The following is a 55,492-nucleotide window of genomic DNA, read 5'->3' as shown; positions in this document are numbered from 1 at the left end:
GGAGCTGGACCAACTGGAGCCCCGACAAGCATGTAAATGAAATAGCCATCCTGTTTGTCGGCATCGCTATAAAAGTAGTAATGAACTATATCCCAACACTTGAACCGAAAAAGCCGAATCGAGGTGACGAATGACATGAAGTTCGGACGATTTGAGCCATGGGCCGAATACCATGAAGACGGAGAATACTATGAATTTCATTGCCTGAATGGCTATGGGGCTACCGTCGCTCGTGGCCAGCATGATGAATTATTTGAACTGGATGTAATCAAACGAAACCGTCTTTACCCTAGTTACTGGGATATCACGTTTGATACGCCGATTACAAGCGACGTCCTGGAGAACCTGGAAGTTGACGACGTCGTGAAGGCGTTGGAAGACATCAGCCGCCTGGCCGATGATTATGATTTGCTTCGCGAAAGTTTTGTAGATCACGACGGGAACGTTGTGTTTGTGGATTAAGGAGGGAAAGCCATATGCAGCCTACTGATAAATGGAACTACTATCTCGACGATGATGATTGCACCTGCGTGGACTTCTTTGATTCCAAGGAAGCCGCGCTCAAAGCGGCTATGGAAGACGCGAAAAGCGGATGCGTCGACACCATCACGGTCGGCAGGGTACAAAAATTTGTTCCGGACGTCAGCGTATATACAAGCCTTCTCATGGAAGCTTTGCAAGACCAGGCTTACGACGTAGCCGGGGAATATGCAGAAACCTGGCTGGTCGACGTTACCGACGGTGATTTGAAAGACCTGGATGATATTTTAGACGCAGCCTTCACACACTGGCTCGACCGGCATCCGGAGTATAAACCCAATTTTTACACGCTTACGGATACGGAAACGTTCGACAAGGGAGGTGATCCGATTGATTGACATGAGCATGGAACGCGTCCGGGCCGTGATTGATAAAGCCTGCCAGGACGGGAAGAGCTACGCCACGATTGAAAAAAGTGGGGATGCTGCCGTGGACGATGCTGTCGCACAGACTATCGACAGCATGGGCTATAAGGTAGCCATCAACCCGCAGGAAATTCTTATCAGCTGGTTTTAGGAGGAATGAAAAAATGAATAATGTGCAGCTCATGGGCAACCTGGCACGCGACCCGAAAGTCAGCGTGACCCGGACCGGCAAGACCCTCGTCCGGATGACGGTGGCCTGCTCAGAAACCTACAAGGGGAGGGACGGCCAGGCGAAAGAAATGACGTCGTTCGTGCCGGTGACCTGCTGGCCGCCGTCGTCGGATCTGGCGCAGAACTTCTTGAAAGGCGACCGGGTCGTCGTCCTGGGGCGGTTTACAACGAATTCGTACGAAAAGGATGGAACCAAGCGCTACTACAGCGAAGTCACGGCGGACTACGTCGGGACCGTACCGAAAGCCGCTAAAGCCGCCGCGCCGGGCGAATCCTTTGAGGACATGGGAAATGCTGCGGACGACGAAGAGATTCCGTTCTAGGAGGCGCCCATGGTTTATAACTTCACCATCGACGGACGCCCGATGACCAAGAAAAACAGCATGACCAAGACTCGATACGGGCTCATTCAGTCCAAACAATACCGGGACTATGAGAAGGCGGCCCTGTGCCAGCTGATGACCCAGAAGCCACGCGGCTTCCGGACGATTGATTGCGCGACCCGGATGAACGTCGAATACTACATGCCTAATCGCAAGGGCTGGCCCGATTTATTTGGACTGATCCAGGCGACGGCCGACATTTTAGAGAAAGCCGGTATCGTAGAGGACGACGGCTATATCGCCGATGCGGCCTGCAGCTGCATCGCAGGCGTCGACCCGGTATGGCCACGCGCTGAAATCAAAATCATCCCCATGCCGGACGACAAACTCAACGAACTACATCCCAAGCTCAGAAAGAAGGTAAAAAAATGATCGATGACAAGATGGCCAAGATGGCTATAAACACCTTGAAAGAATATTGCAAGAATTTATGTTCTCGTTGCGCTGTATATGGATCATGTAGCCAAAAGTACTGCTACTTTGAAAATGTTGATGGTTACAACGACGTCGGTACGCTTGAAGATTTGCAGAAGTCTACCGGAAAGCCACCGAAATTTGACATCAGGCAGAAAGACAGCGCTGCTTTTCGGAATTATATCAATAAGATTTTCATGGAAGAAGCGGAAAAATACGGCCTCCCGATGAACACGGCCAACTCGATAAAATGGACTGCGCGCGGGACCATCGTAGTCACGTTTGTCGACGATGACAACAAGATGGATTACATTGGCGTGGCGAAATGCCACCCGGACGACGCCTTCAACCCGGAAATCGGCATCAAACTGGCTATTGAAAGAGCGGCCCAGGCGATGAAAGCGCCGTTCGTTCCGGCAAAAGACGAAGCTTATTATTACGTTGACGATGAGAATCTCATCTATAGCACCATCAATCACCATACAAACACAGATATTTTGAATATCGCACTCGGTAACTGCTTCAGGAAACATAAAGAGGCGCATGCCAATAAAGAAGCCATCAGGAAACGCATGGAAAGAGCTAAGGTGTTATTGAAATCATTACGGGAGGATGATGCAAATGCGATGGGTAGATGTAAATGACCAGCTTCCTATTCCACAGCGGCGCGTACTCGTAGCGATGCACGCAGGGACCGAATGGGAATTTAAAGCGGTGGGAATCTATTGCAACGACCATTGGATCGTAGATGGAGAAATGCGGCTTATCCCGCCGCGTGAAGTAGATTATTGGGCGCCGATTGCCTCGACGCCCAAACGGTAGGAGCGTGATAGCATGACGAAACGGAAGGTATGGATTGGGCTCATCATTTACGCTGTCGTATGCATGGCGGCGTTTGTGACGATGCTCGCCATGATCTTTAAATAGGGCGGTGAGGCTATGAAAAACTGGTACAAACCAGGCCCGGTCAAGGTGACGCGTGTGGAACCGGACCCGCGGCCAAAGAAAACGAAGCCTGCCTGGCAGGAATACAACGACGTAATGGATTATCAAGCACGGAATATCGAGAAAATCCGGCGGCGGTTAGAACACGCACGGAGGAAGTAGCATGGCAGGCGGCATCAAACTGAATAATTGATTCATCGCATACAGGCCTGGAAAGACCTGTATGCTGTTCACGTTTATGAAGGAGGTAACCATGTATCACAACGACTATACCGTATTAGTGAAGGAATATCTGAACCGCTATAATGAATTCAAGCAATATGTGGCGAACGTTGAGGCGGAAATCGAAGACTATAAAGAGATGTTGAAGCTCTCAGCCGTCCCTAAGGTCCCCAGCCTGTCGCCTGCTGGCGGTTGTGGCGGCGGCGATGGGACCAGCCCGCAGGAACGGGCGTACTTTAAACAGGAAGACTTGGAAAAGCGTCTCGAAGGCAGCTATCAGGACCTTCTGGAAGTACTACCGAAGGTCCGCAAGCTGGACCGGTCCCTGGATGCGCTGAAAGCGACGAATCCCGTGGATTATCGCATCATCCGCGCCCGATATATCGACGGATCGTCCTGGGAAAGCACGTCCCGTTATGCCGGCGCCAGCGTGACCTACTGCCGGACGGAAGCCCGGAAGACACTGCGGCGGCTGACCGGGGCCATGTTCGGCGAAGAATCCATCCCGATGCAGATGAGCCTGGTATTCATTGACGGCAGCGAAGCGAAGGGAGACGACCATGAGGGAAATTGTGGATAACTTTTTTTCGTGTCGTTTTTTGACAGAATCGCGCAGAAAAAAAATATATTTGAATACGGAAAAAGTTGGTCGGACGTGGTACGATAATAGCGTGAGAGTTGGGGATGACGCGAGGGGCTCGTGTCACGCACCAGTCCATTAGCTGCCCTTGCGCATCCCACACACTGTCACCAGATACGCACCTCCTTTCTTTTAAAGTTGCGGTACATGGATAGTCATGGCGCCACTACCCATGTACTGCTATACGGCGGAGTAGCTCAATGGTAGAGCCAAGGGGCCTCCTATGTTGCTGGTTCGAGCCCAGCCTCCGCCCTCTCCTTTTGGGGCGTGTCTATCATAGGGACGTAGCTCAATGGGCAGAGTAGTGGTCTCCAAAACCATTTGTTGAAGGTCCAAGCCCTTCCGCTCCTGCCAAATCGAATACATAGGGACTTAGTCGCCTGTGTCTGGTGAATAGCCGGACAGGGTAACGGGTCTCTTTTTTATTACAAGGAAGTCATGAAGGTTGGTGGCGATTATGTAGCATGGATAAATTGACGTTAAAGCAGAAACGGTTTGTAGATGCCTATATTGAGACCGGCAATGCTACAGAAGCCGCTAGAATGGCCGGATATAGTAAGAAAACTGCGAATCGTATTGGTACAGAAAACTTGTCAAAACTTGTCATCCGCCGAGCTATTCAAGAACGCCTGGATGCCATGGAAGCGGCCAAGACAGCAACGCCGGAGGAAGTGATGCAGCACTTGACAGCGGCCATGCGAGGCGAGATACGGGAAGAGCATATTGTATCGGAAGGAACCGGTGAAGGATGTTCCAGGGCCCGCATCATGAAAAAGCAGATAAGCGCGCACGATCGACTGAAGGCGGCAGAATTGCTGTTGAAGCGGTATCCGACTAAGCCAGCACGGGAAGAACAAGAGCTTCGTAACGAAAAACTCCGGGCGGAAGTCGCAGATCTGAATACGCATACCGATGAGGAGGCAGTTGCATTTGAATTCTCACGTAAATCGGAAACGACAGAAGAAAATTAATATAGCTGACCTAATCGCCCCATCATTCGATGAGGTCTTTTTTGATGTCGAGCGGCACCTGCATACCTTTTATCTGTTGGCGGGTGGCCGCGGCAGTGCCAAGTCATCGTTTGTGGGCGGTATCCGCATCCCCGTATCGGTGATGGAAGATCCGGATGTCCATGCCGTTGTCATCCGGAAGGTCGGCAACACTATCAAGAACAGCGTATTGCCTCAGATTGTCTGGGGGCTGGAGCAATTGGGCGTCCTGGACAAGTTCCGCGTCAAATTGTCGCCGCCGGAAATCACGTATAAGAAAACGGGACAGAAAATCCTTTTTTTCGGGCTGGATGACCCGGCTAAGGTTAAATCCATTAAACTGCCGTTCGGTTATGTCGGTATCGTGTGGTTCGAGGAATTGGACCAGTTCAGCGGCATGGAAGAGATTCGTAACGTGTTGCAGTCTCTCCTGCGCGGCGGCCAGTTCTATCAAGTATTCGGGACGTATAACCCGCCGAAGAGCCGGAACAACTGGGTCAATGAAGAAATTCTCGTGGACGATCCAGATCGGCTGGTCCACCACTCGACCTATTTGACCGTGCCGGAAGACTGGCTGGGGCCGCAGTTCCTGGCCGAAGCGGAAAAGCTCAAAGCCAAGAATGAAATGGCCTATCGGCACGAATACCTGGGCGAAGTCACAGGTACAGGCGGCGCGGTCTTTGAAAATGTCGAAGACATGGCCATGAGCGACGAACTTGTCGGAAATTTTGACAGGTTGTATTACGGCCTGGACTTCGGTTTTGCCGTGGATCCGCTGGCCTATGTCGCGATGTACTATGATGCAAAACGAGAAGATCTGTATATTTTCGATGAAATCTATCAGCAAAAACTGACGAACAGCCAGGCGGCTGGACGGATAGCACAGCGAACCGGCGACAGGCTGATTATTGCAGATAGTGCAGAACCGAAATCTATCAAAGAAATGAAAGATTACGGATTACGCATTACAGGTGCACGTAAAGGGCCGGACAGCGTAGAGCATGGAATCAAGTGGCTCCAGGACCGGGCGCATATTTATATCGATAAACGGCGATGCCCGAATACATTCCGTGAATTTATTAGTTATGAATACGAGCGGAACCGGGAAGGGCAGTTCATCAGTGCCTACCCGGACAAAAACAACCATGCTATTGATGCAGTACGATACGGCATGGGACCGGCAATGCCGCGGGCAGGTATCCATATTTTGAGGTGATTACATGGATTTAGAGACAGCAAAAAAGGTAATCAAACGATACATTGCGGGGCATGGAGAATTCCAGGCACGTGCATGGACGGCTGAACGATATTATCGTGTACAGAATGATATCTTATTTCCTCCGTCAAAAAAAGAAGAGGCAGAAAAAGAAAATCCGCTCCGCCATGCAGATAACCGTCTGCCACACAGCTTCTATAAACTACTGGTCAATCAGAAAGTAGCGTATATGTTTACGACGCCGCCTATATTTGATGTGAAGAACGATGACCAGAACCAGCTGATTACGCAGTCATTGGGGGATTATTATGGAAAACGTTGTAAGGATTTGGCCGTCAATGCATCTAACGCAGGGATAGCATGGGTACATTACTGGATGGATAGCGAAAACGGTTTTACCTGGGGCGTCGTCCCCTCGGGAGAAGTGATTCCGGTCTGGTCCCCTAAACTGGATCATCAGCTTTTGGCTGTGCTCAGGGTATATCGCGATTTTGATGACAACGGGGATGTATACGACGTTTATGAATACTGGAATGATACAGAGTGCCAGGCATTTCGTAAACGGGCCAGTGACGATATTGCTACAGGGTTGATGCCGTGGCCATGTTTTACGGAATTTTATGATGCCGGTATATCGCCTGCAGCTAACCGGTTCATCCACCAGTTAGGAGATGTTCCTTTTATCCCGTTCTACAATAATAATCTGACAAGCAGTGATTTGGACGACGTAAAGCCGCTGATTGATGCATACGACAAAACTTACAGCGGATTTATGAATGACCTAGAAGATGTACAGGAAGTTATTTTCGTTCTCACGAACTATGGCAGTGAAGATTTGGCACCTTTCCTGAATAATCTGAAGTATTACAAGGCAATCAATATCGAAAATAATGGTAACGGAGATGCTTCCGGGGTTTCTACGCTGACTATTGAAATACCTGTCGAAGCGCGGGATAAAATGTTGGAACTTACCCGTAAATCTATTTTTGATATGGGACAGGGAATAGATCCACAGCAGCAGGGGCTGGATAAGACGTCTGGAGAAGCAATGAAATTCCTGTATGCTCTGTTGGAACTCAAAGCAGGAATGATGGAAACGGAATTCCGGCTAGGATTCAACAAGCTGATACGGGCTATTTTACGTGTCCATGGACAGCTGTGCCAGAACATCATACAGACCTGGACTCGTACCAGTATCCGAAATGACGCGGAACTGGTTGATATGTGTAGTAAATCCAATGGCATCATCAGTCGTAAGACCATTCTCAAAAATCATCCTTTTGTCGAAAACGTGGATGATGAAGAAAAAGAGCTGGATGAGGAAGAAAAGAATCAAGCTGATAAAGACGATATCTATGGCGATTTGGGCGGTAAGGGAGGTGATGGCGATGTATAAATGGCTTAAACGATATACAGAACAGTTCAGCGAGGATTTCCCATTTAAATCTGTTATGGATAAGACGGAATATGAAATCTGTCGGATTATTCAGGAATGTTGTGAAAGAAATACAAAGTATGTGGCATCCGTGACTGGCTCCACAGGAACGACTACGTAAATAGGCTTATTACTTTGGCGCGGGTCGGTAACCGCGGTAAAAACCGGAAAGGAGATATAAAATGACGATTGAAGAATTAATCCAGGAATTAGGGATTGCTGATGATAAAAGGGAAGAAGCTTCCAAAACTTTTCATGATTATCTGGATGGCAATTATGTAACAAAATCTCGTTTCAATGAGGTCAACGAGGAAAAGAAGACCTTGAAGACAACAGTTGCAGAACGAGACAAGCAACTGGAAACCCTGAAGAATAGCAAAGGCGATACAGAATCCTTAAAAGCACAAATCAAACAGCTTCAAACGGAAAATAATCAGGCAAAAGAAAAATATGAAGCCCAGATGAAGAACCTGAAACTGACTACGGCCATTCAACTGGCTATAGGTGATAGTGCGCAGGATGTCGGGATTGTTTCCGGATTATTTGACAGGGATAAGCTCATCCTTGGTGAAGATGGAAAAGTCGCTGGTCTTGATGAACAGCTTAAGACACTCAAGGAAAGCAAACCTTTTTTGTTTAAAGCAGCACCTGGTAATCCGCCGAAATACAGTCCTAATGGTGGCGGCGGAAATAATTTGAAGAATCCCTTTGCTAAAGAGACATTCAATATGACAGAACAGGGCAAGCTGTTGCGTGAAAATCCAGAACAGGCCAAAGCCTTTGCAGCGGCCGCTGGAGTCACACTCAATGTATAGGAGGTAATGAATTATGGCAGGAACAACTTTGACAGACGTCATTGTACCGGAACTCTTCAACCCGTATGTCATTCAGCAGACAATGGAAAAATCGGCGTTTTTCAGTAGCGGTATCATTACACGGAATGCAGCTTTCGATGCATTAGCCAGTGAAGCGGCCCGTACACATAATATGCCTTTCTTTGAAGATCTTTCTGGTGATGCCCAGAATATCGTAGAAGGAAAATCAATCGAATTCCAGAAAATCACGTCTAATAAAGACGTATCGACAACTATCATGCGTCAGCAGAAATGGAGTGCTACCTCTCTTTCGGCCGCACTGGCAGGTAGTGACCCGATGCGTGCCATCGGTGACCTGGTTGCTGATTACTGGGCCCGTCAGTATCAGAAAGAACTGATTAATATTTTGACTGGTGTCTTTGGAGCCGATACAATGGCAGACCATGTGCTGGATATTTCCAAAAAGACAGGCAATGCCGCTAATATCAGCGCGTCTGCCGTCATTGATACTCTGCAGCTCCTGGGTGACGCTCAGGATCAGCTGACAGCGGTTGTTATGCATTCCGCAACCAAAGCATACCTTAAAAAACAGAATCTCATTACGACGGAACGGGATAGCACTTCCGTGGAATTCGATACGTATCAGGGACGCCGCGTCATTGTAGACGATGGATGCCCGGCCGCTGATGGTGTTTATACGACGTACTTCTTCGGATCGGGAGCAGTAGCTTACGGTGAAGGGAACCCGGTAGGTTTCGTACAGACAGAAACGAAACGTGACCCGGACCTTGGCGCCGGTATCAACATGCTTTACAACCGTCGCTGCTTCATCATGCACCCTCGCGGAATCGCATGGCAGAATGCTGTACGTGTCAACGTAGAATCTCCATCCAGAGAAGAACTGGCAACGGCAACAAACTGGAAGCGCGTGTATGAATCGAAAGCCATCCGTGTCGTAGCATTGAAACATAAAGTAGGCTGATAAGGTCAGGTGGTGAATGTGGACAGCGAAGCGTATTGGGCACAGAGAGCCATAGAGCGGGAAAAAGAATGGCACAAGAAATGCCAGGAAACCATTGAAAAGGAACTGGCCCGGTACTATCTTGCATCGCTGGGCCATATCCAGACCGATATAGCGGCACTGTATGGCCGGTTTGCCAAAGATAATGCGCTGTCAGTCGAAGAAGCGCGCAAGCTGATTACGGGAAGTGAATACCGTCAGTGGCGTATGACGATTGAGAAATATATAAGGCAGATAAAGGAAAACGGGGACAAAGGTCTTGAACGGGAACTGAATGTCCTGGCCATGCGCAGCCGTATCAGCCGGCTGGATAAGCTGTACAGTGAAACCTTGATGGAACTGGATGCGTTAGGACATAAGGTTTCTGAAACCATGACGGATTTCCTCACAGATGCATACAAAGACAGTTATTATCATGGGCTGTTTGATATTGGGAAGGAAATCGGATTGCCAGCCTCCTTTGCTAAAGTCAACCGTGATGATCTGACGCAGGTGCTCCGGAATCGATGGAGCGGGATGAACTACAGCCAGCGAATCTGGAAAAATCAGCGGCTGCTGGCACGAACACTAAAGTCTGAGATGATGACAGCCGTTCATCAAGGGGAAAGCATAGATGCTATCTCAAAGAGGGTATCCCAGCGGATGGATGTCGGAATCAGTAATGCACGACGTCTGGTCCGGACAGAGCTGAATTACGTTGGAAATCAGAGTGCCATGGACAGTATCAAAGAAGCAGGGATGAAGTATTACCGCTTTTCTGCGACACTGGACCGTCGGACGTCAGCGACCTGCCGGGAACATGATGGCCATGTTTATCCCATTGGCGAATATCAGCCAGGCAGTACGGCCCCACCACTTCACCCGAACTGCCGTTCCACAGTCGCCGGCAGCCTGTACGGGCCGGATAAAAAGAAGACGGGGACGCGCATTGCCAGGAATGATAAGGGCAAGACATACTATGTGCCAGCTGACATGACATATGAAGAATGGTACAATAAATATATCGAATCAACTATTATACCAACTGGCAATGCAAACTGGAAAACTAATGAACTTTGACTCCGCAGTAAATGCTTTGCTTGTAGATAGCCATTCTATTGCGGAGTTAATGCCGCAACTCAATTGGACTTAAGCCCAGTTGAATACTTAGCGCTCACAATGTGGGTGCCTTTTCATACCCAAATGGAGGTGGTAGGTATGCAGTGTGTAACGGCAAATGAAGCGGTAGCGCTCATTATTTCCAATGTGCAAAGTATCCGTGGTGAGCCGGCAGAGTATGCAGTTCTTACGATGTATGCAAATAAATTTGTCGGTTTTGTTCTGGATTATTGCAACCGGGAAGATTTCCCTGAAACGCTGATCTATACAGCAACGGATTACATATCACAATGGCTGGAAGATAAAGCGAATGGCGGGCGTCAGGGTGCATTGAAGAGCCTGGAGCAGAACGATACAAAATTCCAATTTGCGGTGTCAGATATGACGCAATTGGGAAGCCAGATCGATGCGGATCTGCAATCTTTTACAGCCCATCTTGCGCCGTATCGAAAAGTCAGGTGGCCCGTATGACGATGCCATGGAACCGATGCAAGAATCTGCTCATGAAATACATGTATAAAGACCGCGTCACCGTGTACCGGCAGCAGTCAGTAAAAGACGACGAAGGTGCCGATGATTATACGGTGCAGGCCATCTATCAGGAACTCCCGTGCCATCTGACGCAATACGGCAAAGAACTGCAGAGCGGGCAGAATCCGCGGGAGTTCTTCACAAAGACGGACCTGCGTATTTGCCTGGACCCGGAATACGATATTTTGCCGAACGATGTCCTAGTCATCGTGCATGTCGGCCAAACCTTTACGCTTAATGCCGCGAAGGCTTTCAAGTATCCGGACCATCAAGAAATCAGTGTCCGAAGAGAGGATGAGGCGTAATGGCTATGCTCTTTGATGATGGGTTCTCGGCCTTTGATGACCGCCTGGCGGCCATTGAAGAAAAGGGAGCCTCGAAAATGGACAAATTCGTTGCCCAGGAAGCGGAGGTTATCATTGGGAAAATCAAGGATAACACGCCGACCCGGACGGGCCGTCTCAAGAACGGCTGGAAACATTCCCGGGCCACACAGGGGAAGACAACGATTTACAACAACGTCAAATATGCCGCCCACGTCGAGTATGGCCATCGACAGACGCCGGGGCGGTATGTACCGGCCATCGGGAAGCGGCTGAAGAAAGATTTCGTCCCTGGCAAGAAGATGATGCATAAAGGGATGATGGAGGCCGGGCAGACCTTCGAGGCAGATTCTGAGGCCATCTTCAAGGCGGTGTTGGACGAATGATGACGCTCCGCGATATAAAAGCGGCCATCGTGGCCGTACTCAATCAAAACTTCAAAGATTATAAGGTGCATTTCGACAATGTCGAGAAATCGGATGCACCTTATTTTTATGCCGAGTTCATGCCGACGGCCACGACCGTGGACGACCTGTTCAGCGACCGGCTGATTCAGGTAGATATTACCTATATCCACCCGGAAGACACTATGGGACGCGTGAGCCGCACGGCTGTCTTCGAGGTAGCCGATGCCCTGGACAAGGCTTTCCGCCCTGTCCTGGCCGTCAAGGACCGGCATATTACGATTCTCGACGCAGAGATGACCATTATTGATGACATCCTGCATTACATTTTCAATCTTGATTTCCGTGACAACTTCGAGGGTGCCGGCCGCATCCAGTATGAACTGGCCCAGCACCTGGAACTGGAAATCAACAAGCTCAATCAAACGGAAGGGGAATAGCATATGGCGAATGAACAGGAATTGTTCGGCATGCCGCAGATTATCATCAATTTCCGTACCAAAGGCACGACAGCCATTAAGCGCAGTGCCCGCGGTATCGTGGCGATGATTCTGCACAACGAAACGAAAGACGAAGTCCATAATTATACCATCCGCGACGTATCCGACATCCCGGAAACAGGTCTGACGGATGAAAACATAGACCTCATCAAGAAGTGTCTGCTTGGTACGCCACTTCGTATCCTGGTCTACACGTTGCCGAATACCAATGTCGACGGCGCTACGAAGACCCAGGCCAACGCCCTCAAGATGCTGACCAACATCAAGTGGAACTGGCTCTGCGCACCGACAGCCTCGGTGCAGGAACAGCAGGACCTGACGTCTTGGATTAAGGCACAGCGCAGCAACAAGCATAAAACCTTCAAGGCCGTGTTATCGGGCCAGGCCGCAGACCATGAAGGCATCGTTAACTTCTGCACGAACGACATCAAAGTACAGACCGATACAGACAGCTCCGGCAATCCGGTCTATACGACGTACACGGCCTTGCAGTATACGGCCCGTATCGCCGGCATTTTGGCTGGCCTGGCCCTGGACCGCAGTGCCACGTACTTCAAATTGACCGAAGTCGAAAGCGTCGAAGTCTATGAAGATATCGACACGCTGATTGACAAGGGCGAACTGCTCCTCATTGACGAGCAGGATGGCGACGGCGTCAAGATTGCCCGCGCCTGCAACAGCCTGACGACCTTCACCACAGATAAAGGCGAAGAGTTCCGGAAAATCAAAATTATCGAAGGCATCGACATGGTCACCGACGACATCCGCGATACCTTCAAGAAGTATTACGTGGGCAAGGTCATTAACGACTACAACCACAAAATGCTCTTCATTTCGGCCATCCTGGTCTATTTCTCGGAAATCAAGGGCAACGTGCTGGATGCCGATGCCGCTAATACGGTCGACATTAACACGACCTGGCAGAGCAATTACGCAAAACTCCATGGTGATGACCCGACGACCATGTCGGTCATGGAAATCCGCCAGTACAATACCGGCGATACGCTGGCCCTGGCCGGTGACATCCGCTTCGTGGATGCCATGGAAAACTTGAAGATTGATTTCACACTGTAAGGAGGCCTGACAAATGGCAAGAAGCGAATATGACGTAAAATATCGCGGCAACCGGCGCTGGAACGGCTCCCACGGGAAATTATGGTGGGAAGGCGAACTCATCTTTGAAATTGAATCGTTCGAAGTCGACGTCGAGCCGAACCGCGAAGATGTGCTTATCGGGAACAGTGTAGACAGTAAGATCGTATCCCTCAAAGGTACGGGGACGCTCAAAATCAAGAGCGTCATCAACCGGAATCTGAATAAGTACCTGGAAGACTGGAAGAGCGGCCATGACCCGCGTACGACGCTGGTCGGCCTGGTCGAAGATCCGGATATGATTGACGCCCAGAAAGAGCGCATCACGCTTGATAACGTCTGGTTCAACAAGCTGTCGCTCATGAATTTTGAAAAAGGGAAAGTCATCGAAAAAGAATACCCCTTCGGCTTCACGCCGGAAGACGCTGCATTTACGGAAACCGTTGAATAGGAGGAGAACATACTATGGCAGTTAGCATTCAGGAATTGATTAACCAGAAAGACAAAATCGAACAGAAGAAACAGGAAACCCTTGACCTCGACACCAGCGTCGGCAAGCTGACGGTCAAGAAAATCACGAAAGGCCTCATGGCCGAAATCATGGACATCACCGACGGCTCCGACGAATACTGCATCTTACAGACCGTCGTCGAACCGAACTTGAGGGACGCCACCCTGCAGCAGGCCTATGGCTGCGTCGAACCGACGGATATCATCGACAAATTGTTCGATGCCGGCGAGATTCCGGCCATTGCCCGCAAGATTTCCCAGCTGTCCGGCTATGGGAAAGACATCGAATCGAAGGTCCATGAAGACGTAAAAAACTAATCCAAGAGGACTGGGAAGCGGCCACGGCGGCCGCCCTGGTCCTCCGTGGGCATCGACTGGACTATTTCTTCGGCTTGAACCGGTTGGAAAAGATTTTCTGCTATGAGGCTGTCTGTCTGGAGCAGCAGCGTGAATTGGATTTGGCGACGCTGCCATTGAAGAAAGGGGGCCGGTAGGCTGTGAGCAACTATGTTTTGAGCGCTACGCTGGAACTCAAGGACCAGTTTACGGCGCAGGTCAATAAAGCAAGGTCCGGCTTCAAGGGCTTGACGGAAACTCTGAAAAGCACAGGGAGCGCTTCGGATGCGGCCGCCGCCGGGATGGGAAAAGCCGGTACAGCGGCTGTCAAAGCAGCCGGCCAGGCGGACCGTGCCAAACGGGCCTTCCAGGGCATCCGCGGCATCTACGAAGCGACTATCCGTGCCAAGGACGACGCTACAGCAAAGATTCAGAAGGTCAAGACAGAGCTGAACGGGCTCAAAGGAAAGGCCTATACCGTGGCCATCAACGTCAAGCAGAATGGTGATATTGGCGGCATGAAGGACAAACTGTCCGGAATGGCTGCCGGTGCTATGGCCGGTCTTCCTGTACAGGCTGCCGGTTTTGCTGGGCTTGGCTACGGCGTCTTCGATGCCGTAAAGAATTATTCTGACTTCACGGCTCAGTTGTCGCAAATCAAGGCAGTCACTGGGTTGGATGCGGAAGCCATGGACGCCGTTAAGGAAAAGGCACTGGAACTCGGCGCAGATACGCAGTTTAGTTCGACGGAAGCGGCCCAGGGGATGACAGAGCTCTTGAAAGCCGGCGTCAGCGTTAAGGACGTTCTCGGCGACGCTTCGCAGGCAGCTCTCGATTTAGCTGCAGCCGGCCAATTATCTCTTCCGGAAGCAGCGGAAATCATGAGTACAGCTATGAACGCCTTTCATATGGATGATGCCACTCATGCAGCAGACATCTTGGTTGGTGCAGCCAATGCCAGTGCAACGGGCGTCCAAGAATTGAAGTATTCTCTCTCTGCTGTCTCGGCTGTTGCGGCCGGGGTCGGTATGAGCTTCGATGATACCAACACGGCCCTGGCAGTCTTCGCCAATGACGGCCTGAAAGGGTCTGATGCAGGTACGTCTTTAAAGACGATGCTCATGAACCTCTCACCGCAGACGAAGCAGGCAACAGAAGAAATGCAAAGACTCGGTCTTTTGACCGACGAAGGAACGTCTAAATTCTTCGACCAGGAAGGCCACCTGCGGTCCCTCTCAGACATCGCCGGCCTTTTGCAGGACCATTTATCTGGTTTAACGGATGAAGAAAAGATGAACGCCTTGTCAACCTTGTTTGGCTCGGACGCTATCCGAGGCGGCATGATCATGCTGCGTGAAGGCGCCAAGGGCGTCAAAGACATGAACGCAGCCATGAAAGACATCACGGCCCATGAAGCGGCCAAGGTGGCAATGGACAACCTGCGCGGCTCTCTGCTCCGGTTGAAGAGCGCCTGGGAAAACCTGACTATCAAGCTCTTAGACCATGGCATCGGCGATGGCTTGCGGGGCTTTACCGATGAATTCGGCAAGCTAACGTCGCATTTTTCCGGTCTCATTGACGACGGCCTACAGGTGACGGACGTCATCAAGATTGTGGGCGAGGGCATCAAGGATTTGAAAGATAAGTTCCTGGCCTTTGACGGCATCGGTTCGGCACTGGCAGGCGGGGCCTTGATCGTTGGGTTGAAAAAGATTTACAACCTGGCCATGAAGGTCAAAGACGTCATCCAGGGCATCCCGAAGAATCTTCCGGGCGGCACGCCGACCGGGGGGAACGGGCTTCCCAGCACGTCGTCTGTGAAAGATATGGTCGTCACGGCGACGAACGTCATCATCAACAGCAAAGGGGCACCGACCACGGCGCCTACTTCGGCACCACCGACGAACGCGCCGGTTCCGGTCCCGGAAGGAACTCCCAAAGGGACTCCGAAACCAGGATGGGGCGCCCGGCTCAGCAGCTGGGCGAAAAGGGTGCCATGGATTGGGTCGGCTATCGCATTAGGTGGAACCGCTCTTGATGTGGCTTATGCCCCGGAAGGAGAAAAGCTGTCTACGGCTGGACGGGATGCAGCTGGCCTTGCCGGTAGTTTTGCCGGTATGAAAGGCGGAGCCGCATTCGGCGCCTGGGCAGGTTCTATGGTTCCCGGGGTCGGTACGGCGGCCGGTGCGATTATAGGCGGCATCGCTGGAGGTATCGGTGGGGATATGCTCGGCCAGAAACTGGCCGAAGCCTTCCAGGGCATCAACTGGGATTCCTTTAGCCAGGTCATCAACGAAAAGAACGCGGAATGGAGCCAGACCTTTGCTCAACTAGGGCCGACTATAACCAGTACCTTTGAAGGCATCCGCCAATCAATGAGTGATACCGATGACTGGCTTACCGGGAAACAGGCCGAACTGCATCAGTATATGGCTGACTCCTGGGAAGGCATCAAACAGTCTGGGGCGGATACCTGGGAGAGCATCAAGCAATCCGGCGTCGACTCCTGGGATATGGTTTGCCAGGTAGCCGATGAAAAGAACGCGGAATGGAGCCAGACCTTTGCCGATGCGAAAGAATCGGCTGGCAACCGTCTGGCCGAACTGGAAGAATCGGCCAGCACGACCTGGGAAGAAATCAGCAGCGGCGCGTCGTCCATGGAAGGCGACATTGCCAGTGCTTTCCAGAATGCCAAGGATGAAGCTGAGGCGGCCTGGGACGGCGTAACGGGATGGTTTGAAGAGAATGTATGGGGACCGCTTTCAGAACGCGCACGGAGCGCCTGGAGCAATTCACAGACCACCATAGCAGATATACGTTCCTCGGCCAACTCTTTTTCCTTCAGCATCCCTAGTATCTTCTCCGGCCATGCGACTGGCTCATCATTTTACGCCGGCGGCTGGACGGAAATCAACGAACGGGGCGGCGAAATCGTCGACCTGCCGCAGGGAAGCCGTATCTATCCACACGCTACAACGGAGCGAATGATTCAAGCCGAACTGGAAGGCAGCCACTCGTCTGGCGGTGGCCCGGTCGTCATCAAGGGCAATACCTTCTATGTCCGCGAAGAGGCCGACATTGACCGCATCGCCTATAAACTGGCGAAACTGATTTCACAGGGCCATATCAACTACGGAGGTGGTTATTGATGAGCCTGGGAGGGTTAGGAAATACCATACAGGTCCTTTCGGCCATCTTTTCTAACGGCGGAGGAGCTGGACTGAAGCGGGAAATCATCATCGAAGGGCCGACGGGGAAACTCATCCTGCCGGTCACGCCGGCCAAATATACCGTCGGCGATGGACAGAAAAACAAAGTCGTCGACATCACGCAGGTCGGGGAAGCCCTGGTCTTCGGGATGCCGAAAGCCAGGACCCTGTCCTTCTCCGGATTCTTCCCCTCACTTACCCATGGCTACCCTTTCGTTGTGGGCGACTACACAGACCCGTCGTCCTGCGTCGAGAAACTGACCGAGTGGAAGGCGGCCCGGAAGGCCGTTCGCGTCATCATTACCGACTCTCCGGTCAATATGATGTGCGGCATCATGGAATTTTCCTACTGGGAGCAGGACGGCAGCCGGGATATCTACTACACGCTGAATTTTACGGAGTATAAAGAGCTAAACGTCCCGATGGCGAACAATGACAAGCCTATCGACGATAAGACGGGCCTCAAGGTCCGCCCGGTCGACCTGGACCAGAAAATCAAGGAAGAGCAGTCGCAGATCTCCAAAGGCAAGGCCCTGTTCCAAAAGGCCTGCGACGTCATGGACGTGGCCAAGAAAGCCTACGGCGACTATAACCACTGGCGCCGCGTCGTCCAGAGCAACAACTTGAAGAGCCTGGTCATCAACAACGCGGGAAAAATCCGGAAGTGGGTGATTAAGAATTGATCATCAAGCATAAGAGCGTCAAGACGGAAACCACGACCGACGAGAAAGGCAACCAGACGACGAAGCAGACCGAGACGATAGATGATTTGTCCCGCCTCACCGTAGGAAGAATCACCTGGGAGGGCTCCCGGCTACAGGTGGCCCGGAAACTAACCTTCTCGTACGTTCAGGACGCCCGGGACCCGAACCTGCCGAACTATGTCATCAACTGCGGTGAAACGGTCTATGGCTATGATGAAGACGGGAACCTGCAATTCCAGGGCAACGTCTACTCCATCGAAAAAGACGTCCAGCAGTCCACGGTGACGGTCACGGCCTATGACAATCTGTTCATACTCTGCCGGTCCAAGACGACCCGGAAATTCACGGATATGCTGGCCGAGGACATTGCCAAGGCGGTATGCAGTGAGCTGGGTATCAAAGCCGGGAAGCTGGCCGAGACAGGGAAGAAAGTCTCTTTCATTGCTCAGGAAAAGACGGGCTATCAGATTATCATGATTGCCTATACTGACGCGGCCAAGCAAATCAACGCTCATAAGGAAAACAAGGATGACCCAGACGTCCTCTTCCATCCCATCATGCGGGGCGATGAGCTGGACGTCATTAAGAAAGGCGAGCTCATCGAAGGGCTGGCGGCGGACCAGTACGTCAATATCGAGAACAGCCAGTACAAGGAATCTATCGAGGACATGGTCAACAGTATCATGATTACCGACCAGCAGGGCAACGTTACGGGCTACCAGACGAAGGACGAATGGATACAGAAATATTCTATGGTCCAGGACGTCTATAAGACGAACCCGAATGACAATGCCCAGGAAGCCATCAACAAGCTGTTCCATGGTCCGGACCGTTCTGGTATCCTCCAGATGACGGGCAGCTATGCCGCTAAATCGTCATATTCCATCCAAATCCGGGACATCCTGACGGAATTGTGCGGGAAATTCTGGATTAAATCCGATACGCATACCTTCGAGAACGGCATCCACGAGATGCGGCTGGAAATCGAGTTCGAGAACCTTATGAACAAAGAAGAAAAGCCGAAAGATACGACTGTCAAGACCAAGACCGGGCGTACGGCCTCGGCCATCGGCGGGGCAAATTTAGAGGCGTCGGCGGGCGTACAAGCTGGCTTTGCCGCTTGGGAAGGCGCTACCATGCCAGATGGCCGAAACGGCTGTGTCGAGGCCGCTACGCGTATTGGCAGTTATTATAGTCCCTTCTTGAAACAAGAATGTGACAACGGCGTCGCCTCGGTGCCGACGTTAATGGCTGACGCCGGGGATGCTGTTATCCCCTTCGACGAATCGAATCTGGAAGTCGGTGACTGCGTCGTCTTTGATGGCGACGAACACGTTGTCGTCTATGCCGGCGATGGCCAATATGTCGGTAATAATTCCAGCGGGAACGGCGGCGCCGGGGCTGTTGGAACCGGCGGTATCTATAACATCGGCATGACGCCGACGTCCATTATCAAAACGAGTCATATGTAGGAGGTGGCCACTATGGCAGGAATCCCTTCGGCCTCGCAGTCTGCGGCGGCCATCGTCGATGTGATGCATAGCGTAGTGCAGGGCGACCTTCCACGCGGCGCGCAGGTAGGCATTGTCGTAAGCCCGCCGCCGTCACTGGTGGTCAAGATGAACAATATTGAAATCACAGCCAAAGACGTCTACTGTTCGCGGTATCTGCTGTCTGGGTATACCCGCCATATGGTCGGCCAGACAAGTGACCGGGGAGGTGGGTCCGGGGATGCGGCCTATGAGAGCCACAACCATCCCATCGATAACGATGAGACCTGGACGGATACACTGAAACCGGGGACGCTGGTCCTCTTGATACCGATTTACGGCCAGAACGAGCAGCTGTACTGGCTGGCAGACAGCGGGGTGAAATTATGAGTGCAGAATACCCCTTTACCGGGGCCGTATCTGTCAATACCTATACGTCAGACCTGCCAGTCCCTAAGGAATATGCTTGGGATTTTGACAAGGACTGTTTTTTGTATGACAAAACAGGCAGGCACGTCATTGTTGAAAAGGACGAGGCCATCAAGGTATGGATCTACAAAGCCCTCAGTACGGAGCGTTTCCGATACCTGGCATACAGCTGGCAGTATGGCATTGAACTCAGGCCGTTCATAGGCAAGGTTATGGGGGTACAGCAGAGATACAGTGAAATCAAACGGATTATCATTGAATGTTTGATGGTAAATCCGTACATCAGAAGTATCGACAATGTAGATATATCACATGATGGAGACAAAGTTTCTATTGCTATTACGATTACGACGATTTATGGGGAGGTGAGCGTCGATGTATGAAGCCAGAGGACAGGATGAGATTTTAAAGGAACTGCAGGAAAACTCGAGTTCAGCTGTATCGAGTTTTGAAGGTACCTTTACGTATGATTCGTTTGCCACCAATAGTATTGAGTTCGCCAAGCAGGAAGTCGAACGGGAACAGGCCTATAGAGCCATGTTTGCCCGGACCAGCTGGGGCGAATACCTTGAAATGCGGGCGGAGGAACATGGCATTTTCCGGCGACAAGCTGTCAAAGCGAAAGGGGCTGTCACGGTCTCCGGTAATGGCACCGTGCCACAAGGAAGCATATTCCAGACGGCTACAGGGATTGCTTTCTATACAACAAAAACCGTCACGATTACCCAGTCCGGTAATATCCCTGTTGAGTGCAGTACTGCCGGGACGACGGGAAATGTAAAAGCTGGCACAATTACTGTCATCCCTATGTCTATCCCAGGTATCAGCTCCGTGACGAATGCCGACGCTACCTACGACGGATTTGACGAAGAAGATGACGCTATGCTGTACAATCGGCTAATTTTCAAAGTGCGCCAGCCTGCGACATCAGGAAATGTGAATGATTATATTGAGTGGGCTACGTCTATAGCCGGGGTCGGCCATGTGGCCGTTGTACCCCTTTGGAATGGAAATGGCACAGTAAAAGTTATTGTCACAGACTCTAGTGGGAATCCGGCGTCATCGAATCTGCTGACGCAGGTATCCACTACGATTGAAACGAAACATCCTATCGGATCTACGGTATCTGTCGTTGCGCCGACTATTTTAGAGTTACATATTGCACTGACACCTACTGAGGGCAAAGGCGATGCAGACGCTATCAAAACGTTGCTGAACGATTATTTCGCGTCCAAAAAATTCAGCGGTGAGAAAGTTTCTCTTGCGGTTATAGGGAAGATGATTATCGGCGACGATTCAACAAACGTCACAGATTACGACTCCCTTACAATTAACGGCGATACGAAAAACATTTCCTTAACAGACGAACAGATACCAAGAGTAACGGAGGTGGTGTTCAATGGCTGATGCTCCGGATTTCCAACTCTTACGGAATACCAAGGTTGACCTGAGTCGATATCTTCCGGCTTTCCTGTTCCGCGATACTGCCTTTGGTGATGCATTGAATACCTTATCTTATGAGCATGAATTGCAGCGGTTGACACTGGCAGGTGCTGCTAAACAGGCATTTGTCCAGACCGCAACCTGGGGCCTGGATGACTGGGAAGAATTTGTAGGGCTGGAACATGCCCAGGCAGATACGGTACAGACTAGAAGAAATAAAATCCTGATGAAGCTGGCAGGCACTGAGTCTGTGACGGTATCATCTCTTGAGGTTCTCATCAATCAATATATACTCGACAAAAGCGGCACTGTTACTGACCACCCTGAGACATACAGCGCAGATTTCAACATTCCACTAGTTGATAAGATGAGCCTGCTTAGCATCGCCAAAGACGTGCGTACATATATTCCGGCTCATATCGGACAGGTGTATAAAACGCACGCAGATACAAACGTAGAGAACCACATTGCCATGCTGAAATCCACGGTAAAGACCATTGATGTTTATCCAGTAGCCGTTGAAAAAATTGCTCCAGAATCGGGATTCTACGTTGCTATGGCGATGACAACGACAGAAAGACTTACTTTGTATATAGGAGGCATTTAATGGCAACTTACAACCAATTTGTAGTGACAGATGCTGGGCGCGCGCTGCTGGCTAAAGCGATCGCGAATAAAGGCACGTTCACGGTATCATCTATCAAGACGAGCTCGCATACGTACACACAGAGCGCGATTGCAGCGCTCACATCACTCGACGATATAAGACAGAGCTTCCCACTGGCGTCAGCCACTACAGTAGACAGTACAACTATCAAACTCGAATTCAACGTTACCAATGTCGGACTGGCTGCGTCGTACACGCTGGCCACGCTGGGTGTCTACGCGACGTACAATAATTCCGAGACGCTCTTTGCTGTCAGCACGGCAAATGACCCTGACATCATGAATGCTGAGCAGGCAGGCGCGCTGGTACGCAATATCCTGACCACTATCTACATCAAGACCTCGAATGCATCGAGCATCAGCATTGCCGTCGCAATGGACACGTACGTTACAAAGGCGATGCTCGATGCCGCTGAGAAGAAAGCCCTAGACCTTGCGCACCCGATTGGAAATGTTTACTTGAATATCGGTGGCGCAGACCCGGCGACGGCTTTCGGGGGAACTTGGAAGAAGATTGAAGGGTCATACCTGCTTGCGTCTGGGAGCTATGACGGCGTGACGCTAAAACCGGGAGCTCGAGTCGGCGAAACTCGACATGAAATTTCGCTGGAAGAGATGCCAAATCATGGCCATGAAGGGAATACTGACTATAACGGTAACCACCATCACGGTACCTGGGGCGAACATTCTAAATACGGCGGCGGGCCATTTGGCGTTTATGACAATAACTCAAATCACGCTGGCTCTAACGGCGGCGTTGACTGGGATAACATAATTTACAATACGTCAACAGACGGGGACCACATCCACCACTTCACGACCAGCAAATCCGGGGGCGGCAATCCAATGAGAGTAATGCCGCTTGCTACCGTCGTCGATGCATGGTATCGCACTGCATAAGGAGGTGACATAGTATGTCAAATTTTTCGAGCGGCTACGCGCTGACGACTGCCGGCGCAAAGCTCATGGCGGACGTCGAGGCTGGCAAGCTCACGCTCAAGCTGACAAAGATGCAGCTCGGCAGCGGGCATGCGAATACGGTCGATGACTATGCCACACGCTCGGCGCTCTTTGCACCGCAGAATGCGATGATCATCACGAGCATCACGACGGAGGACGCCGGCGATGTGCGCACGTGCTTACTCACTGCATCCCTGACGAGCGAAGCAGTAGAAGCTGGATATGAAGCGACAGAGCTAGGCATTTTCGCGCAAGACAGTACTGGCAAAGAAATCCTTTACGGGGTTTGCTACGATAGTACACCTGGCTACATTGCATGTAAGACGGACGGTAATAATGTGCAGATGGTTTTCCACGTACGCATCGCTACGACCAGCAAAACAACGGTCGAATTGGTACTGCCGAAGACCGCCGAAGAGCTCGTCGCGCTTGCACAAGAAAATTCCGCCAAAGCCATTGACTGCGCTACCGCTGCGGCAAAAAGCGCATCTGATGCATCTACAAGCAATAGCTACGCTCAGGCCGCGATGAGCAGCGCAGCTGACTATGCCAGCAAAGCAAAAAACAGCGCTACAGACGCCGCATCGAGTGCCACCGCCGCATCTACTCAGGCCGCCGCGGCCGCCGCATCGCAGTCCGCGATAGCTGATGTGCAGGTCAGCGTAGAAAAAATGTATCGCGCGATGTGCTACGATATTGTAGGACCGCCCCCCGAGTTCATGGCGGTGGCTAATTTTATCGTCGGCGCAGGACCGGCAGCCATGGCATCGGGCTAAAGGAGGGGGAGGGGCATGGCAGATACAAACAGGGGGCCTCGACTGAGTGGGGCTGGTGGGAGCGGTAGCCGCACTGCGATTATGCGTACTGCGTGCGCGGCGTCTCCGATGGTGGCCGCATCCGCTCATCACCGGCTGGACGATTTGCAAGAAAGGGTGAAATAAATGCTGAAAATAATCGGCACAAACATCTATCACATCCGCGGCGATACGGACAGCTTTGACGTAAATCTGACGCAGGAAGATGGCTCGGACATCGGACCTTATGCTGCCGTTTTTAGCGTCAAGAAAAAAATCACCGATGCCGGGTATGTCTTCCAGGCCCACGTCCAAAACGGCGTCGTGTCGCTAACACCTGACCTGACGGCCGATTTGGAGGCCGGGGACTATGTCTGGGACATCGAGGTCCGGACCCAGGACGGCTGGGTACAGACCGTTGGGCCGGGTATTTTTCGGGTCATCGCAGACGTAACGAGGTGATAAGATGGCAATACTAAAAGCTAAACTGAGCAGCCGAGGCCCGCAAGGCTACAGCGCTTATGACATTGCTGTACAGCATGGTTACACGGGCACGGAAGATGATTGGGTCAATAACTGGCTCCGGGGAACAATTATATCTATCACGACCGACTCAGAAAATAACCTGGTCATGACCGACATTAACGGCAATATTTTCTCTGTCCCTGTACCCAGTCTGAGCGAATCAGCTGACTCTGCGGCACAGGCCAAACAGTCCGCTGCCGATGCAAAAGCCCTGGCGGATATAGCCACACAAGACAAAGATGACATTGCTGGTGTAAAAGAAGCCGTAGAAGCGGCGTACCATGCTATGCTTTTTGACATCATCGGCCCGCCACCTGAAGAAATGAGCAACGGACATTTTATAGTAGGCGCTGGCCCTGCTGTCATGTAAAGGAGGTGACGATATGGCAGACACAACCACAACAACAAAAGGCGGATACTCCCGTATCCAGCACTCTATCGCGACAGCGGCGGAATGGGAGAAATACAACCCGGCCATCCGCCCCGGTGAGCTACTCTTTGTCAAAAAGCCGGACGGCAAAACGAGTGTAAAAGTAAACACCGGAGACAGCGATACCAAGTATGAAGACATTGCTACTGTATGGGACCAGGGCGTAGCCGACCAGCTACAAACCAACCTGGCCGACACGAAAGCCGCATCCAGCGCGGCAGTAGACGCAAAGAACGCGGCCCAGACATATGCCCGGCAAGCCGAAGCGACTGCGAACGCCATCAAAGAAAAAGAAATACTGGCTATCACAGACAGCGTACAGCTTGCAATCAACACCGAAGACGGCGGTCTGGACCTCGTCATTACGACAAAATAAGGAGGATGAAATATGGCAACAGATATTGTAAATTTTCCGCGACGCGAGGACTACACGCGCATCGCAGCGGCCATCGAATCGCAAAACGATATTTTTAGGAATCACTTTAAAACAGCCGGAGAATCGGCAGTAAGGTCCTGGGAAGGCTTCCGCAACCTCTGTCGTGCAGGCGGCATCCGAACGTACTACAGCGTAGGCGACCAGCTCCAGTGCAAGAAAGGCGACACGACGCTGACATGGGACATCGTGCATATCGGCGACGTCGAGGAGACGGGCGGCAACTACGTCATCTTGCAGACACATGACTGCCTGCCGATGGACACGATGGAATTTGACTCGCGCGAGGCGATTTTCCGCACAAAGACGGAGTTGCCTGCTGGCACGTATCACTTTACGACAGTTACGTCTGGCATCGCGGATCTAAATTGGACGGACTCTAGTAAATCCGGGTGGACAAAAAGCTGGCAGTTTACGACGACAAAAGCCGTGCCGGCCGGTGGTCAGATCAACTTCGCAAAAGGCATGGACTGGGATACGAGCCTTGCGCCGCTCGGTATCGCGACTTACTCGACGCCATCGGACACGACAGCACTTGAGACAGTTGCGCTCGCAGAGGGCACAGATGGCACGGACCTCGCAACGCTCGGCACGGTCAATCATGCGCAGCGCATCTGCTATGGCTACAATCGATGGAGCCAGTCTGGACTCAGACAATGGCTCAACAGCAAAGCAGGCGCGGGCGCATGGTGGAGCCCGCGTAATGATTTTGACCGCCCAGAGCATTATGCGACATGGGCGGGCTTTATGAATGACCTCGATGCCGATTTCCTTACTGTCATCGCGAAGTCGAACCTCATCACTGACATCAATAAAATCAGTGACGCCGGCGGTCACGAAACGACGCAGGACTACTTCTTCCTGCCCGCGATGGTCAACCTCAATGGCGGCGACAACTTCTACAACACCCCTGGCTCGGCTGTACAGGACATCGAAGATACGGTCATCTGGGACTACTACACGAAATTCCGCCGCGACGGCAAGACCGGCACAAATGTCGAACAAGATGATAATCGTCGCAAGTACAAACAGGGGACATCAACGGAATGGTCCTGGTGGGAACGGTCGCCGGGCTGCGATAATGCGTACAACGTGCGCTTCGTCACCGATGGCGGGCGCACTTGGTGGCACATCGTCGCGCACGGCTTGTACGGTGTCGCCCCGGCTTGCCGCATCGAATAATCGAAGAATCCGCCGCCCCTCGGCGGCGGATGGATAGGGGAGAAGAGAAATGGCTATACCGAAATCAAAGCGCACAACAACGCCGCTCAGCGTGCTTATCGAAGCAGATACGCTTGCGTGTTACACGATACTGATCTGCACTGATGAGAGTCGCTTTCCGAAGCGCTACCGCTGGTGCCTGACGCAACAGATTATCGAGTCAGCAGTGCGGGCAAAGATGCATATCGCAAACGCAAACTCGGTTTACGTCAATGACCATGAGAGCGCGATACTCCGACGCACGTATCAACAAGAAGCTATCGCGGATGTCGCAGCGCTGAGCGCGGCGATGGATACCGCTTTTAAGCTTCTCAGCGGCCTGCGCCATATCGACACGACAGGCAAGCCGAAGAAGCACATCAATATCGCGACGTGGACGGCGCAGCTCGATAAAGTCAAATCACTACTTCTCGCATGGAAGAAATCCGACACAGAGAAATATAAAAAGTACACGGATATGGGCTGAGCGCTGTAGGGTCGCCGAACTGCGATAATGCGTACAACGTGCGCAACGTCACCGATGGCGGGCGCACTTGGTGGAACAACAACGCGTACAACTTGAACGGTGTCGCCCCGGATTACATAGGCCGGATAAAGTAGCAACCGCGAAATCAGAGCCGATGCAAGGAGCGCGAAGCCCGTCCTCCAAAAGGAGGCAAACAAGATGCCGCGACGCGGGCAGCTTACGCTGGCCCCGCTATCCGCGCGGCTACTACTATGAGTAAAACAGCAAAGGAAGTCGTTACAGGCTTCGGAAATCTCTATGATGCGATGCAACACTGTGCGAACGGCGTGCGCTGGAAAGCGAGCGTCATCAAGTACCTGCAAAACGGGCTTACAAATACCGAGAAATTGCGGCAGGAGATTCTGGTTGGCACGTATAAGCTCGGCAGGCAGATTGAATTTAAAGTGTACGAGCCGAAGGAGCGGAACGTCGTGGCTATGCGATTCCGCGATAGGCAAGTCCAGCGGTCACTTTTACATAACTACTTGGCATCTGAATTGACGCGCCATTTTATCTATGACAACGCGGCGGGCCAGGCTGGGAAAGGACCTGACTTTTCAATTCGTCGTATTAAGATAATGCTCGAAAAGGCACACCGTCTTTACGGCGATAATGTCTACGCGTACACGTATGACATCAAGAGCTTCTTCGGCAGTACACGGCATGACGTGGCCAAAGCGGCCGTCCGTAAGCGCGTACGTGATGACTGGGCGTGCCGACTTGTCGAGCAGATCATTGACAGTTTCCCAGGAGATGTCGGCATCGGCCTTGGCTCGGACGTAGCGCAGTACATCGAGCTTGCCGTACTTGATGACCTGGACCACTTTATCAAAGAGCAGCTGCGCGTAAGATTTTATGCGCGGTACATGGATGATTTTGTCATCATCACAGACGGCAAAGAACACGCAGCAGAGTATCGCAAAGCAATCGAGCAGGAGCTCGCGCGAATACACTTACAGCTGCACCCGAAGAAATGCCGCGTTGTGCCCGTATCACGTGGCTTTAAGTGGCTCGGCTTCCGGATACGCGTCAAGCCGTCCGGCAAGATACTCGTCACCCTAAACAAAGATAAAATCTATCATGAGCGACGTAAGCTCAAGAAAATGGTCCGGTTGGCAAAGTCCGGCAAATTGCCGCGAGAAACCGCGGATACCAGCTTGCGGTGCTGGGCCGCCCATGCAGTACACGGCAACAATTATAACGTCATCAAAAAGATGCATGAATATTATAGAAATCTATGGAGGGATGTAAATGTTTAAAGCAATCACGATGGAAGAGCGCTTACAGAAAGCGGAAACAGCAAACCGAGCCCTGCGCTCTCAGCTCGATCAGAGCGTAGCACAAACGGCCTATGTCGCAATGATGAGCGGCGTAGACCTGCCAACAGCAGAAACGGCACAAAATGCGGTGGGAGGAGGCGAAAGCGATGAGTAAGTGGTATGCGAAAATTAAAGGATGGTACGAAGCAGGCTGGTGGACTAAGCTGATGGTTAAAAATGCTGTCACAAAAGAAAAAATCACGGCAGATGAATACAAAGACATTACAGGCGAAGACTATGTCACTGACTGAAGTTATTGACGTGCAATGCGAAATCATCAAGATGCAAAACAAATTGATTGGAAAGATGGCAATTGAAATCGGTATGGAAAATATCTTTACAGAAGAGATGAGCCGCATTAATGCACTAAAAGAAAGAATCGAGGCGCAAGATGAATGAAAGCGAACTAGTAGCAAAGCTTGAAAGAATCGAGCGGCAGCTGACAAATCTCAACCGTGACGTCGTGATGGCTATCGAATCCGGAAAGTCCGCACATCACCGTATCGATGATCTCAAACATGACATCTGCTGGACACTAGGCACGAGCGTGACAGTTGTCGGCATTTTCGCGTCAGTGCTTACGTCTGTATTGTCGCGTATGCAGTGATTGGAGATGAGACCATGAAAAATAAAATCGTGGCCATCGGCCAGTGGGGCCAGAAGCACTGGCTCCAATTAATCATCATTATGAGCATCCTTATGATGATATTTTTGTTCCTTGTGCTGTTCAGCTGGCTTTTCGGCTATTGGAGCAACGCACTGAGGGGGACGCGCTTTGAATTGATGAGTTGCTGGAGTGGCGTGACGGCTGTCGGGGGTGGTATCGCGACAGTTGTAGGTCTTGGCAAAGCGTGCTGGACAAAATATGGATATGACAGCCGTTTCAATTCCGCGCGATACACAATGCCAGCGCAACCGCCAAACGCGCCCACAGCGGAAAATCACACGGAAAAAATGAAAGGATGATGACTATGTTAGGAGATTTAAGCGCACAATACGAAAGTAACGGCGACCCGGCCTGCATCAGTGACGGCTACGGCGATCCCGGCGGAAAATCCTACGGGACATATCAGTTCAGCTCCAATGCGGGCAGTCTGGGCCAGTTCGTCAGCTGGCTGAACAACAATTATCCGCAATACGGAGAACAGCTCAACGCATATCCCTTATGCAGTGACAGCTTTGATGAAGCATGGCGCAATATTGCCGCAAGCGACAGTGATGGCTTTGCACAGGCACAGCATGAGTATGTCAAGGCGGCGTACTACGACCCGGCCTGCCAGATTCTGGCGGACAATTACTGGCACATCGAGAACCATCACGACGTTCTCCAGGATGTCGTATGGAGCCGTGCTGTACAGTATGGCGTCGGGAATATCCTCGACATGTGGACCGAAGCCGTTCACAGCATGTTCAATGCACAGACGGGAAACTATGACGGCTATCCTAATTTGAGCTACATCGACTCCCCGGAATACGACTATGATTTCATTGTGGCCGTATATAGCGTATGCAAGACCCCGGAATGGAATAGTTCGTCGCTCCGGGACAGCTTGAACAACCGTTTTGACAGTGAAATGCATGATGCATTGTCGCGTTTGTAGGAGGTGATCCATTTTGTATCTTCCGCAGCTGAAAGAGGAGGTTGATAAGATTGCCGAAAATCCGAAAGTCCTTATTATCCTGGGTTTGCTGTTTATTTTTCTCGCTGGTGCCGGCGGCTGGCTTTTGTTCCGGCACTACGACAACATGGAACGGGCCGACCGTGACAATGTCCGTGCAACAATACGAAACGCTCAAGAACTCAATCGAGACGCTCAAGCGGAACTCAATCGAGCGCGAACAGCTAATCAATCAGCAGAATCAGCAAATCAAAACGCTCAACGAGCAGCTGACGATCTCGCAGACTCAACTACAAAACTCTCGGACCTCAATCGATCAGACGCAGACGCGATTGACGCAGCAGAGCGAGTCTTTAACGACGTTGAGCGAGCAAATCAATAAAGAAGCGCATAAAACCGCAACCGCAAAGAGACAGCGGGATACCTTGGCTGTCGTAGCCGGGGCCCTGGCTGTTAGCTGTTTAATAAAATAAATCATATTATGTAACAAGCCCCTGGTCACGAGCGTGGCCAGGGGCTATTTTTTTTATTGCAAATTTTGCGAGAGGTGGTATACTATAGTTAAGTCACGGCAGAGATATTCTGACCGCGAGGGTTGAAATTGTAAAATTGATTAGTACGTTAGTACCCGATCAAGCAAAAAAGGCTTGTCTACCAAAACGGTATGACAAGCCTTTTTTGCTTCTTTTAATTGGACAGAGAGTAGGAAACTTAAAAAAAAACTGAAAAAATCTAAAATTATACTTGACATATTGTACTACATGCAGTACAATATAATCAGAAAGAGGGACAAGGAAGTCCCGGGAAGAAGTCGAAAGGAGCGACAAAAAATGAAGGTAAATATTACATACAGCTGTGGCCATGAAGGAACTATCGAAGTATTCGGTAAAGCGGAAGAACGCGAACGAAAAATCAAGTATTTTGAAGAATATGGGCTTTGCCCTGATTGTTACAAAGAAGAAAAAAAGGGCGAAGAAAAGGCCTTTGCTGAAAAGTATGGGCTGCCGGAATTACAAGGCTCAGAAAAGCAGATTTCTTGGGCCGAAAGTATCCGCAAGGAAAAAATTGAAGCGTTTGATAAGGAAAAACCGGCGATTCGCAAAGGCGCCGGGGACGATTTCGCAGAATTTCTCAACGAATTTGCTGATAAATATTATAAAAATAATTCGGCATCGTGGTGGATTGACCACCGAGAATGGAGAACATTTAAAAAAGACCTGTTAGGGAAAGCTGTAGCTGATTTCAAGGCACAAGATGCTAGATAAAACAGTTACGTCGACCCCGTCGAGAATTCGGCGGGGGCTAATTTTTTATTTTTCTTGTCTAAAAGAAACAGGAGGGATAATATATGGAAGAAAGCAGAAAAAAAGCCAATAGAAAATGGCTCAAAGCGAACTACGAATCAATCACTATCAGAGTCCCAAAGGGGACTCGTGAACAGATTAAGGTCTGGGCCGATAGCGCCGGCCTGAGCATGGCGTCTTACATCAGAGAGGCCTGCAAAGAGAAAGCTGAAAAGATCTAAAAGCAGACTTGATATATTGTACTACATGCAGTAGAATATAATCAGAAAGAGGGAAGCAGAAAGGAGACGGGATCATGGAAATGTTCAACGAAGAGCTTACGGCTCAACTGAAAAAAATGAATGATAGACCATGAAAATGAAAAAAAGAGCTACTATGAATGGTGGCAGGGTCAGAATGATTTTGAACATATGAAAAGGGTTTTCATGACCCATTATTTAGAATCGACGTTGTACCAGGACAGAGGGTACGGCCAAAAAGAATATTTAGAATGGATACTCAAATTGATTGACGACAAAAAGAAACGTGAAGAACGGAAAGCAGTTAAGAAGGAAAAGATTAAATTAAATTTAGGGAGAGGCGAAGAAATAACTGGCCCCATCTATGATGATGATGAAAAGCCAACATATTACAAGTGGTAAAAGGATTTGAAGATTGCAGAACAATAACCGAAAAGTAGATAAAAAGGACAGCTCGGAATGAGCTGTCCTTTTATTTGCAATAAAGCATAATAAAGCGGCGCCCATTCCATTGTGAGTGGACGCCGCTTTTTTTATGTCACATCAGCCTGCCGTCAAAAATTCGTCAAAAAAAAAGAAATGAAACTACGTGAAAATAAATCAATCAACTTTTGCCAGATTCGATAAAAACCGCTAGTTTGCTTAATTTATAGCAGAACATTGCAAAGCAAGCCATGTTTAGGTTATAATGTGGTATTGAAGGCATTTATACATATATGAAAGGGAGATACATCGATGGATAACGAAACGACCAAAAATTTTATTGAAACTATTATCGATGAAGACAACGAAAAGAATACATATGGCAAGCGGGTCCATACCCGTTTCCCGCCGGAACCGAATGGCTATCTCCACATCGGCCACGCCAAGTCGATCTGCCTGAATTTCGGCATTGCCAAGAAATATGGCGGAATAACGAATCTCCGCTTTGATGACACGAATCCGTCGAAAGAAAATACGGAATATGTAGAATCGATTAAACGCGATGTCAAATGGCTCGGTTTTGACTGGGACGACCGCATGTTCTATGCGTCGGACTATTTCGATAGACTCTATGAATACGCCAAGAAATTGATCCGCCTGGGCAAGGCTTATGTCGACGATTTGTCGAGTGATGAAATCCGCGAATACCGCGGCACGTTCAATACGCCGGGGAAGGAAAGCCCGTACCGTAACCGCAGCGTCGAAGAAAACCTCCAGCTCTTTGAAGATATGAAAGCCGGCAAGTTCGCCGATAGCGAAAAGGTACTGCGCGCCAAGATCGATATGGCCAGCCCGAACCTCAACATGCGCGATCCGGTCCTTTACCGTATCGTCCATGCTTCGCACCATCGGACAGGCGACAAATGGTGCATCTATCCGATGTACGACTTCGCCCATCCCGTATCGGACGCCATCGAACGCATTACTCATTCTATCTGCACCTTGGAATTTGAAGCTCACCGTCCGCTGTACAACTGGGTCCTCGAAGACTGGGACGATCCGGAAGGCCAGAAACCGCGGCAGATCGAATTCGCCCGCCTGAATGTCACTAACATGATCACGAGCAAGCGTAAACTGCGCCTCCTCGTCGAAAAGGGCATCGTCAGCGGCTGGGATGATCCCCGTATGCCGACGGTTTCCGGCATCCGCCGCCGCGGCTATACGCCGGAATCAATCCGCGACTTCTGCGAACGCATCGGCGTCGCCAAGGCAGACAGCATGGTCGATATTTCCCTCCTGGAATACTGCATCCGCGAAGACCTGAAGATGAAAGCACCGCGCTTGATGACGGTCATCGACCCGATCAAGGTCGTCCTCACCAATTATCCAGACGGCAAGACGGAAACGATGACGGCCGACAACAATCAGGAAAATGAAGCCATGGGCACGCGCGAAATGACGTTCAGCAAGAACCTTTATATCGAACGCAACGACTTCATGGAAGAACCGGTCAAGAAGTTCTTCCGCCTGGCTCCGGGCAAGGAAGTCCGCCTCAAGTATGCATACATCATCAAATGCGAAGAAGTCATCAAAGACGAAGATGGCAACATCGTCGAACTGCACTGCACGTATGACCCGGAAAGCAAGAGCGGCAGCGGTGCCAACGCCAACCGCAAGGTCAAAGGGACGTTGCACTGGGTCAATGCCGAAGATGCTGTCGACGTCGAAACCCGCGTCTATGACTATCTCTTGAAGGACGACGGCAGCGAGGAAGAAGGGGAAAGCAAGAATTTCCTCGACCAGATCAATCCCCACAGCCTCGACGTATACCACAGCAAGGCCGAAAAGGCATTGGCAACGTATCATGTCGGTGATAAGTTCCAGTTCCTGCGCCAGGGGTATTTCGTCATTGATCCCGATACGACGGCAGACCACCTGGTCGTCAACCGCATCGTCGGCCTCCGCGACACCTGGGCTAAGATGCAGAAAAAGAAAAAACAATAAGCGATTATTAAAAAAGGGGCTGCCTTTCTCAGAATGGATTAGAATTTCATGAGAAAGGGCGGCCCTTTCGTATCTTGCGTGTATAATGGAGGTAGGCCATGAAAACCCCTGGCTCACACAGTCTGTTGTTCTTCTTTATTTTCCTCATCGTCGGCGGTATCCTCGGTGGCATCGTCGGAGAGGCCCTGTATGCTGTTCCGGCCTTGAAGGGTATCCTGCCGGCCCTGACGCAGCATTATGAAATCTTGAATATCCAGAATATTCACCTCAATCTCTATCTCATGGAATTGCAGTTTGGCATCCATCTGGCACCGAATATGCTCAGCATCATCGGCGTCATCCTGGCAGCCATTCTCTTTCGTCATCTTCAATAATTTAGGAGGGATTATTACATGCTCATCTTAGCTTCTGGTTCGCCTCGTCGCCGCGAACTGCTGACGCAGATCGGCGTCGCCTATATGGTCAATCCGAGTACGTACAGTGAAGAATCACCGAAGAAAAAGAATCCGGAAAAATACGTCCAGGCCCAGGCGTTGGGCAAGGCCCGCGATGTAGCTGAAAAATTCCCGGGACAGTGGGTCCTCGGCGCCGATACGATTGTCGCCATCGATGGGGAAATGCTGGGCAAGCCCCGCAATGAAGCCGCTGCCGTCGAGATGCTACGGGAATTGTCCGGAAAGAAACACTCCGTCTATACGGGCATCGCTTTGATCAATGGCCATAAGGAATACACGAAGGTCGTCGAAACGAAAGTCTGGTTCCGACGACTGAGTGAAAAGGAAATCAAAGCCTATGTCGCTTCTGGGGAACCGCTGGACAAAGCCGGTGCCTATGGCATACAGGGCCGGGCTGCGGCTTTCGTCGATAAGATCAATGGTTCCTATACCAACGTCGTCGGCCTGCCCTTGTCCCAGGTATGCAAGTTGTTCCACAAAGCCAAGGTCCATGTATGAGCGACCCTTTCCGCAGCCTCGCTGTTTGTGAGAAACCGCGGGAAAAATTCCTCCGTCACGGTCCTTCGGCTGTGACCGACCAGGATTTGCTGGCGATTCTATTGCGGACGGGTACGAAGGGACAATCCGTCCTCGATGTGTCGCGGCAGGTCCTTCATTCCCTGCCAGGGGAAAATATTTGTTATCTCAGTGATACCAGCATCGGCGACCTCTGTCAGATTCCCGGAATCGGGACGGATAAGGCCGTCACGGTCTGTGCCGCCGTCGAGCTGGGACGGCGTATTTCCCGGCAGCACGTAAAGGAAGCGGCGCCTGACTTCAGTACGCCCCAGGCCATTGCCGGCTATGTCATGGAAGATCTGCGCTTTTTGCCGCAAGAGCAGTTCGGCGCCGTCTATTTATCGACGAAGAACCAGCTCATCGCCTATCGCACGCTGACCATCGGCACGATCAATGCCAGCCTGGCCAAGTCGCGGGAAGTCTTCCGCTATGCCCTGCGCTACAATGCCGCAGCTGTCGTCCTGGTCCATAACCATCCGTCAGGCAACCCCGAACCGAGCCACGAGGATATCGTCGTGACCCAGCGCATTGCCGACGCCGGCCAGATCATGGAAATACCCGTCCTCGACCACATCATCATCGGCGACGGGACCTTCGTCAGCCTTTGCGAGCGCGGTTACGTGTAAAGACAAATGTATCAAGACAAATGACAGGGTTTCATGATATAATGGATGTAAAATACCGTCCGCCTGCAAGCGGGAAACTGGCAGTGCGGTCTCTGAGGTGAGCCTTATGATTCTTTACTTTTCAGGAACGGGAAATTCATTATATGTGGCCAAGAAGCTGGCTGAACTGACTGGTGATACGGCCGTGCCGATTTCGGCTATCCATGAACGGTGCCAGCGTATCCAGGATCGCATCATCGGCTTTGTCTTTCCCGTCTATTTCGGGGATCTTCCCGAACCCATACAGGATTTCATCAGACAGGTCCGTTTCCAGAAATCGACCTATTTTTATGGCATTGCTACTTGCGGCAGTGCGCCTGGCCGGTCGCTCAGGACGATGGACCGGATCCTCCGGCGTCAACATTGTTCTTTGTCCTACGGGGCTGTCCTGCCGATGATCGCCAACAGTACTATCGCGTCGCGGCGCCATATCCGCTACGATATGAACCGCCTGGACCACGCCGATGAACTGGTCGCTGCCGCAGCCGATAAGATACGCGGGCAGGTCCGGGATACGACGGCCATCCATTCGTCGCTGTCGGCCTGGCTCATGAACCTGGGCCTGATCCGCCATGCTGGGGAACGCTGGCTGACGCCAGCTGTCGATGGGGGACGCTGCGTTGCCTGCGGCCTCTGTGCCCGCATCTGTCCGGTGAGCAATATCATCTGTACGGCGAAAGGGGCCGTCATCGGCTCTCATTGCAGCCATTGCCTGGCCTGTGTCCACTGGTGTCCCCAGCAAGCCGTCACCGTCCATGGTAAACAGATCCTCTCTGAAGACCAGTACCACCATCCCGACGTCACGGCTGAAGACATGATGCGGCGATAAGAGTAAAAAGGGGCTGTCGCATGTGCGACAGCCCCTTTTTTTATCCGGACCCTTACTTCCAGACGAGGAGCAGGGAAGCGCCGAATTCTTTTTTGAATTGTTTGCTCAGTTGTTTCATTTCGTAGTCAGCGGCGTTGTACGTCGAGCCCGGCGCCGTCGTGATGATCATGACGGCGACGTTTTCGGCCAGTGTGACTTCGACGTCGGTGACGATTTGTTCATACGTCAGGTCCGAGGCTTCGGCCAGGGCCAGGATGGTCGAGAGTTTGCGGATCATGATCCAGTCTTCGGCAGAGGCCATGTTGGCGTAACGGTAGGCCCGGATGATCTTGCGGCTGATGCGTGATGGAAGCCGGCGATGAAGCCCGTAATGATTTGTTCGACCTGGGTCAGGCCGTAGAGCGGGGCATGAGCGATCATGAAGGCCGAATGGCGGGCGTGGTTGTAGAAGTTGATGATCTTGCCGACATCGTGCATGCGGGCGGCTGTCTGCAGCAGGAGGCGTTCCCGCGGGCCGTAGCCGTGGAGCGGCTGGAGCTGGTCGAAGAGCTGGGTGGCAATGCGCGTGACCTGGTCGTAGTGAGCCTGGTTGATGATGATGCCGCTCAGCGTACCGATGAAGTTCTTGACGCTGAAATCGAGGATGTCGTCGAAACGCGGTGACGGCAGCTGGCAGTACGAAGCGTAGTATTCAAAGAATAAACCTTCGCGGAGGCCACAGCCGCTGACGACCATTTCCGGGCTGCCCGTCATGTCGAAGATGGTCTTGATGACGGCTGCACCGGCGACGATGAGGTCAGAGCGTTCACTGGACAGGCCGTCGATTTTCTTGCGGTTGGCACTGGTCCGCGTCGTGATTTCATGATAGAGATTTTCAAAATGTTCCAGGGGCATGATGTAATTATGGAGCTTCGACAGTTCATAATTCGTCGCCCGCTGGTCCATTTTGGCGAAGTTACGGGCTGTACCGCCGATGCCGACGATGGGCAGCTGGATGTCCTCTATCCAGGGGACGGCGGCCATCTTTTTGCGGACGAATTTCATCAGGCTGGCAATGGCTTCGGAATCAGGATTGCCCTGGGTGCCGAATTTTTCCGTCAGTGTGACGGCGCCGATGGGGACCGACAGGGAATGGACGGCTTCTCCGTCGCGGACTAAGGTCATTTCGACGCTGGCACCGCCCAGGTCGAAGATGAGGAAGTCCTTCATGGCGATGGTGTTGATGACGCCGAGATAGCCTAAGTACGCTTCCCGTTCACCGGTGATGACGTTCATGGTGATGCCCGTTTCGGCATTGATGCGCTTCAGGAAAGCTTCGCCGTTGCTGGCATTGCGGACGGCTGCCGTCGCGACGGCCCGGCATTCATGGATGTCCATGACTTCCATGATGTGCTTATAGACATGCAGGCAGGTCAGGGCCCGCTGCATCCCTTCTTCACTGATGACGCCGGTCTGGCTCAGGCCGTGGCCCAGGCGGATGGCTTCTTTTTCCTGATAGAGCAGGGAATAAGACTGGTTGTCGGCAATCTGCATGACGACAAAACGGATGGAGTTAGAGCCCATGTCGATGATGGCTAATTTTTCCATGGTATACCTCGTTTCTGCGGATGTTTATCAAGTTTATCGTTTACCTTTTCCATTATACTACAGAATAGAGAGGCATGCCGAAAATTTTTACAAAAAATATACATACATACGGTGACTTTCATGTATAATAAGAAGAGTATCAGCTAGACAGCAACTATACCGTCAAGAAAAGTGGGGAGAGTAATGGAAAAACAAACCCGGAATGTTTTCGGTATCATCCATATCGGGACGGTCAATATGACCTTGAAGGTCATTGCTTACTCGTCTTTGGATGATATGGAAATCATCGAAAATGTATCCCGAGAAGTAAAATATGGGGAAACGGTATTCCAGCGCCATCACGTCAGTTTTCAGTCCCTGAACGAAATCTGTCAGGTCCTGCTGGGATTCCGCCAGCTCCTTTGCGACTATGATGTCAAAGATGTCCGCGTCCTGTCGACGACAGTCATCAGCGAAGCCGACAACTTGATCAGTGTCCTTGACCAGATCCATATCCGTACGGGCTTCGACGTCGAAGTCATCCACATGACCAAGGAAATCTATTATAAGTTCTTTGGTCTTTATTATAATGTATTGAAAGGCAAATTCAATTTTGCCGATAAAGCCGTCATGCTCCTGGACATCACGTCTGGCGGCGTCGGCCTGACCTGCTGGAAATCGGACCGCCTCTTATTCCAGCAGAATATCCACATCGGCTCCCTGCGCATCCTGGAAAATTTTACGGAAAAACAGCGTGACGAGCTGACGTTCCCGACGGCTGTGCGCGAATATATCTACGGCACCCTTTATCCGCTCTGGAAAGGCGTCCAGCAGTATGATATCAAGTATATCGTCCTGTCTGGCCGCGGAGCCAACTTGGTGGCACGCCTCATGGGCAAGACCAGTGAAAACGGCCTCTTCCTGATCACGCCGGATGAACTGCGCCAGTTCGTCTATTCCTTCCACGGCGTCACGCCGTTCAAGCTCATGAAGCGCTTCGGCCTGTCCCAGAACCTGGCCAATGTCATCATGCCGACGATTCTCTTGTATTATGAACTGCTGCGCATCGTCGATATCGACATGCTGGTCGTCATGCCGACGACCTTTACTGAAGGCTATACCATGTATTATGTGGCCGAAAAGACCCATAACGATTATATGGCCCATGTCCAGGGCCTGCTCCTGGACATGATGCGCCGCCTGGCCAAGAAGTACTTGTCCGATTCCATCCATTCCGCCCGCATCGAAGAATACTGCAACGTCCTCTTCCAGGCGCTGTACCAGTTCATCGGCCTCGATTACAGCTATAATTATCTGCTCCGCCTGGCCGCGATTTTCCACGAAACGGGGAAATTCATCAATATCCGCAAACACAACCTCTGCACGTATAACCTCATCAGGGAAACGGACCTCTTCGGCCTGGCCGACGATGAAAAGGAAATCCTGGCCGCCGTCCTCTACTATGCCTTTGACGGTACCTTGCAGGAAGCGTCGCCAGTCTACCATTCCCTGACGCCACGGCAGAAGGTCATTACGGCTAAGCTGACGGCGATTTTCCGCCTGGCCGATTCCCTGGACAAGAGCCATTTAGGGAAAATCAGCGCCATCCGGGCGGAACTCAGGGAAGACGAGATCGTCGTCCATTATACGGCCGATGCCGATATTTCTCTGGAACGCTGGACATACCTGAAAATGGCCGTCGACTTTGCCGAAGTCTTTGGCATTTCGACGAAATTAGTGAAAGGATAAGATAATCATGGCAGATTTTACGGATGCTCAATATTTTTTAAATCGTGAATGTACATGGGTCAAATTCAATGAACGGGTCCTGCGCGAAGCCATCGTCCCGTCCAACCCGCTGCTGGAACAGCTGAATTTCATCGCCATCGCAGCGTCGAACCTGGATGAATTCTTCATGATCCGCGTCGCCGGTGTCAAGCACCTCGTCGAAAGCGGGGTCAAGCACATCGACATCGCCGGCATGACGCCGCAGGAACAGTTTGAAGCCATCCAGTCCATGGTCCATAAGCTGGTCGGCGACCAGTACCGCTACTATGGAGATATCCAGCAGAAGCTGCAAGCTCACGGCCTGCACTTCATCGGCGTCGATGCCCTTGACGATGACCAGCGGCTGTGGCTGGAAAGCTTCTTTGAACGGGAAATCTACCCGGTCGTCACGCCCATGGCCGTCGATTCCAGCCATCCCTTCCCATTCCTGTCCAGCCTGAACCTGAACCTGGCCGTCCTCTTGCGCCGCAAACAGGGGGACCGCTCGGTCAAGACGGCTATCCTGCCGGTCCCGATGTCAGTCATCGACCGCATCATCAAGGTCCCGGACAGTGTTTCGCCGGCTGGCAAGCAGCATGAAGGTCATCAGTTCCTCTTCCTGGAAGACGTCATCGCCGCTTATGCGGAACGCTTCTTCCTGGGCTGCGACATCCTGGAAGTCGAACCGTTCCGCGTCACCCGAGACGCCGACCTGGATATCGACGACGATGCCGAAGACCTCCTGATGGAAGTCGAAAAGAGCCTGAAGAAACGCCGCAAAGGGGCGGCTGTCCGCCTGGAACTGGCTGCTTCGTCGTCGCGCATGATCCGCGACTTCCTGCGCGATGAACTGCAGCTCGAAGAACGGGACATCTATTCGATTCCGGGTCCCCTGGACTGCAAGGTCTTCTTCTCCTTCGTCGGCATCGACGGCTACGATGACCTGCGCTATCCGCCGGTGACGCCGCAGCCGTCGTCGGAACTGGCCGCCATCGACGCGCCTGATTTCTGGTCGGCCATTGCCGAACGGGACATCATAGTCCATCATCCCTATGAAACCTTTGAAACGGTAGAACACTTCATCCAGCTGGCTGCGACGGACCCCCATGTCCTGGCCATCAAACAGACGCTCTACCGCGTCAGCAGCAAGTCGCCCATCATCGTCGCCCTGGCCCAGGCCGCCGAAAACGGCAAACAGGTCACGGTCCTCATGGAAGTCAAGGCCCGTTTCGATGAAGAAAATAATATCCACATGGCCCGCAAGCTGGAAAAAGCCGGCTGCCATGTCATTTACGGCATCATGGGCCTCAAGACCCATTCTAAGATCACCCTCGTCGTCCGCCGCGAAGAAGACGGCATCCGCCGCTATGTCCACTTGGCGACGGGCAACTACAACGGCAAGACGGCCCGCATCTATACGGACGTCGGCATCCTGACGGCCAATACCCTCATCGGCGTCGACGCATCGGCTTTCTTCAACCTCTTGTCGGGCTACTCCGATCCTCCTCAGTGGAATAAGCTGGCCGTTGCGCCGCTCAACCTGCGGGAAACGATTTATCAGGAAATCAATCAGGAAATCGCTCAGGCCAAGGCCGGCAAGAAAGCCGTCATCGTGGCCAAGATGAATTCGCTCCTCGATAAGTACGTCATCGCCAAGCTCTATGAAGCGTCGGCAGCCGGCGTCAAGATCCGCCTCATCGTCCGCGGCATCTGCGTCATCCGCCCTGGCCTGCCTGGCATCAGCGAAAACATCGAAGTCCACAGCATCGTCGGCCGCTTCCTGGAACACAGCCGCCTGTTCTACTTCTACAACGGCGGCAAGGAAGACGTCTTCATTTCTTCGGCAGACTGGATGCCGCGCAACCTCAACGAACGCGTCGAATTGATGACACCTGTCGAATTCCCGCCGCATAAAGAACGGATCAAGCGCATCCTGAAAGTATACTTCGACGACAACGTCAAGGCCTATGCCATGAACAGCGACGGCTCGTACCGCTACCTGGCAGACGAACGCAAGGGCAAGTCTGTCAACGCCCAGGATACATGCCAGCGCGAAGCTGAACGGCTGACATCGGAACGGAAGAAGGCAGCCCGCCAGTTCCGCAACGTCGTCCTGCGCCCGCGTCCTGCTGAAGAAGACAAGTAAATTGACAAGCCTGCCGGTCTTTGCTACAATGAAAAGAAAAGCATTAGGAGGCATGGCATGGACTGGAAACGATTCAGCATGACTGGATTCAAGAATAAACGACCGATTACACGCATGTACGCGACGATGATCGCCTTATTGGTCATCGTGTCCCTGACAGGGTTCATCGACAGGGGGAAATCAGTGACCCTCGTCGCCGATGGCGAAACCCGCCAGGTATATACCCACGCTGTCAATGAAAAGGCATTGATGCGGGAAAACAATATCGACATCGGTGATTACGATGAAATCGATGTTTCGACGCAGAAACTCGACGACGGCAGCTACGTCAAGGTGCGCCGGGCCATCCCGGTCACCCTGGAGTACCGCGGACAGACCCAGGAAGTCTACACGGCCAAGCACAATTCCCAGGAAGTCGCCGAACAGTACGGCTATAATAAGGAAAAGTACCGCCCTTATGGCGACGTCCAGAAACCGCTCCAGGCGGGGCAGCACATCGTCATCGGCCACGTATCGCGCAAGACCATCACGGAAGATGAAGTCGTGCCCTATGCCATCGAAAGCATCCCTGATGAAACCTTGGGCCAGGGCGAAGAGAAAGTCATCCAGGAAGGGCAGAACGGCCGCAAGCGGGTCAAGCTGAACATCGTCAGCGTCGACGGCCAGGTCGCCGACAAGGAAACGCTGTCGACGGAGCTCATTTCGGAAATGCAGCCTCTGGTCCGCAAAGTCGGCACTAAGGAAACCGTTGAAATCAATACCAGCACAGGTGATGTATCCCACTACCAGAAGATCATCACCATGGAAGCGACGGCCTATCTGCCGACGGACGGCGACGGCCAGTGCATCACCCGCATGGGGACGCGGGCCCGTTATGGCGTCGTCGCTGTCGACCCCAACGTCATTCCCCTGGGCTCGACGGTCTTCATTCCCGGCTATGGCGTAGCCCGGGCCGAAGATACAGGCGGAGCCATCCTCGGCAACCGCATCGACCTCTGCATGGAAGACTACGATGCCTGCATGAACTTCGGCCGCCACACCGTACCGGTCTATGTCCTGAATTAAATTTTTCATTATCCGCTACGAACTGCAAGCTTACAACTCAAAGCAAGGGCAGGCATTTGAAAAAATGCTTGCCCTTGTTTGTCATATATGCTATAATACCAAAGGTTTGAATACCAAACCCTAAAATACACACGCTTGGCGAGCTCAGCACTGTGCCCGTTCCCCGTGGGGAAGGGTGAAGATGAGCGATGACCGGGCGGAGGAAAAAACAGGAGGAATTACAATTATGGCAGTAGTATCTATGAAACAATTATTGGAAGCCGGCGTTCATTTCGGTCATCAGACCCGCCGTTGGAACCCGAAGATGGCTCGTTTCATCTTCACCGAACGTAACGGTATCTACATCATCGACTTGCAGAAAACCGTTAAGAAAATGGACGAAGCTTACAATTTTGTCCGCGACCTGGCTGCTGAAGGCGGCAAAGTCCTCTTCGTAGGCACGAAAAAACAGGCCCAGGAATCCATTAAAAACGAAGCAGAACGCTGCAACCAGTACTTCGTCAACGAACGCTGGCTCGGCGGTATGCTCACCAACTTCCAGACCATCGAAAAGCGCGTAAAACGCTTGAAGACATTGGAAAAACAGGCCGAAGATGGCACGTTCGAACTCTTGCCGAAGAAAGAAGTTACGCTCCTCAAACATGAAATGGAAAAACTTCAGAAATACCTCGGCGGCATCAAAGACATGAAGAAACTCCCGGACGCTCTCTTCATCATCGACCCGAAAAAAGAAGAAATCGCTGTTTCTGAAGCCCGCAAACTTCACATCCCCATCATCGCTACGGTTGACACCAACTGCGACCCCGATGTCATCGACTATCCGATCCCGGCTAACGATGACGCTATCCGCGCCGTCAAACTCTTGACCGGCAAGATCGCTGACGCTGTCCTCGAAGGCAACCAGGGCGAACAGACTGAAGAAGGCGCCGCTGAAGGTGCTGAAGCCGCTGAAGAAAAAGCAGCAGAATAAGATTACTCGTTCTTTGAGAACTGAATGGTTATTATAGAAAGGTAAGGAGCCTTTGCTTCTTACCTTTCTTCAAACTGTATAATTCACATTACTTTTAGGAGGAATACTCATGGCTATTACAGCAGCAATGGTAAAAGAATTAAGAACAAAAACCGGTGCAGGCATGATGGACTGCAAAAAAGCATTGACCGAAAGCAACGGCGACATGGAAAAAGCCGTCGACTTGCTTCGCGAACACGGCTTGGCTGCAGCAGCTAAGAAAGCAGACCGCATCGCTGCTGAAGGTTTGGTTTATTCTTACATCCATGGCAACGGCCGTATCGGCGTTCTCGTCGAAGTCAACTGCGAAACGGACTTCGTCGCTCAGACAGATAACTTCAAAGCACTCTGCAAAGACATTGCAATGCAGATCGCTGCTGCAAAACCGGCATACCTCAAACGCGAAGAAGTTCCGGCTGACGTATTGGAACACGAAAAAGAAGTTCTCCGCCAGCAGGCCCTGAACGAAGGCAAACCGGAAAAGATCGTCGAAAAGATGATTGTCGGCCGTATCGAAAAATTCTACAAAGAAAACTGCCTCCTCGATCAGGAATTCATCAAAGATTCTGACAAGACGGTCCAGCAGGTCGTTACGGAAGCCATCGCTAAGATCGGTGAAAAAATCGACATCCGCCGTTATACGCGTTATGAATTGGGTGAAGGCCTGGAAAAACGGAACGATGATTTTGTTTCCGAAGTAATGGCACAAGCTAAATAAGATTGCATAAGAGAACACCCAACCCGTGTTCTCTTATTTTCTAATTGGACTTGTATACCGACAGAGGAGGCACTTCTTTTATGGAATCGAAAAAGTATCATCGCATCGTATTGAAATTGAGCGGCGAAGCACTGGCTGGCAAACAGGGTTACGGCATCGACCCGGAAACGGTCGAAACCATTGCCAAGCAGGTCGTCGAAGTCAATAAGCTCGGCGTCCAGGTCGCCATCGTCGTTGGCGGCGGCAACATCTGGCGCGGCCTGTCCGGCTCGGCTAAAGGCATGGACCGCGTCTCGGCAGACTACATGGGCATGCTGGCTACGGTCATGAATTCCCTGGCCCTCCAGGACGCTATGGAAAAGAACGGCGTCGCTACCCGCGTCCAGACGGCTATCAACATGCAGCAGGTCGCTGAACCGTATATCCGCCGCCGGGCTATCCGCCATATGGAAAAAGGCCGCGTCGTCATCTTCGGTGCCGGTACGGGCAACCCTTACTTCTCGACGGATACGACAGCCGCACTGCGGGCTGCTGAAATCGAAGCCGATGCCATCCTCATGGCCAAGAACGGCGTCGACGGCGTCTATGACAGCGATCCCAAACTCAATCCGGATGCGAAGATGTTCAAGCATCTGACCTATCTCGACGTCATCAACAAAGACCTGAAGGTCATGGATGCTACGGCTACGACGCTCTGCCGCAACAACAACATCCCCATCGTCGTCTTCAACATCGACCAGCCGGGGAACATCGTCAAAGCCGCCAGTGGAGAAGATTTAGGCACTGTAGTCGACAAAGAAGACTAAAAGCTGTATGATATACTTATAAAAATAAAATAAGGAAGTGATTGACATGGAAGTAAAAGAAATCATTGCCCAGCACGAAGAAAAGATGGACAAGACCATCGAAGCCCTGAAACGGGAATTGTCGTCGATCCGCACGGGCCGCGCCAGCACGTCGCTGCTGGACCGGATCACCGTCGACTACTATGGTACGCCGACGCCGGTCAAACAGGTCGCCAATGTGGCCGCTCCGGAACCGCGCATGATCACCATCGCCCCGTGGGAACCGAAGATGCTCGGTGAAATCGAAAAGGCCATCCTCAAGTCCGACTTGGGCCTGAACCCGAACAACGACGGCAAGATCATCCGCCTGGAAATCCCCCAGCTGACGGAAGAACGCCGTAAGGAACTGAGCAAGAAAGTCAGCAAGATTGCCGAAGACTCGAAAGTCGTCATCCGCAATATCCGCCGCGACGCCAACGAAACCATCAAGAAGATGGAAAAGAAGAAGGAAGTCACGGAAGATGACAGCAAAGAAGGTCAGGAAAACATCCAGAAGCTGACGGATAAAAAAATCAAGGTCATCGACGAAATCAAAGCGAAAAAAGAAAAAGAAGTCATGGCCGTATGATGGATATACGGATTTTTATTGGCATGCCGTTACGGTATGCCAAATCTGTATTACAGGAAAAAAATATTCCTTTTGTCATAGAGCGGACGCTGTCGCGGAGCCACTTTTTCCACTGCGACCCTGAGCAGACCTATGTCATCCGCGCCCAGCGGCGGGATGACGGCACAGTCTGCCTCTTGGTCAACGACAGCCTGGAGATGAGCGGATCCGTAGCGGCAGCCCTGCGAAATGGAGACGTACAGCATGATTAACTTTTTTGGCAAAAAGAAGGAAACAGCAGGCTCCGTGTCCGAAGCCATGCTGGATCCGAACAACATTCCCCGCCACGTAGCCATCATCATGGACGGCAATGGCCGCTGGGCCAAGCGCAAGGGCCTGCCCCGCAGTTACGGCCATCGCGCCGGTGCCGATACGCTCAAGCGCATCGTCGTCGCTGCCGACGACCTGGGCATCAAGGTCCTGACGGTCTATGCCTTTTCTACGGAAAATTGGAAGCGCCCTGATGAAGAAGTGTCGTACATCATGAAGCTCATGAAGAGTTACCTGAGCAAGAATCTCCTGGAACTCAAGGAACACAACGTGCAGCTCCACGTCATCGGCGATATGAAGCGGCTCCATCCGGACCTGCAGGATACCTTTTCTCAGGCCGAAGCCGAAATGGCCGCCAATACGGGCCTTATCCTCAACGTCGCCGTCAATTACGGCGGCCGCCTGGAAATCACCCAGGCTGCCCGCAAAGTGGCAGAAGCCGTCCGGGACGGCCAGATCCGCCCCGAAGACATTAGCGAAGCGACGCTGGCCCAGTATCTCTATACGGAGCCGGAAAATGACGTCGATCTGCTCATCCGCCCCGGTGCGGACAAGCGGGTCAGCAATTTCCTCCTCTGGCAGATGGCCTACGCCGAATTCTGGTACACCCAGCTCTGCTGGCCCGATTTCAGCAAAGATACCCTGGTCGAAGCTATTTTGTCCTTCCAGGGCCGGGAACGGCGCTTTGGCGGCTTAAAATAAATCAGGGAAGGTATATGATATGTTGGCAAAACGAATACTGACAGGCATCGTCGGTGGTGCCTTTACGATTTTTGTGATTTACGAAGGGAACTGGCTGTTTTTCCTCATGATGGCCCTGTTATCCCTCGTCGCCTGGTATGAATACGGCAACCTGGTCCACAAGCTCCACGCCGTGACGGCCGACAAGTGCGGTGCCGTATGGCTCGTCGCCATGCTGGCCGCCTATTGGTTCGGCAGCACCAAGGTCATGCTCGTCCTGGCCTTGGGCCTCCTTTTCTGGCTCATGCTGCGGACCGTCTTTTTCCACAACAAGATTAAGCCCGTAGACAGTGCCTATACCTTGTACGGCCTGCTCTATATCGGCTGTGGCTTTCTGGCCATGCTGGCCCTGCGCAGCGGCTCTGTGGCTTCCTTCATGGGCAGCAGCTTCGGCGCCGTCATGTTGGAACCGGCGCGGTTCTTCGTCTTTCTCCTCATCTTTTCGACCTGGGCCAGCGATACTTTTGCCTTTGCCGTCGGCAAGATGATGGGCAAAGTCAAGCTCTGCCCGGCCATCAGCCCCGGCAAGACCCGCGAAGGTGCTATCGGCGGTTTCGTCGGTACCCTGGCCGTGGCCATCATCTTTTCGCTCATCTTTAAATTCTCCGTCCTCCACGCCCTGGCCATTGGCGTCATCATCGGCATCATGGCTCCTTTAGGCGATCTGGTCGAATCCATCTTGAAGCGCGTCTGCGGCGTCAAGGATTCGGGGAACATCATCCCTGGCCACGGCGGCGTCCTCGACCGCTTCGACAGCCTGCTCTTTGCAGCGCCGGCTATGTACGTCTATTTGATGCTGGTCATTTAAAGGAGGGCAGGGAATGAAGGATATTTTGATTTTAGGCAGTACCGGCTCTATCGGGACCCAGGCCGTCGACGTCATCGACGCCCATCCCGAGGCCTTCCGCCTGGCCGGCGTCGCCGCTTATTCCCATTGGCAGGAAGTGGCCCGCCAGGTCCGGGACCATCAGGTGAAATGGGCCTGCATGGTCGACAAAAAGGCGGCTGATGAACTGCGCCGTGCCGTCGGTCCGGCGTGTACTGTCTTTTCCGGCAGTGACGGCCTCTTGAAACTCATCGATGAATGCGACGCCCAGATCGTCCTGACGTCCCTCGTCGGCGCCGCCGGTATCGAACCGACGCTCCACGCCATCGAGAAGGGGATGGACATCGCCCTGGCCAACAAGGAAACCCTCGTCGCTGCCGGTGAACTGGTCATGAAGGAAGCCGCAGCCCGCGGCGTCCGCATCTTGCCCGTCGACAGCGAGCACGGGGCCATCTTCCAGTGCCTCCAGGGGCGCCGCCCGGAAGAAGTGGCCAAACTGCTGGTCACGGCTTCCGGCGGACCCCATTTCCGCCGGCCTGCGTCGGAATTTTCGTCGATTACGGTCGAACAGTGCCTCAAGCATCCGACGTGGAACATGGGTGGCAAGATCACCATCGATTCGGCGACGATGTTCAATAAGGGCCTGGAAGTCATCGAAGCCCACTGGCTCTTCCACATGCCCTTCGACAAGATCGAAGTCGTCATCCAGCCGCAGAGCATCATCCATTCCATGATCGAGTTCATCGACGGTTCTGTCCTGGCTCAGCTGGGCATGCCCGATATGCGCCTGCCCATCCAGTACGCCTTTACCTATCCGGAACGGATGACCGTCCGCGGCGCCCGGCCCATCGACTGGAAGACGCTGGGGACGCTGGAATTCTTCCCGCCTGACGACGAGAAGTTCCCATCCATCGGCCTGGCCTATGAAGCCGGCCGCATCGGCGGTACCATGCCCTGTGTCCTCAACGGGGCCAATGAAGTCGCCGTCTATGCTTTTCTGCGTAAAGAGATTTCCTTTACGCGTATTTTTGATATTGTCCGTACAGTCATGGAACGGCACACGGTCTCGCATGACGTCACCCTGGCGTCTATCCGCCAGGCCGATGCCTGGGCCCGCCGCTGTGCTGCTTCCTTGCTGTAGAAAGGGGATTTCCCGTGGGTCTTACTATTTTAGCGACGATCTTCGTCTTCAGTGTCATCGTCTTCGTCCACGAACTGGGCCATTTCGCGACGGCCAAGTGGGCGGGGATGCAGGTCGATGAGTTCGCACTCGGCTTTGGTCCCAAAGTGTACAGTGTACGCCGCGGAGATACAGAATATTCCCTGCGGGCCATTCCTCTTGGCGGATTCAACCGCATCGCCGGCATGACGGAAGAGGAAGACTTGAACGATAAATCTTTCCTGAGCAAACCTGTCTGGAAGCGCATGATCGTCATCGCTGCCGGCGGTATCATGAACTTCGTCCTGGCCATCGTCCTCTTGTGGGGCCTGTTCTTCGTCGTCGGTACGGTGACCGTTTCGCCGGAAGCCGTCGTCGGCTCGACCATCGCCGGCTCACCGGCCGAACAGTCGGGCCTTGCAGCCGGCGACCGCATCGTCCGCATCGGCAACCAGGAAATTTCCAAATGGTCTGATATTTCTCAGGCCGTCGCGCCATACAGCCACGCCGTCGTTACCGTGGAAATCGAACGGGACGGCCAGATCCAGGGCGTCGAAATGGTGCCTGACGTAGACAGCGCCTCGAAGAAAGCCATGCTCGGCGTCATGCCCATGACGACCAAAGAAGCTCATGGCTTCTTTGAATCGGCGGGCATGGCCGTCCAACGGACAGGCAAGCTCTGCCAGCTCATGATCGTCGGCCTCTATGATATGGTGACGGGCCGGGAAAAGGCCGAAGTCGCCGGTCCTATCGGCGTCGCTCAGCTGGCCGGTCAGGTCGCTGCATCGGGCTTTGCCAATTTGCTCATGTTCACGGCCTTCCTCAGCCTCAACCTGGGCATCTTGAATCTCCTGCCCGTACCGCTCCTCGATGGGGGCTATATTATTTTATTGATTCTCGAAGGTATTACGCGCCGGCGGATGCCGAAACGGGCGTTGTACTACATCCAGGTCACAGGGGCCGTCCTCTTGGGCTCCCTGTTCCTCTTCGCCATGTTTCAGGATATCAGCCGCTTTTAGAAAGGCAGGCCTTGCATGAAACGTAGAAAATCTCTTCCCGTCCAGGCGGGCAGCGTCACCATCGGCGGCGATGCACCCGTATCGGTCCAGACCATGTCGACGGTCAACCCGGCCCATATGGCCGAAGCCGTCGTCGATGCCCGCCGCCTGGCATCGTATGGCGCTGAAATCTTGCGCTTCGCCGTTCCCGATATGGAAGCGGCCAAAGGCCTGGCCGCCGTCGTTCAGGCCGTGGATATCCCCATTGTCGCCGATATCCACTTCGATTACCGCCTGGCCCTGGCCGCCGTCGACAGCGGCGTCCAGGCCCTGCGCATCAATCCGGGCAATATCGGATCTGACGACAATGTCGTCAAAGTCGTCGAAAAAGTACGTCCTAAGGGAATCCCCATCCGTATCGGCATCAATACAGGTTCCCTGCCGGAAGATATCCTGGCTCAGAGCGGCGGCCATCCGACGGCAGAAGGCATGGTCGAAGGGGCCCTGCGCCATATCCGCATCCTGGAACGCATGGATTACCGCAACATGGTCATTTCCCTCAAGTCCTCCGACGTGCCCTTGATGATCGAAGCCTATGAAGCCCTGGCCGATAAGGTGCCTTATGCCCTGCACTTGGGCGTAACCGAAGCCGGCCTGGTCCGTGAAGGGAGCATCAAGTCGGCCATCGGTATCGGTACGCTGCTCCACGAAGGCATCGGCGATACGATCCGCGTATCCCTGACGGGCGATCCCGTCGAAGAAATCAAGGCCGGCCAGACCATCCTCAGTGCCCTTGGCCTGCGCCGTTTCGGGCCGACCCTCATTTCCTGTCCGACTTGCGGCCGGACCCAGGTCCACCTCATCGACCTGGCCCAGGAAGTGGAAGAGGCCATTTCTCATCTGACTGTGCCCATCAAGGTCGCCGTCATGGGTTGTGTCGTCAACGGTCCCGGTGAAGCCAGGGAAGCCGATTTCGGCATTGCCGGCGGTAAGGGGAAGGGCATCGTCTTTTCTCATGGCCAGGTCCTGCGCACCGTGCCGGAAGACCGGCTCGTGTCCAGCCTGCTGGAAGAAATTGAAAAAACCATTGCAAAGGAGTCTTAACTCATGTTAGCATCGAAATTGTATAGTCCGACGCTGCGGGAAATCCCGGCAGACGCCGAAATCGCCAGCCATCAGTATATGTTGAAAGCCGGGATGATCCGCAAGAACGGCGGCGGCTTGTATTCTTTCCTGCCTTTAGGCCGCCGGGTCGAACTCAAGATCGAAGCCATCGTCCGCGAAGAAATGAACAACATCGGCGCCCAGGAAATCATGATGCCCATTATGCAGCCGGCTGAAATCTGGCATGAATCGGGCCGCTGGAATGCCTATGGCCCGGAAATGTTCAAACTCGAAGACCGCCATGGCAATCATTTCTGCCTCGGGCCGACACACGAAGAATTGATTACGACCCTGGTCCGCAATGAACTGCGCTCGTACAAGCAGATGCCCGTCACGCTGTGGCAGATGCAGAATAAATACCGCGACGAAATCCGCCCGCGTTTCGGCCTCATGCGCAGCCGTGAGTTCGTCATGAAAGATGCTTATTCCTTCGACGTCGACGAAGAAGGCCTGCACAAGAGCTATCAGGATGAATACGATGCCTATACGCGCATCTTCACGCGCTGCGGCCTGAATTTCAAGCCCGTCGAAGCCGACAGCGGCCAGATCGGCGGCAATCACACCCATGAATTCATGGCCCTGGCCCAGGCCGGCGAAGCCGAAATCGTATCGTGCTCGAAGTGCGATTATGCAGCAGATATTGAAAAAGCCGTTCCTCAGGCCATCGAAATGCCGGCAGAAGACGCCAAAGATGTAGAACTCATCGAAACGCCGAACTGCTCGACCATTGAAGACCTGGCCCAGTTCCTCCACATTCCCGTCGAAAAGACGATCAAAGCCGTCGCTTTCACTATCGACGGCGAAAAGACGGTCCTCTGCATGGTCCGCGGCGACCATGAAGTCAATGACGTCGCCGTCCAGAATTTCGTCGGCGGCAATGTCATCGAACCGGCGACGGAAGACGAATTGAAGGCCCACGGCCTCCAGCCGGGCTACATGAGCCCCATGGGTGCCGATAAACCGGATAATGAAACGTTCTTCGTCCTCGTCGATCCGTCGGCCATGAACGTCCCCAATGGCGTAACCGGTGCCAATAAGGCCGGCTATCACTATCAGAACGTCAATCCGTCGCGGGACTTCAAAGACGTGACGGTCACGACCATCCGCAACATGGTCGCCGGCGACAAATGCCCGCACTGCGGTGCACCCATCGAAATCGTCCGCGGCATCGAAGTCGGCCAGGTCTTTGAACTGGGCACGAAGTATTCCGAAGCCCTCCATGCGACCTTCCTTGACCAGAACGGCAAGGCCAAACCCTACGTCATGGGCTGCTACGGCATTGGCGTCACCCGTACTATTGCCGCTGCCATCGAACAGTTCCACGACGAACACGGCATCATGTGGCCTGTCGCCATCGCGCCTTTTGAAGTGGCCATCGTCCCGGTCAGCAGCAAAGATCAGGATCAGGTCCGCATCGCCGGTGACCTCTATCAGGCCCTGCAGGCTGCCAAGGCCGACGTCCTCCTCGACGACCGTAATGAACGGGCTGGCGTCAAGTTCAACGACGCCGACCTCATCGGCTATCCCGTCCGGGTCACGGTCGGCAAGAAGAGCGCTGCCGAAGGCACTGTCGAAATCAAGATCCGCCGGACTAGCGAACAGGAAGTCGTTCCTATCGACCAGGCCGTCGCCCGCGTCCAGGAAATCTTAGCTGACCTGCGTAGCAAGAATATGTAAATCGAACGCATATGTTATAAAAATATTTCCGTAAAACGAGGAAAAATGCTTGTATTTTTCCTCGTTTTATCTTATAATTTTAATTAGCAAGCTAATCAAAAGAGGGGAAGACGTATGAGATTTGAAGCATTCCCGACGCGGGAAAAATTGGAAAAACACGCCCGGATCATTCCGGAAATCGAACCGTCGGCGGTCCTGGCCATGCTGCGCATCTCCCAGGCCGCTGAAATCATCCGCTCGTCCATCAACGACGTCCTGGCCAAGCAATACCACTTGTCCCAGGGGAAACTGCGGGTCATGATCGTCCTGCACCAGAGCCCGGAAGGTATTGCACCGTCACAGCTGGCTGAGAAGACCGGCGTGACCCGGGCGACGATTACGACCATGGTCAAGCGCATGGTCCGCGACGGATTGACGACGGTCGTCATCGATCAGGAAGACAAGCGGGGCAAAAAGGTCAGCCTCACGGCCCAGGGCCGCCAGTTCATGGACCAAGTACTGCCCGGCCATTATCTGCGCATTTCGACGCTCATGAACCGCCTCAGTGAGGACGAACAGGCCGAACTCATCCGCCTGCTGACGAAACTGAGCCAGAAATGATTTTCTCAGCAAATTTTAACCTGAAAAGCACTGCTTTTCAGGTTTTTTTCATTTTTCCCTGCTACACTGGGGGCAAATGGAAAAAGAAAGAAGGTTTGCCCATGTATCCGACTCATCACTTCCGCCAGGACTTCCATTACTTGTCCCTGCGCTCATCTCTGTTGGAAGAAATCTCTCTGCTCTATGGCCTGCCCCTGGGGCAGGCGAAGGGCCAGGCCGGCCGGATCTGCCGCTGCCGCCGTATGGTCCGGGAACTGCTCGCGGCCTGCCGACAGCAGCCGGACCAGCCGGTATATCCCTATCTTCTGGGCGTCCTCCTGGAACGGGTCGGTCAATGGCCGCTGACCAGCCGCCCCCGATGGGCCTATGACCAGGCCGAGGGCTATTACGACCGGGCCCGGCAGCTCCAGCAGCGGCAGCCTCCCGGCACGTATGACCGCCAGCACTATCTGCGCCCGTCTGTGGCCCTGCTGCGCCTGAGCCTGCGCCGCAGACAGGAGGAGCGGTTCTATGATTGGTGGGACCGCTGCGGCGGCCTGCGCCGCTTTCACCGCGATGTACAGGCCCTGTTCCAGGTGCGCTGGCTCATCGTCAAGGAAGACTATGAACGGGCGGCCTTTACCCTCCGGAATCTGCATGGATTGGCCGGCAGGCATAGCGCTTTTTCAGCTGCCCAGGCCCGAATCCTATCAGATATCGTCACGGCGGCCTGTCAGGGGCCGGGGGCGATACTCAAGGGAACCTATGGCCCGTATGTCCGCCAGGCCCTGTGGGACGCCCTTTTTCCTGCCAGGCCGCGACAAATGACGGACTCCGTGTTATAATGACAGGCATAGGCATATTTGCCGGGAAATGAGGAACTGCTATGGAAATCAAGATCATCCCGCTGGGGAGCGACGACAAGCCCCTGGATTCGTATGGCCAGGACGGCCAGTCTTTTGCCGAGACTTATGCGCCCATCGTTGAGCTGCTGCTGCGCGAAAGCCGCCTCCATGCCGTCGTCCATACCGTCCCGGGTGGACCGGCGATGGCCCAGGCCGTGTGCCGTCTCATCGAAGAGGCCCGGAAGCGGCAGGGGGACGGTGCTGAGGCCATGCCCTTCGACGTAACGCCCATCGTCGACGTGACGGCGCGCCTGCGCCGCGAAGACGGCTGCCCCTGGGACCGGGCCCAGACCCATCGGACCTTGCGCCGCTACCTCATCGAAGAGGTCTATGAAATGCTCGATGCCATCGACAGCCACGACGTAGCGGGCATCCGCGAGGAATTGGGGGACATCCTCTATCAGGTCGCCATCCACGCCCGCATCGCCCAGGAAAAAGGCCTTTTTTCGGCTCAAGATGTCGTAAAAGACGTCACAGATAAGATGATTCGGCGCCATCCCTACGTTTTTAGCCAAAAAAGCCTTGAAAACATAGGTACGAGTATGTTAAACTGGGATAGATTAAAGCAAGGCGAACAACGCCAGCAGCATGCTCACCTGCTGGACGGCGTCGTTCCCGGACTGCCGTCGCTCCTGGCTGCAGATAAACTTCAGGAAAAAGCGGCTAAGACCGGTTTCGACTGGCCCGATGTCCAGGGCGTCTGGGATAAGTTCCATGAAGAATGGGAGGAATTCCGTCAGGCCCTTGGCGAAGGAGATTCCGTCCACGCCGAAGAAGAAGCTGGGGATGTCCTGTTTGTCTTTGCAAATTTATGCCGACACTATCATATAGAGCCGGAATGTGCGTTACATCGGGCTAACTGTAAATTCCGACGCCGCTTTGCTCACGTAGAGGACCGGGTCCGCCAGTCGGGCCGGCCGTGGGATGCTTTTTCGCTGGATGAGCTCGACTCGTTCTGGCAGGAGGCCAAACAGATAGAACGGCAGAAGGAAAATACAGACAGTTAGCGTTACGCAGATGTAACGATTTAAAGGAGGACCTAGTATCATGAACAAAACAGAATTAATCGCTGCAGTCGCACAGAAATCCGATTTGACCAAGAAAGACGCTGAAAAAGCTGTAAAAGCTGTATTCGAAGCTATCAGCGACAGCCTCACCCAGGGTGATAAAGTACAGATCATCGGCTTTGGCACTTTTGAAGTCCGTCAGCGATAAG

71 protein-coding genes, 2 tRNA genes and 1 pseudogene (1 of these 74 cut by a window edge) are annotated in these 55,492 nt (G+C 52.6%); 72 read left to right on the top strand and 2 right to left on the bottom strand.

Annotated elements, in window-relative coordinates:
* The 54 genes from NM10_RS01140 to NM10_RS00885 all read left to right on the top strand — a co-directional run.
* A protein-coding gene (locus NM10_RS01140) for a hypothetical protein (protein WP_020309796.1) crosses the window boundary here: on the top strand, positions 1 to 36 show its final stretch. 345 nt of this gene lie to the left of the window's left edge; 36 of the gene's 381 nt are visible here — the last part of the coding sequence; its start codon lies beyond the left edge, outside the window; it ends in the stop codon at positions 34 to 36.
* Positions 37 to 135: 99 nt separating this feature from the next.
* Positions 136 to 462, top strand: coding sequence for a hypothetical protein (locus NM10_RS01135; protein ID WP_020309795.1), 327 nt, complete (start codon positions 136 to 138; stop codon positions 460 to 462).
* Between the two features lie 14 nt (positions 463 to 476).
* Positions 477 to 878, top strand: coding sequence for a hypothetical protein (locus tag NM10_RS01130; RefSeq protein WP_020309794.1), 402 nt, complete (start codon positions 477 to 479; stop codon positions 876 to 878).
* Positions 871 to 1,056: a hypothetical protein gene (locus tag NM10_RS01125; protein ID WP_020309793.1), complete on the top strand. Its 186-nt coding sequence runs from the start codon at positions 871 to 873 to the stop codon at positions 1,054 to 1,056. Before NM10_RS01130 ends, NM10_RS01125 begins: the two co-directional genes overlap by 8 nt.
* Before the next feature lie 13 nt (positions 1,057 to 1,069).
* Positions 1,070 to 1,459, top strand: coding sequence for a single-stranded DNA-binding protein (locus NM10_RS01120; RefSeq protein WP_020309792.1), 390 nt, complete (start codon positions 1,070 to 1,072; stop codon positions 1,457 to 1,459).
* Positions 1,460 to 1,468: 9 nt separating this feature from the next.
* Complete coding sequence (locus NM10_RS01115; RefSeq protein ID WP_020309791.1) at positions 1,469 to 1,891, top strand: RusA family crossover junction endodeoxyribonuclease; 423 nt, start codon at positions 1,469 to 1,471, stop codon at positions 1,889 to 1,891.
* Positions 1,888 to 2,577, top strand: a complete 690-nt coding sequence (locus NM10_RS01110; protein WP_020309790.1) for a hypothetical protein — start codon at positions 1,888 to 1,890, stop codon at positions 2,575 to 2,577. The genes NM10_RS01115 and NM10_RS01110 overlap by 4 nt, the downstream gene beginning before the upstream one ends.
* Before the next feature lie 295 nt (positions 2,578 to 2,872).
* Positions 2,873 to 3,040, top strand: a complete 168-nt coding sequence (locus tag NM10_RS13940; RefSeq protein WP_192813531.1) for a hypothetical protein — start codon at positions 2,873 to 2,875, stop codon at positions 3,038 to 3,040.
* A 91-nt stretch (positions 3,041 to 3,131) separates the two neighbouring features.
* Complete coding sequence (locus NM10_RS01100; RefSeq protein ID WP_020309788.1) at positions 3,132 to 3,680, top strand: hypothetical protein; 549 nt, start codon at positions 3,132 to 3,134, stop codon at positions 3,678 to 3,680.
* 246 nt (positions 3,681 to 3,926) lie between these two features.
* A tRNA-OTHER gene (locus tag NM10_RS01095) sits at positions 3,927 to 3,993 on the top strand.
* Positions 3,994 to 4,018: 25 nt separating this feature from the next.
* Positions 4,019 to 4,094, top strand: a tRNA-Trp gene (locus NM10_RS01090).
* 110 nt (positions 4,095 to 4,204) lie between these two features.
* Positions 4,205 to 4,711 (top strand): terminase small subunit, encoded by a 507-nt coding sequence (locus NM10_RS01085; RefSeq protein WP_020309787.1) that lies wholly within the window; start codon positions 4,205 to 4,207, stop codon positions 4,709 to 4,711.
* A complete protein-coding gene (locus NM10_RS01080; protein ID WP_239639545.1) occupies positions 4,671 to 5,945 on the top strand; it encodes a PBSX family phage terminase large subunit in 1,275 nt (424 codons plus the stop codon). The genes NM10_RS01085 and NM10_RS01080 overlap by 41 nt, the downstream gene beginning before the upstream one ends.
* A 4-nt stretch (positions 5,946 to 5,949) precedes the next feature.
* Complete coding sequence (locus NM10_RS01075) at positions 5,950 to 7,341, top strand: phage portal protein (RefSeq protein ID WP_020309785.1); 1,392 nt, start codon at positions 5,950 to 5,952, stop codon at positions 7,339 to 7,341.
* A gap of 221 nt (positions 7,342 to 7,562) precedes the next feature.
* The gene (locus tag NM10_RS01070; protein ID WP_020309783.1) at positions 7,563 to 8,195 is read left to right on the top strand and encodes a phage scaffolding protein; all 633 of its coding nucleotides are present in this window, start codon (positions 7,563 to 7,565) and stop codon (positions 8,193 to 8,195) included.
* 13 nt (positions 8,196 to 8,208) lie between these two features.
* Entirely contained in the window at positions 8,209 to 9,177 is a 969-nt protein-coding gene (locus tag NM10_RS01065; protein WP_020309782.1) for a major capsid protein, read from the top strand.
* 18 nt (positions 9,178 to 9,195) lie between these two features.
* A complete protein-coding gene (locus NM10_RS01060) occupies positions 9,196 to 10,275 on the top strand; it encodes a minor capsid protein (protein WP_020723971.1) in 1,080 nt (359 codons plus the stop codon).
* A 138-nt stretch (positions 10,276 to 10,413) separates the two neighbouring features.
* A complete protein-coding gene (locus NM10_RS01055) occupies positions 10,414 to 10,785 on the top strand; it encodes a hypothetical protein (RefSeq protein WP_020309780.1) in 372 nt (123 codons plus the stop codon).
* The gene (locus NM10_RS01050; protein WP_020309779.1) at positions 10,782 to 11,150 is read left to right on the top strand and encodes a hypothetical protein; all 369 of its coding nucleotides are present in this window, start codon (positions 10,782 to 10,784) and stop codon (positions 11,148 to 11,150) included. The genes NM10_RS01055 and NM10_RS01050 overlap by 4 nt, the downstream gene beginning before the upstream one ends.
* The gene (locus tag NM10_RS01045; protein ID WP_020309778.1) at positions 11,150 to 11,554 is read left to right on the top strand and encodes an HK97 gp10 family phage protein; all 405 of its coding nucleotides are present in this window, start codon (positions 11,150 to 11,152) and stop codon (positions 11,552 to 11,554) included. Before NM10_RS01050 ends, NM10_RS01045 begins: the two co-directional genes overlap by 1 nt.
* Positions 11,551 to 12,012 (top strand): phage tail terminator family protein, encoded by a 462-nt coding sequence (locus NM10_RS01040; RefSeq protein ID WP_020309777.1) that lies wholly within the window; start codon positions 11,551 to 11,553, stop codon positions 12,010 to 12,012. The genes NM10_RS01045 and NM10_RS01040 overlap by 4 nt, the downstream gene beginning before the upstream one ends.
* 3 nt (positions 12,013 to 12,015) lie before the next feature.
* Positions 12,016 to 13,146 (top strand): phage tail sheath subtilisin-like domain-containing protein, encoded by a 1,131-nt coding sequence (locus NM10_RS01035; RefSeq protein ID WP_020309776.1) that lies wholly within the window; start codon positions 12,016 to 12,018, stop codon positions 13,144 to 13,146.
* A gap of 13 nt (positions 13,147 to 13,159) precedes the next feature.
* A complete protein-coding gene (locus NM10_RS01030) occupies positions 13,160 to 13,615 on the top strand; it encodes a phage tail tube protein (RefSeq protein ID WP_020309775.1) in 456 nt (151 codons plus the stop codon).
* A gap of 14 nt (positions 13,616 to 13,629) precedes the next feature.
* Complete coding sequence (locus tag NM10_RS01025) at positions 13,630 to 13,992, top strand: phage tail assembly chaperone (RefSeq protein WP_020309774.1); 363 nt, start codon at positions 13,630 to 13,632, stop codon at positions 13,990 to 13,992.
* A gap of 179 nt (positions 13,993 to 14,171) precedes the next feature.
* Positions 14,172 to 17,159, top strand: coding sequence for a phage tail tape measure protein (locus tag NM10_RS01020; RefSeq protein WP_020309773.1), 2,988 nt, complete (start codon positions 14,172 to 14,174; stop codon positions 17,157 to 17,159).
* Positions 17,159 to 17,902, top strand: coding sequence for a hypothetical protein (locus tag NM10_RS01015; RefSeq protein ID WP_020309772.1), 744 nt, complete (start codon positions 17,159 to 17,161; stop codon positions 17,900 to 17,902). Before NM10_RS01020 ends, NM10_RS01015 begins: the two co-directional genes overlap by 1 nt.
* The gene (locus NM10_RS01010; RefSeq protein ID WP_020309771.1) at positions 17,899 to 19,395 is read left to right on the top strand and encodes an XkdQ/YqbQ family protein; all 1,497 of its coding nucleotides are present in this window, start codon (positions 17,899 to 17,901) and stop codon (positions 19,393 to 19,395) included. The genes NM10_RS01015 and NM10_RS01010 overlap by 4 nt, the downstream gene beginning before the upstream one ends.
* Before the next feature lie 12 nt (positions 19,396 to 19,407).
* On the top strand, positions 19,408 to 19,803 hold the full coding sequence (locus NM10_RS01005) for a DUF2577 family protein (RefSeq protein ID WP_020309770.1): 396 nt from the start codon (positions 19,408 to 19,410) through the stop codon (positions 19,801 to 19,803).
* Entirely contained in the window at positions 19,800 to 20,225 is a 426-nt protein-coding gene (locus NM10_RS01000; protein ID WP_020309769.1) for a DUF2634 domain-containing protein, read from the top strand. Before NM10_RS01005 ends, NM10_RS01000 begins: the two co-directional genes overlap by 4 nt.
* A complete protein-coding gene (locus NM10_RS00995) occupies positions 20,218 to 21,249 on the top strand; it encodes a baseplate J/gp47 family protein (protein WP_020309768.1) in 1,032 nt (343 codons plus the stop codon). Before NM10_RS01000 ends, NM10_RS00995 begins: the two co-directional genes overlap by 8 nt.
* Entirely contained in the window at positions 21,242 to 21,892 is a 651-nt protein-coding gene (locus NM10_RS00990; protein WP_020309767.1) for a putative phage tail protein, read from the top strand. The genes NM10_RS00995 and NM10_RS00990 overlap by 8 nt, the downstream gene beginning before the upstream one ends.
* Positions 21,892 to 22,851, top strand: coding sequence for a phage baseplate protein (locus NM10_RS00985; protein WP_020309766.1), 960 nt, complete (start codon positions 21,892 to 21,894; stop codon positions 22,849 to 22,851). The genes NM10_RS00990 and NM10_RS00985 overlap by 1 nt, the downstream gene beginning before the upstream one ends.
* A 14-nt stretch (positions 22,852 to 22,865) precedes the next feature.
* Complete coding sequence (locus NM10_RS00980) at positions 22,866 to 23,687, top strand: hypothetical protein (protein ID WP_020309765.1); 822 nt, start codon at positions 22,866 to 22,868, stop codon at positions 23,685 to 23,687.
* 165 nt (positions 23,688 to 23,852) lie between these two features.
* The gene (locus NM10_RS00975) at positions 23,853 to 24,167 is read left to right on the top strand and encodes a hypothetical protein (protein WP_020309764.1); all 315 of its coding nucleotides are present in this window, start codon (positions 23,853 to 23,855) and stop codon (positions 24,165 to 24,167) included.
* A gap of 4 nt (positions 24,168 to 24,171) precedes the next feature.
* Complete coding sequence (locus tag NM10_RS00970) at positions 24,172 to 24,600, top strand: hypothetical protein (protein ID WP_020309763.1); 429 nt, start codon at positions 24,172 to 24,174, stop codon at positions 24,598 to 24,600.
* 13 nt (positions 24,601 to 24,613) lie between these two features.
* Positions 24,614 to 25,036 (top strand): hypothetical protein, encoded by a 423-nt coding sequence (locus tag NM10_RS00965; protein ID WP_020309762.1) that lies wholly within the window; start codon positions 24,614 to 24,616, stop codon positions 25,034 to 25,036.
* A gap of 12 nt (positions 25,037 to 25,048) precedes the next feature.
* Positions 25,049 to 26,275, top strand: coding sequence for a DUF6273 domain-containing protein (locus NM10_RS00960; protein WP_020309761.1), 1,227 nt, complete (start codon positions 25,049 to 25,051; stop codon positions 26,273 to 26,275).
* A 49-nt stretch (positions 26,276 to 26,324) separates the two neighbouring features.
* Positions 26,325 to 26,780 carry a hypothetical protein gene (locus NM10_RS00955; protein ID WP_020309760.1) on the top strand — a complete coding sequence of 152 codons (456 nt, stop codon included), beginning with the start codon at positions 26,325 to 26,327 and terminating at the stop codon, positions 26,778 to 26,780.
* 251 nt (positions 26,781 to 27,031) lie between these two features.
* Entirely contained in the window at positions 27,032 to 28,078 is a 1,047-nt protein-coding gene (locus NM10_RS00950) for an RNA-directed DNA polymerase (RefSeq protein ID WP_020309759.1), read from the top strand.
* Complete coding sequence (locus tag NM10_RS00945) at positions 28,071 to 28,253, top strand: hypothetical protein (RefSeq protein ID WP_020309758.1); 183 nt, start codon at positions 28,071 to 28,073, stop codon at positions 28,251 to 28,253. Before NM10_RS00950 ends, NM10_RS00945 begins: the two co-directional genes overlap by 8 nt.
* The gene (locus tag NM10_RS00940; protein ID WP_020309757.1) at positions 28,246 to 28,389 is read left to right on the top strand and encodes an XkdX family protein; all 144 of its coding nucleotides are present in this window, start codon (positions 28,246 to 28,248) and stop codon (positions 28,387 to 28,389) included. The genes NM10_RS00945 and NM10_RS00940 overlap by 8 nt, the downstream gene beginning before the upstream one ends.
* Positions 28,376 to 28,537, top strand: a complete 162-nt coding sequence (locus NM10_RS13935) for a hypothetical protein (RefSeq protein WP_192813530.1) — start codon at positions 28,376 to 28,378, stop codon at positions 28,535 to 28,537. The genes NM10_RS00940 and NM10_RS13935 overlap by 14 nt, the downstream gene beginning before the upstream one ends.
* The gene (locus NM10_RS00935; RefSeq protein ID WP_020309756.1) at positions 28,530 to 28,745 is read left to right on the top strand and encodes a hypothetical protein; all 216 of its coding nucleotides are present in this window, start codon (positions 28,530 to 28,532) and stop codon (positions 28,743 to 28,745) included. Before NM10_RS13935 ends, NM10_RS00935 begins: the two co-directional genes overlap by 8 nt.
* Positions 28,746 to 28,759: 14 nt before the next feature.
* On the top strand, positions 28,760 to 29,104 hold the full coding sequence (locus tag NM10_RS00930; protein ID WP_020309755.1) for a hypothetical protein: 345 nt from the start codon (positions 28,760 to 28,762) through the stop codon (positions 29,102 to 29,104).
* A gap of 5 nt (positions 29,105 to 29,109) precedes the next feature.
* Complete coding sequence (locus tag NM10_RS00925; RefSeq protein WP_020309754.1) at positions 29,110 to 29,739, top strand: hypothetical protein; 630 nt, start codon at positions 29,110 to 29,112, stop codon at positions 29,737 to 29,739.
* A 13-nt stretch (positions 29,740 to 29,752) separates the two neighbouring features.
* On the top strand, positions 29,753 to 30,139 hold the full coding sequence (locus NM10_RS00920; RefSeq protein ID WP_020309753.1) for a Tar ligand binding domain-containing protein: 387 nt from the start codon (positions 29,753 to 29,755) through the stop codon (positions 30,137 to 30,139).
* Positions 30,140 to 30,587: 448 nt separating this feature from the next.
* Positions 30,588 to 31,022 (top strand): hypothetical protein, encoded by a 435-nt coding sequence (locus tag NM10_RS00915; protein WP_020309752.1) that lies wholly within the window; start codon positions 30,588 to 30,590, stop codon positions 31,020 to 31,022.
* 83 nt (positions 31,023 to 31,105) lie between these two features.
* Entirely contained in the window at positions 31,106 to 31,282 is a 177-nt protein-coding gene (locus NM10_RS13930) for a hypothetical protein (protein WP_020309751.1), read from the top strand.
* A gap of 120 nt (positions 31,283 to 31,402) precedes the next feature.
* A complete protein-coding gene (locus NM10_RS00910) occupies positions 31,403 to 31,702 on the top strand; it encodes a hypothetical protein (RefSeq protein WP_020309750.1) in 300 nt (99 codons plus the stop codon).
* Between the two features lie 333 nt (positions 31,703 to 32,035).
* Positions 32,036 to 33,727: a glutamine--tRNA ligase/YqeY domain fusion protein gene (locus tag NM10_RS00905; protein WP_020309749.1), complete on the top strand. Its 1,692-nt coding sequence runs from the start codon at positions 32,036 to 32,038 to the stop codon at positions 33,725 to 33,727.
* A 98-nt stretch (positions 33,728 to 33,825) separates the two neighbouring features.
* On the top strand, positions 33,826 to 34,101 hold the full coding sequence (locus NM10_RS00900; RefSeq protein ID WP_014016527.1) for a DUF4321 domain-containing protein: 276 nt from the start codon (positions 33,826 to 33,828) through the stop codon (positions 34,099 to 34,101).
* 18 nt (positions 34,102 to 34,119) lie between these two features.
* Positions 34,120 to 34,680: a Maf family protein gene (locus NM10_RS00895; RefSeq protein ID WP_020309748.1), complete on the top strand. Its 561-nt coding sequence runs from the start codon at positions 34,120 to 34,122 to the stop codon at positions 34,678 to 34,680.
* Positions 34,677 to 35,366, top strand: coding sequence for a RadC family protein (gene radC / locus NM10_RS00890; protein ID WP_020309747.1), 690 nt, complete (start codon positions 34,677 to 34,679; stop codon positions 35,364 to 35,366). Before NM10_RS00895 ends, radC begins: the two co-directional genes overlap by 4 nt.
* A 106-nt stretch (positions 35,367 to 35,472) precedes the next feature.
* On the top strand, positions 35,473 to 36,234 hold the full coding sequence (locus NM10_RS00885; RefSeq protein ID WP_204365335.1) for an EFR1 family ferrodoxin: 762 nt from the start codon (positions 35,473 to 35,475) through the stop codon (positions 36,232 to 36,234).
* 52 nt (positions 36,235 to 36,286) lie between these two features.
* On the opposite strand, the gene NM10_RS14315 is transcribed toward NM10_RS00885, so the two are convergent.
* Both NM10_RS14315 and ppx read right to left on the bottom strand, forming a co-directional pair.
* Entirely contained in the window at positions 36,287 to 36,535 is a 249-nt protein-coding gene (locus NM10_RS14315) for a hypothetical protein (protein ID WP_239639544.1), read from the bottom strand.
* Positions 36,508 to 37,821, bottom strand: a complete 1,314-nt coding sequence (ppx, locus tag NM10_RS00880; RefSeq protein ID WP_239639543.1) for an exopolyphosphatase — start codon at positions 37,819 to 37,821, stop codon at positions 36,508 to 36,510. Before ppx ends, NM10_RS14315 begins: the two co-directional genes overlap by 28 nt.
* Positions 37,822 to 38,004: 183 nt before the next feature.
* Between ppx and NM10_RS00875 the strand changes: the two genes are divergently transcribed.
* The 18 genes and pseudogenes from NM10_RS00875 to NM10_RS00790 form a co-directional block, all read left to right on the top strand.
* Positions 38,005 to 39,549, top strand: a complete 1,545-nt coding sequence (locus tag NM10_RS00875) for a Ppx/GppA phosphatase family protein (RefSeq protein WP_020309745.1) — start codon at positions 38,005 to 38,007, stop codon at positions 39,547 to 39,549.
* 7 nt (positions 39,550 to 39,556) lie between these two features.
* Positions 39,557 to 41,713 carry a polyphosphate kinase 1 gene (gene ppk1 / locus NM10_RS00870; protein ID WP_020309744.1) on the top strand — a complete coding sequence of 719 codons (2,157 nt, stop codon included), beginning with the start codon at positions 39,557 to 39,559 and terminating at the stop codon, positions 41,711 to 41,713.
* Positions 41,714 to 41,770: 57 nt separating this feature from the next.
* A complete protein-coding gene (locus NM10_RS00865) occupies positions 41,771 to 42,778 on the top strand; it encodes a 3D domain-containing protein (RefSeq protein WP_020309743.1) in 1,008 nt (335 codons plus the stop codon).
* Between the two features lie 226 nt (positions 42,779 to 43,004).
* A complete protein-coding gene (gene rpsB / locus NM10_RS00860; protein WP_020309742.1) occupies positions 43,005 to 43,748 on the top strand; it encodes a 30S ribosomal protein S2 in 744 nt (247 codons plus the stop codon).
* A 109-nt stretch (positions 43,749 to 43,857) separates the two neighbouring features.
* Positions 43,858 to 44,505 carry a translation elongation factor Ts gene (tsf, locus tag NM10_RS00855; protein WP_020309741.1) on the top strand — a complete coding sequence of 216 codons (648 nt, stop codon included), beginning with the start codon at positions 43,858 to 43,860 and terminating at the stop codon, positions 44,503 to 44,505.
* An 80-nt stretch (positions 44,506 to 44,585) separates the two neighbouring features.
* On the top strand, positions 44,586 to 45,311 hold the full coding sequence (pyrH, locus tag NM10_RS00850; RefSeq protein WP_020309740.1) for a UMP kinase: 726 nt from the start codon (positions 44,586 to 44,588) through the stop codon (positions 45,309 to 45,311).
* 46 nt (positions 45,312 to 45,357) lie between these two features.
* Positions 45,358 to 45,918: a ribosome recycling factor gene (frr, locus tag NM10_RS00845; protein ID WP_020309739.1), complete on the top strand. Its 561-nt coding sequence runs from the start codon at positions 45,358 to 45,360 to the stop codon at positions 45,916 to 45,918.
* A gap of 23 nt (positions 45,919 to 45,941) precedes the next feature.
* A complete protein-coding gene (locus NM10_RS00840) occupies positions 45,942 to 46,169 on the top strand; it encodes a hypothetical protein (protein ID WP_239639542.1) in 228 nt (75 codons plus the stop codon).
* The gene (locus NM10_RS00835; protein ID WP_020309737.1) at positions 46,162 to 46,929 is read left to right on the top strand and encodes an isoprenyl transferase; all 768 of its coding nucleotides are present in this window, start codon (positions 46,162 to 46,164) and stop codon (positions 46,927 to 46,929) included. The genes NM10_RS00840 and NM10_RS00835 overlap by 8 nt, the downstream gene beginning before the upstream one ends.
* A 19-nt stretch (positions 46,930 to 46,948) precedes the next feature.
* Complete coding sequence (locus NM10_RS00830) at positions 46,949 to 47,776, top strand: phosphatidate cytidylyltransferase (protein ID WP_020309736.1); 828 nt, start codon at positions 46,949 to 46,951, stop codon at positions 47,774 to 47,776.
* Positions 47,777 to 47,789: 13 nt separating this feature from the next.
* Positions 47,790 to 48,935 carry a 1-deoxy-D-xylulose-5-phosphate reductoisomerase gene (locus tag NM10_RS00825; protein ID WP_020309735.1) on the top strand — a complete coding sequence of 382 codons (1,146 nt, stop codon included), beginning with the start codon at positions 47,790 to 47,792 and terminating at the stop codon, positions 48,933 to 48,935.
* Between the two features lie 14 nt (positions 48,936 to 48,949).
* Positions 48,950 to 49,972, top strand: a complete 1,023-nt coding sequence (gene rseP / locus NM10_RS00820; protein WP_020309734.1) for an RIP metalloprotease RseP — start codon at positions 48,950 to 48,952, stop codon at positions 49,970 to 49,972.
* A gap of 15 nt (positions 49,973 to 49,987) precedes the next feature.
* Complete coding sequence (gene ispG, locus NM10_RS00815) at positions 49,988 to 51,055, top strand: flavodoxin-dependent (E)-4-hydroxy-3-methylbut-2-enyl-diphosphate synthase (protein ID WP_020309733.1); 1,068 nt, start codon at positions 49,988 to 49,990, stop codon at positions 51,053 to 51,055.
* A gap of 3 nt (positions 51,056 to 51,058) precedes the next feature.
* A complete protein-coding gene (locus NM10_RS00810; protein WP_020309732.1) occupies positions 51,059 to 52,792 on the top strand; it encodes a proline--tRNA ligase in 1,734 nt (577 codons plus the stop codon).
* Between the two features lie 114 nt (positions 52,793 to 52,906).
* On the top strand, positions 52,907 to 53,392 hold the full coding sequence (locus tag NM10_RS00805) for a MarR family winged helix-turn-helix transcriptional regulator (protein WP_020309731.1): 486 nt from the start codon (positions 52,907 to 52,909) through the stop codon (positions 53,390 to 53,392).
* Positions 53,393 to 53,493: 101 nt separating this feature from the next.
* Positions 53,494 to 54,216: a hypothetical protein gene (locus NM10_RS00800; RefSeq protein ID WP_020724023.1), complete on the top strand. Its 723-nt coding sequence runs from the start codon at positions 53,494 to 53,496 to the stop codon at positions 54,214 to 54,216.
* Between the two features lie 41 nt (positions 54,217 to 54,257).
* Positions 54,258 to 55,283 (top strand): nucleoside triphosphate pyrophosphohydrolase, encoded by a 1,026-nt coding sequence (mazG, locus tag NM10_RS00795; protein ID WP_020309729.1) that lies wholly within the window; start codon positions 54,258 to 54,260, stop codon positions 55,281 to 55,283.
* Positions 55,284 to 55,323: 40 nt separating this feature from the next.
* A pseudogene (locus NM10_RS00790) lies at positions 55,324 to 55,488 on the top strand (HU family DNA-binding protein); the annotation flags it as partial.
* Between the last annotated feature and the right edge of the window lie 4 nt (positions 55,489 to 55,492).

The sequence above is a fragment of the Megasphaera sp. NM10 genome (assembly GCF_000417505.1).
Taxonomy (GTDB): domain Bacteria; phylum Bacillota; class Negativicutes; order Veillonellales; family Megasphaeraceae; genus Megasphaera; species Megasphaera intestinihominis.
This window is presented reverse-complemented; position numbering and strand designations above follow the sequence as displayed.

Coding starts and splice junctions, on each gene's coding strand:
- NM10_RS01135 (WP_020309795.1), top strand. CDS start 136: ATGAAGTTCGGACGATTTGAGCCATGGGCCGAATACCATGAAGACGGA.
- NM10_RS01130 (WP_020309794.1), top strand. CDS start 477: ATGCAGCCTACTGATAAATGGAACTACTATCTCGACGATGATGATTGC.
- NM10_RS01120 (WP_020309792.1), top strand. CDS start 1,070: ATGAATAATGTGCAGCTCATGGGCAACCTGGCACGCGACCCGAAAGTC.
- NM10_RS01115 (WP_020309791.1), top strand. CDS start 1,469: ATGGTTTATAACTTCACCATCGACGGACGCCCGATGACCAAGAAAAAC.
- NM10_RS01110 (WP_020309790.1), top strand. CDS start 1,888: ATGATCGATGACAAGATGGCCAAGATGGCTATAAACACCTTGAAAGAA.
- NM10_RS13940 (WP_192813531.1), top strand. CDS start 2,873: ATGAAAAACTGGTACAAACCAGGCCCGGTCAAGGTGACGCGTGTGGAA.
- NM10_RS01100 (WP_020309788.1), top strand. CDS start 3,132: ATGTATCACAACGACTATACCGTATTAGTGAAGGAATATCTGAACCGC.
- NM10_RS01085 (WP_020309787.1), top strand. CDS start 4,205: ATGGATAAATTGACGTTAAAGCAGAAACGGTTTGTAGATGCCTATATT.
- NM10_RS01075 (WP_020309785.1), top strand. CDS start 5,950: ATGGATTTAGAGACAGCAAAAAAGGTAATCAAACGATACATTGCGGGG.
- NM10_RS01070 (WP_020309783.1), top strand. CDS start 7,563: ATGACGATTGAAGAATTAATCCAGGAATTAGGGATTGCTGATGATAAA.
- NM10_RS01065 (WP_020309782.1), top strand. CDS start 8,209: ATGGCAGGAACAACTTTGACAGACGTCATTGTACCGGAACTCTTCAAC.
- NM10_RS01055 (WP_020309780.1), top strand. CDS start 10,414: ATGCAGTGTGTAACGGCAAATGAAGCGGTAGCGCTCATTATTTCCAAT.
- NM10_RS01050 (WP_020309779.1), top strand. CDS start 10,782: ATGACGATGCCATGGAACCGATGCAAGAATCTGCTCATGAAATACATG.
- NM10_RS01045 (WP_020309778.1), top strand. CDS start 11,150: ATGGCTATGCTCTTTGATGATGGGTTCTCGGCCTTTGATGACCGCCTG.
- NM10_RS01040 (WP_020309777.1), top strand. CDS start 11,551: ATGATGACGCTCCGCGATATAAAAGCGGCCATCGTGGCCGTACTCAAT.
- NM10_RS01035 (WP_020309776.1), top strand. CDS start 12,016: ATGGCGAATGAACAGGAATTGTTCGGCATGCCGCAGATTATCATCAAT.
- NM10_RS01030 (WP_020309775.1), top strand. CDS start 13,160: ATGGCAAGAAGCGAATATGACGTAAAATATCGCGGCAACCGGCGCTGG.
- NM10_RS01025 (WP_020309774.1), top strand. CDS start 13,630: ATGGCAGTTAGCATTCAGGAATTGATTAACCAGAAAGACAAAATCGAA.
- NM10_RS01015 (WP_020309772.1), top strand. CDS start 17,159: ATGAGCCTGGGAGGGTTAGGAAATACCATACAGGTCCTTTCGGCCATC.
- NM10_RS01005 (WP_020309770.1), top strand. CDS start 19,408: ATGGCAGGAATCCCTTCGGCCTCGCAGTCTGCGGCGGCCATCGTCGAT.
- NM10_RS01000 (WP_020309769.1), top strand. CDS start 19,800: ATGAGTGCAGAATACCCCTTTACCGGGGCCGTATCTGTCAATACCTAT.
- NM10_RS00995 (WP_020309768.1), top strand. CDS start 20,218: ATGTATGAAGCCAGAGGACAGGATGAGATTTTAAAGGAACTGCAGGAA.
- NM10_RS00990 (WP_020309767.1), top strand. CDS start 21,242: ATGGCTGATGCTCCGGATTTCCAACTCTTACGGAATACCAAGGTTGAC.
- NM10_RS00985 (WP_020309766.1), top strand. CDS start 21,892: ATGGCAACTTACAACCAATTTGTAGTGACAGATGCTGGGCGCGCGCTG.
- NM10_RS00980 (WP_020309765.1), top strand. CDS start 22,866: ATGTCAAATTTTTCGAGCGGCTACGCGCTGACGACTGCCGGCGCAAAG.
- NM10_RS00975 (WP_020309764.1), top strand. CDS start 23,853: ATGCTGAAAATAATCGGCACAAACATCTATCACATCCGCGGCGATACG.
- NM10_RS00970 (WP_020309763.1), top strand. CDS start 24,172: ATGGCAATACTAAAAGCTAAACTGAGCAGCCGAGGCCCGCAAGGCTAC.
- NM10_RS00965 (WP_020309762.1), top strand. CDS start 24,614: ATGGCAGACACAACCACAACAACAAAAGGCGGATACTCCCGTATCCAG.
- NM10_RS00960 (WP_020309761.1), top strand. CDS start 25,049: ATGGCAACAGATATTGTAAATTTTCCGCGACGCGAGGACTACACGCGC.
- NM10_RS00955 (WP_020309760.1), top strand. CDS start 26,325: ATGGCTATACCGAAATCAAAGCGCACAACAACGCCGCTCAGCGTGCTT.
- NM10_RS00950 (WP_020309759.1), top strand. CDS start 27,032: ATGAGTAAAACAGCAAAGGAAGTCGTTACAGGCTTCGGAAATCTCTAT.
- NM10_RS00945 (WP_020309758.1), top strand. CDS start 28,071: ATGTTTAAAGCAATCACGATGGAAGAGCGCTTACAGAAAGCGGAAACA.
- NM10_RS00940 (WP_020309757.1), top strand. CDS start 28,246: ATGAGTAAGTGGTATGCGAAAATTAAAGGATGGTACGAAGCAGGCTGG.
- NM10_RS13935 (WP_192813530.1), top strand. CDS start 28,376: ATGTCACTGACTGAAGTTATTGACGTGCAATGCGAAATCATCAAGATG.
- NM10_RS00935 (WP_020309756.1), top strand. CDS start 28,530: ATGAATGAAAGCGAACTAGTAGCAAAGCTTGAAAGAATCGAGCGGCAG.
- NM10_RS00930 (WP_020309755.1), top strand. CDS start 28,760: ATGAAAAATAAAATCGTGGCCATCGGCCAGTGGGGCCAGAAGCACTGG.
- NM10_RS00925 (WP_020309754.1), top strand. CDS start 29,110: ATGTTAGGAGATTTAAGCGCACAATACGAAAGTAACGGCGACCCGGCC.
- NM10_RS00915 (WP_020309752.1), top strand. CDS start 30,588: ATGAAGGTAAATATTACATACAGCTGTGGCCATGAAGGAACTATCGAA.
- NM10_RS13930 (WP_020309751.1), top strand. CDS start 31,106: ATGGAAGAAAGCAGAAAAAAAGCCAATAGAAAATGGCTCAAAGCGAAC.
- NM10_RS00910 (WP_020309750.1), top strand. CDS start 31,403: ATGATAGACCATGAAAATGAAAAAAAGAGCTACTATGAATGGTGGCAG.
- NM10_RS00905 (WP_020309749.1), top strand. CDS start 32,036: ATGGATAACGAAACGACCAAAAATTTTATTGAAACTATTATCGATGAA.
- NM10_RS00900 (WP_014016527.1), top strand. CDS start 33,826: ATGAAAACCCCTGGCTCACACAGTCTGTTGTTCTTCTTTATTTTCCTC.
- NM10_RS00895 (WP_020309748.1), top strand. CDS start 34,120: ATGCTCATCTTAGCTTCTGGTTCGCCTCGTCGCCGCGAACTGCTGACG.
- radC (WP_020309747.1), top strand. CDS start 34,677: ATGAGCGACCCTTTCCGCAGCCTCGCTGTTTGTGAGAAACCGCGGGAA.
- NM10_RS00885 (WP_204365335.1), top strand. CDS start 35,473: ATGATTCTTTACTTTTCAGGAACGGGAAATTCATTATATGTGGCCAAG.
- NM10_RS14315 (WP_239639544.1), bottom strand. CDS start 36,535: ATGGCCTCTGCCGAAGACTGGATCATGATCCGCAAACTCTCGACCATC.
- ppx (WP_239639543.1), bottom strand. CDS start 37,821: ATGGAAAAATTAGCCATCATCGACATGGGCTCTAACTCCATCCGTTTT.
- NM10_RS00875 (WP_020309745.1), top strand. CDS start 38,005: ATGGAAAAACAAACCCGGAATGTTTTCGGTATCATCCATATCGGGACG.
- ppk1 (WP_020309744.1), top strand. CDS start 39,557: ATGGCAGATTTTACGGATGCTCAATATTTTTTAAATCGTGAATGTACA.
- NM10_RS00865 (WP_020309743.1), top strand. CDS start 41,771: ATGGACTGGAAACGATTCAGCATGACTGGATTCAAGAATAAACGACCG.
- rpsB (WP_020309742.1), top strand. CDS start 43,005: ATGGCAGTAGTATCTATGAAACAATTATTGGAAGCCGGCGTTCATTTC.
- tsf (WP_020309741.1), top strand. CDS start 43,858: ATGGCTATTACAGCAGCAATGGTAAAAGAATTAAGAACAAAAACCGGT.
- pyrH (WP_020309740.1), top strand. CDS start 44,586: ATGGAATCGAAAAAGTATCATCGCATCGTATTGAAATTGAGCGGCGAA.
- frr (WP_020309739.1), top strand. CDS start 45,358: ATGGAAGTAAAAGAAATCATTGCCCAGCACGAAGAAAAGATGGACAAG.
- NM10_RS00840 (WP_239639542.1), top strand. CDS start 45,942: ATGCCGTTACGGTATGCCAAATCTGTATTACAGGAAAAAAATATTCCT.
- NM10_RS00835 (WP_020309737.1), top strand. CDS start 46,162: ATGATTAACTTTTTTGGCAAAAAGAAGGAAACAGCAGGCTCCGTGTCC.
- NM10_RS00830 (WP_020309736.1), top strand. CDS start 46,949: ATGTTGGCAAAACGAATACTGACAGGCATCGTCGGTGGTGCCTTTACG.
- NM10_RS00825 (WP_020309735.1), top strand. CDS start 47,790: ATGAAGGATATTTTGATTTTAGGCAGTACCGGCTCTATCGGGACCCAG.
- ispG (WP_020309733.1), top strand. CDS start 49,988: ATGAAACGTAGAAAATCTCTTCCCGTCCAGGCGGGCAGCGTCACCATC.
- NM10_RS00810 (WP_020309732.1), top strand. CDS start 51,059: ATGTTAGCATCGAAATTGTATAGTCCGACGCTGCGGGAAATCCCGGCA.
- NM10_RS00805 (WP_020309731.1), top strand. CDS start 52,907: ATGAGATTTGAAGCATTCCCGACGCGGGAAAAATTGGAAAAACACGCC.
- NM10_RS00800 (WP_020724023.1), top strand. CDS start 53,494: ATGTATCCGACTCATCACTTCCGCCAGGACTTCCATTACTTGTCCCTG.
- mazG (WP_020309729.1), top strand. CDS start 54,258: ATGGAAATCAAGATCATCCCGCTGGGGAGCGACGACAAGCCCCTGGAT.